Below are 55,399 nucleotides of genomic sequence, written 5' to 3'. Positions count from 1 at the left end.
TGCTTTAGGATCAACAGATCGATACATAAGCAAACCATTTTTCATAAACTTATTGTTCGAATGGTTGAAGGTGATCCCATTACATATCAGAATGTTAAAATTAGTGCTTAAATAAACACCTCAATTAGGATATTTAACTAAAGGTTTAAAGTAGATAATATTTGAGATTTAAAGTTATAATTCTTGATACCCATAAGAACCCGACACATAAGTTGGGTTCTTATTTTAAAAATAAGAGAATACTCAACTTACACTTTCTAGAAGGATTTCTCACCCTCTAGCTTTGTTCTTATATCAATCCCAAGAATCTAAATATACCCGCTCCTAATGCGAAGCTCCATAAAAACAATACTTTCTAAAGCACTTCGGCCTTTTCGTACACCGCTTTAATTACCTCATCGGTTACAGGAGTTTGCCCTTTTACATAGCCAAGATCCGTTAATCGCAAATAGTGATAATTTGTAATTCCAGCCTTGTCCAGAATCTTTTTACCGCAATCAACTGTACAGCCATCGAGCAATAGAAGGTTTGCCGTTTTAAACGCTTCAATAGTTGGTTTTATATCAGCACCAACCGCAGCAAGGCAATTCATCTTATAAACCTTGTTATCGCGTAGCTTGCGGGCAACAAGATCTGTAATGTGACCTAAATCGCAAGCACCAGAACAGGCAATAACAATCTTTTCACCGCTACCACAAAGGCAGCCCTTTTCGTCAGCAATTGTTCCCATTTTGCAAATGTTTTAAGAATTAATAATTACTACATAATAAGGTTTTGAGATATATTACCCCTACAGGGCTTATTTATATATATATCATTTTTCCTACAAATATTATCGCGGTGCTACCGCTTTAAAAGCTGCAGAGCAGCAAAATATTTGTAGTAAGTAATTTACAAATAGAGATCAAAGCTGCAGAGCAGCGTAATATTAATAAACATTCTAAAACAGATGTCATTCAAATTTTCATCGGATAACAAAGTAAAAAAATGTCAATTATACATGCTATTATCGTTCTAATATTTCTCGCAAAGCCGCCAATTTCGCTAAGAAGAAAAAACTAAAAGTTTTTTCCCTTTGCGCTGATTAATTGTTGTTATTACTAACTTCCCAAGTTTTTCAATAAAACATATTTTGTAATTGCCTTTCATATGGTTTCCTTTCACATTCATCGCCTTCAAATAACTTCTACCAAGTAATTTCTTTGAGGTTTTGCGACTTAGCGTGAGAATTCTTTGCTAAATTGTTAAAAAATAAAGTTGAATAGATAACCAACTACCATTATCCCCGATGCTACAATACCAATAAAGGTTAATATCAACGGGAGTTTAAGTACTTTCTTAAGAATTATCATCTCGGGCAACGAAAGCCCAATAACAGCCATCATAAAAGCCAATGCGGTACCAAGAGAAGCCCCTTTTTCAATCAAAACCGAAACAATAGGAATTATCCCGGCTGCATTGGAATACAATGGAACACCAATCAGAACGGACAATGGCACGCTATACCAAACCGATTTACCCATAATTGAAGCCATAAAATCCTGCGGTACATATCCATGTGCCCCTGCTCCCACTGCAATACCAATGGCAACATAAATCCATACCTTGCCAACAATCTCCTTCACAGCATCATAACCAAAGCGTATTCTGTTGGCTAATGTTTGTTTTTCCTCATCATCGGTTGCGTTACCTAATTGAGTTTTGTAAACCCAATCTTCTACCCAATGCTCAAGCTTTAACTTGCCAATTGTCCAACCCGAAAAAATGGCAATAATTAAACCTGTTAGAACATAAATAAGAGCCGTTTTCCAGCCAAATAATCCAAACAAAAGGATTACAGCAACCTCGTTAATCATAGGAGCAGCAATCAGAAACGAAAAGGTAACACCCAATGGCACACCCGATTCCACAAATCCTAAAAACAAAGGAATTGCAGAACATGAACAAAACGGTGTAACAATGCCAAGCAACGAAGCCAGCACGTTACCCGTAAATGTCGATTTACCTTCAAGTATCTTCCTTGTACGTTCGGCCGAAAAGTAAGAGCGGATAATGCCCACAAAAAATATAATAAGCGTAAGCAGCATCAATACTTTGGGCATCTCGAAAATAAAGAATCGCAACGATTCAGTAAATCGAGTCCCCTTTTCCAATCCCAAAACCGTATCGATAAACCAATCGGTTAATGGTTGCAAATTGCGATAAACCAAATACCAAACAGGTAAAAGCAGTAAAACTATTTGAAAGCTGCGCGATTTAAATATTCCAAGATTCATATTACTAATTTGAAAATTTGAGAATGAGACAATTTGAAAATTTGACAATGAGACAATGAGACAATAAGACAATAAGACAATGGAACAATTTGAGAAATATTTGAGTGCTTATCTGGAGAATATGATATGCATCCTTAAAAAACTCAACAAAAAAATCCAACCTCAAACCCCCAATCAACTTATACTTATTATTCTTCATATTCCTTTACTTTCCCCTTTTCACTTTCCCCTTTCCATTTTTCATTTTTCATTTTTCATTTTTCTCTTTTCACTTTCATCTTTATTCTTTTCATTTTCAAATTCTCAAATTACCCCACTGTCCCATTGTCTCACTGTTTCACTGTCTCATTGTCAATTTGTCAATTTGTCAAATTGTTACAAAAATATAATACACCCCAACACCAATAAACATCACGGCAACCACACGCCTAAACCAGAGTTCAAATATCTTTATATGATTATATAGTTTACCCACATTACCTACAGCATAAGCCAATAACCATGCGAACAGAATAACAGGTAAACCTGTAGCAACGGCAAACACAACAGGGAGATATAACCCGCTTGCGCTTGCAACTGTAATAGGGATAAGCATAGCAAAATAAAGCACCCCGCTATACGGACAAAACGCAAGAGCAAAGACAATTCCTAGTAAAAGTGTACTCCAATAACTTCCTTTGCCCCTCTCGCCAATTTTTTGAGTAAGATTAGATAAGGCAGGAAGGTTGATTTTGATAACATCGAGCATAAACAACCCAATCACAATTAGCACTGGGCCGAGTAATTTTTCACCCCAACCCTGAAACAGCATCGAAACGTGCATTTTACTTGCACCAAAATAAAGAATTACGGCTAATGCCGTATAGCTAATGGCACGCCCGAGGGTGTAAACCAAACCGCTGATAAATACCCGTCTTCGGTCTTCAATATTGCGGCTAATAAATCCAATTGCCGAAATATTTGTTGCCAAAGGGCAAGGGCTGATAGCTGTCATCAGCCCCAGAATCAGTGCTGTTACAAATGAGTATTGTGTGCTATCAAGTATGCTTCGTAAAAATTCCATAAGAACTAACCTTTTAGAGCCTGATCAACAGCTTTCTGAATCTCCTCTTTCATCTTTTCAAGATCGTGGGCGTTCAAAAAGCCCTTATCGGTTATATCAAGCCTATTTTTTCCGCTTACAACTAATAAAGTTTGACCGCCAATGCCCAGCTCCTCGGCAAAAACTTTGTTTTCGGATTCATCAAGATTTATAGCCTTAAATACGTATTCGCCAGTTTTTACCATTTCGGGGTAAAGCACTTCAACGGCTTTTCTAGCAGTCTCTTCAACCGACAAACAGGTTTTGCACCTACGGGCAAGATGAAAGTAGTAAACCTCAACCTTAGCTGAAATAGATCTTTGTGTACTCTCCTTTTTACCACCTTGTACATTACATGATATACTGCTTAATACCATAAGCACCACAAAGCTGAAAATTGTAATTTGTTTCATAGTTATGTTTTAATTTAACGTGAGTTAGTCATGAGAAACAATGTATTAATCTATATATCAATTTATTTTACTTGAATTAATGGAATAATAGAAGTTTGGAACCGAGCTTACGAGTTCGGCGAAGTCAAAAATGGAAGATACAAGCAAAAATCTAACCTCTTGTTTTGACTTCGTCGAGTTCCGCTTCGCTCCAGTTCCATTATTCCATCATTCCAACCTTCCATTGCCACACTAAATAACAATACATCATTGTAAATAAAATTATCATCATTTTTTTAAATCAAACTCACGTTTGTTAATACCTAGCCAACACCTCTTTTATCTCCGCAGCCGAAGGCACACGTCCCTTAATCTCCACCTTCTCGTTAACCACAAGGGCGGGAGTAGCCATAATATTGTACTTCATAATCTCGGTTATATCCTCCACCTTGGTAATAGTGGCATCAATACCGTTCTCAGCAACCACATCGCGGGTAAGCTTTTCGAGTGTTTTACACTTGGCACAGCCAGTGCCTAAAATTTTTATATGCATACGCTTATTAGTTATATCATTTCGGGAATACCCGAAATATTTAGTTAAATTTTTTTACCGTTTAAAAAAGTTAGCAAACAAAACCTTTGCCTCCTCCCAATTCTCACGATTTATACAATACTTAATATACGGAGGGTTAATTTCACCCTGTATAAGCCCAGCATTCTTAAGCTCCTTTAAATGCTCCGACAGCGTAGAACGGGCAATAGGCAGCTCCTCCGCCATATCGCCGCTATAGCAACACTTGCTTGAATTGGTAAGCAAAAAATCCAGAATAAAAACACGAACAGGATTCGAAAGAGCCTTCCCATACCTTGCCAACTTTTCCTGATTCTGCGTATAACCTTTTTCCTTTTCCAACATAGTAAAATTCATTTCGTATTTTCCCGAAACAAATTTATACTATATTTTGGATTGAAGGATCAAAATAGGGGGAATTTATTTTAACTAGTGTGAATAGAGAGTAGCGAACCCACGAACTTTGCGAGTAAAAACAGAGTATGTTAGCTCTTTCCTTGCAAGCCTCCCTTCGCTACTATACACAACTTTTCTTCCTACCGCACTCGCTTATCCGATTGTTATAGTTAAATACCATTAAAATTGAAGGAAAGAAATTGAAAACAACACCCTCCTCAAAAAATAGCATTAAAGGGTTAAAGTAATTTTACTTGCTAATTTACTTGCTATTACACTTGTAACTTATTACAATTCTTTTTCAGTTTATAATAGCAGCCTTTAGAAGTAAAGGAACTAAAGTATGCTAAGCAAAGTTAATTTCTTGCCTCACTGAAGCCCTAAACTTTGCCCGATTAACTTAATCTCACTTTTCATGTTTTTCTCTTTTACCATCGGAGGGTTCGCAAGTTCGGTTCGTTTTTGCCATTTCTCTTTTTTCTTTTTCCTCTCATGGACTTTAAGTTAAATCCTCTTTTTGAATTTTTACTTTTTGTTTTAATCTCCTTGAAATGTTGCTATTCTCTTTCAAACCATTAGAAAACTCTTTGATTTAAAGTTAATCTTAAAATAATAGGCAACGATGATTTAAATCATTATCAGGTATTTAACAATGCATTAACTTGATATTGCCCTCCAATATTCATAAGTTTGTTCTCCCTTTGATTTTCGCATGAAAGAAAAGAATAATTAAGACACTTTTATGCAATTAGTATTAACCTTTAAATGTATTGTTATGAGCATTCAGAAACGTTTTTTAACCGACAAGGGTGTTTGCCAGATTACCTTTGTTTTACCAGAATCGATTACTAATACTTCAAAAAAGGTTGCTGTGGTCGGCGATTTTAATAACTGGAGCTCCGAAAAACATCCAATGAAAAAAAACAAAGATGGAAAATTCAAGTGTACTGTTGAACTTCCATTAGGGAAAGAGTATCAGTACCGCTACCTGCTCGATGATACCCGCTGGGAAAACGATTGGGATAACGATGGGTTAGTTGCAACACCTTATAAGGACACATACAATTCATCAATTATGCTATAACTTAGTCCATTTATTGAAGTTCCTTGCAACTTGCTGCGAGGAACTATTTTACTGGTGAAGCGAACCGATTTAGTAACAGCCGTGAAACTCTCCAAAAGAACACAAAGGCTTTCCATAGATCTTTACATCAACTTAGCAACCTATGTGGTTTAGCAGCATATTAACCAAACCCTTAATTTGCACAGTTATATAAAGAGTACAACATGCAACACAAATACATCTATCACATAATATTAAATGAGATATTAATGAGAATACTTATGTTCGGATGGGAGTTTCCCCCTCATATTTCAGGTGGTCTTGGTACTGCTTGTTATGGTTTAACAAAAGGGTTATCCTCCTTTAATGATATTGATTTAATCTTTGTTGTTCCCAAGGTTTATGGAGATGAACACAAACCCGACATGAAGCTGATAGGTGCCAGCGATGTGGAGCTTACAAGGAAAACGGTAAGAATGCAGAAAGAATTTGAAGAGAAAATGTTCTTTGAATTTCGAGAGCATGTTTCTGCTTATATAACACCGGAGCAATTTGAGCAGATATCCGTTGAGCGACAAGAGCGGTTAAAAAATGAAGATTCAAATACGCCAACGAATAAGCTGACGTTTACAGGTAATTATGGAACCAGCTTATTCGATGAAATATCCCGATACGCAGTTGTTGCATCAAATATTGCGAGGAATGAACCACATGATGTTATTCATGCGCATGATTGGTTGACCTATCCAGCGGGGATCGAAGCCAAAAAGGTTTCGGGGAAACCCCTGGTGATTCATGTACACGCCACGGAATATGACCGAAGTGGCGAAAACATTAACCAAAGGGTGTATGAAATTGAGCGAAGAGGGATGGAGGTAGCCGATAAGGTAATAACGGTTAGTAATCTCACACGAAACATTGTAATTCAGAAGTATGGGATACATCCTTCCAAAATAGTAACCATACATAACGCCGTTGAGGATGCCAATAATTATGAGATTAAGCAGCTTAGCAGAGGGAAAACGAATAGAAAGATTGTAACATTCCTCGGAAGAATCACCATGCAGAAAGGACCTGAGTATTTTATAGAAGCGGCTAATATGGTTTTAAAAAAAAAGTCTGACGTTAACTTTATTATGGCAGGGAGTGGCGATTTAATGATAAAAATGGTAAAAATGGCTGCAATGTTACGGATATCAAAAAACTTCCATTTTACAGGTTTCTTAAAAGGGGATGATGTGTTTAGTATGTTTCGGATGAGCGACTTATATGTTATGCCCTCTGTCTCTGAACCGTTTGGAATTTCGCCACTTGAGGCAATGCAAAGCCACGTTCCAGTCATTATATCAAAACAGTCGGGTGTATCGGAAGTGATTAGACACGCCATAAAAATTAATTTCTGGGATATTGATGCCATGGCAGATGCCATATATGGAGTATTAAGCTATGATGCATTGGCAAGCCACTTAAGAAGAAATGGCAAGCAAGAGGTAGATAACCTTAAATGGGTTGATGCAGCGGCAAAAATCAAAGAAGTATACTATCAGGTGGCATAACGCTAAAAAAAATTAATACTTACAACTATGAGAGAAAAGAGAATTTCCATGATAGAACAGTTGGAACCTATACCATCGACCAATATTTCAGTTTCCATTAATAAGGAAAAAATCAACGATTATACCACAGAATGGAGCATTGTAAACAGCCCAATTGAAGAAAAAAGGGAACAAGCCGAAATGTTTAAAAAGATCAAGGAAGATTCGAAAGATTTTTATCCGCTATTTTTTTAGGGCGGTATTTCTTTTTTTGATTCTTAATTCCCCAGTTCAACGTAGATTACTCTCAGCGAACTCGCAAAATACGCTCGGTTAGTGCAGCGTATCTACGTCCTCTTTAAATTGCTGTCTCCAGATCGTACCAAACTCCATAAAAAAAACACCGTTAAACTGGGCCCCTACCTCATTTTTTCTTTTCTTGAAAGTATTGCTTGTATAATATTCAATGAAAAAAACTCAGCTTTTTGCGATTTTTTTAATGAGGATTTATAGCTGATACTTGCACATAATTTTCTGTTTTAATGCTAGTATTATATTAGCTGTAAAAAGTAACAGGAAACCTCCCCTGCTCCTCCTTAAAAAGGAGGAGTGATTATTGTACAATCAATTTATGGTATAGTATCATTCACAGGTGGCATTGCAATGCAAAATTATCACATTTTGCGATAATTGTATCACGCTTTGCGATTAGATGATGACATACAGGCAGCCTTCGATGGCATTATTAGAGTCAAACCATTTAAACCACCACCCCTACCCTCCTTAAAATTAAAAAAAGATGAAAAACCACTGCAATGCCCTGTTATAGCAATTTTAAGGGGTTGAGGTTTATTTTGAGTGCTCAAAACCTTCTTTGGAAAGTATCAAAATCATATTTAACAAAACACCTTTAACATTTGTTCACTCCGAAAGTTTAAAGATATTTCAAAAAACACTAAACCTTACTTGCTTTCTATTGTCAAAAAACGGAGATTTATATTTATTTTACCATTCAATAATGTTTTAAAAATGAAGAAAATAGTAATTATCATATTTGTATTGGTAGCTTTTGCTGGTAATACATTTAGCCAAGAATCAAAACTATTAAGATTCCCCGCCGTAAATGGCAATCAGGTTGTCTTCACCTATGCAGGCGATCTATACACAGTACCTCTCACTGGTGGAATTGCCAGAAAACTAACAAATAACGTTGGCTACGAGATGTTTGCCCACTTCTCTCCCGATGGAAGTAAAATTGCATTCACTGGGCAATATGATGGGAATACCGAAATATTCACAATTCCATCGCAGGGGGGCGTTCCTCAAAGGTTAACCTATACGGCAACTTTGAATCGCGATGATATTTCGGATCGTATGGGCCCTAACAACATTGTGATGAGCTGGACACCCGATGGAAAATCAATTATATACCGCTCCAGAAAACAAACCTACGACGACTTTACAGGCCAACTTTATAAAGTATCAATAAACGGTGGTATCTCGGAAGAATTACCATTAATGACAGGTGGTTTCTGTTCCTACTCACCCGATGGCAAAAAGTTAGCCTTCAACAAGGTTTTCCGTGAGTTTAGAACTTGGAAATACTACAAGGGCGGTATGGCCGATGATATCTCAATTTTTGATTTTGATACCAAAGAGATCAAGAACATAACCAATACAGTATCTCAGGAGATAGTACCAATGTGGGTTGGTGACAATATCTACTTCCTATCCGATAGGGACAGAACAATGAATATGTTCGCATACAACACTAAAAGCGGCGAAACAACCAAGGTAACTAGCTTTACCGAGTACGATATTAAATTCCCCTCGTTTAGCGATAAAACAATAGTCTTTGAGAACGGTGGCTATATATACAAGTACGATGTTGCAACCAAATCATCAGAAAAAATCCCGATTAACATTATTGATGACTTCACATACTCCAGACCATCATATAAGGATGCTAGTAAGAATATCTTTAGCGGCGATATCGCTCCTAATGGCGAACGAGTTGTATTTTCAGCACGTGGTGATATCTACACCGTTCCTGCAGAGAAAGGGATAACCCGCAACCTTACAAATAGCTCCAATGCCCATGATCGTGCTGCGGTATGGTCACCCGATGGTAAATATATTGCCTATTTATCCGATAAATCTGGTGAGTACGAAGTTTATATGCAGCAGCAGGATGGCTCCACCGAAGCAGTTAAGCTAACCGATGGAATCAATAACTATATCTTTAGAATATCATGGTCACCCGATAGCAAGAAAATCCTATTTAACGATAGGTTGGGTCGCCTACAGTATGTTGATGTTGCTACAAAAAAGGTAACCCTAGTTGAAAAAAGTGAATTTGGTCGAATCAACGACTATTCATGGTCACCCGATAGTAAATGGGTTACCTATACAGCTACCGATATGAATAGATTCCACATCATAAATGTTTACAATATTGAATCTGCTACAAAACAAGCTGTAACCGATAATTGGTATGAATCAGATCAACCCACATTTTCGAATGATGGCAAGTACCTCCTATTCGTTTCCGATAGAGATTTCGATCCAATCTATAGCTCCGTTGAATGGAACTATGCTTATAAGGATATGAGCAAAATCTATATGATATTGCTTTCAAAGGAAACCCCTTCGCCATTCGCTCCTGAGAATAACGAGGTTGGTGCCAATAAAACAGAATCAACCAAACAATCCGATAGTAAAACAGAAAAAGAATTGAAGGATACTCCAAAGAAAGAGGTTACGCCTGTTAATGTAAAAATCGATTTTGATGGCATCCTTTCAAGGATTATTGCACTTCCTGTTGATGTTTCATCCTATGAGGATGTTAATTGCATTGATGGTAAAGTATACTTCAATCAATATAGCACTGTAAAACAAGTTGCAAAACTTTACGATCTAGCTAAGAAAACCGAAACGGAACTTGCCGATTCAATCACCTTCACAATATCCTCTAATGGTAAAAAGATGTTGGTTCAAAAAGATTCGGACTATAGCGTAATCGATCTTCCCACATCAAAAATCAACCTCGAAAAAACAATGGATTTGAGTAATATGAAGGTTTGGGTTGATTATCACAAGGAATGGAAGCAAATATATGATGAGAGCTGGCGTCAGATGAGAGATTTCTTTTACGTAGAGAATATGCATGGGTTGGATTGGAAAGCAATGCATAAAAAGTATGATGCGTTAATTCCATATGTTAACCATCGTGCAGATTTAACCTACGTAATTGGTGAGCTGATTGGTGAGCTAAATGTTGGTCACGCCTACGTAAATAGTGGCGAAAAACCTGAACCAGAACGTATCAAACTTGGTTTACTTGGTGCAAAACTTAGTAAACATTCAAGTGGATACTTCCAAATTAACCAAATACTCGATGGGGTTACATGGAATAAATCTCTTAGTTCTCCGCTACGTGAAGTTGGCGTAAATGTTAGTAAGGGTGATTTTATATTAGCCGTTGATGGTCAAAACCTACAAAACATTAACGATATCTACACAACGCTTATTGATAAGGCGGATAAAACTGTAGAACTAGTGGTCAATAGTAAGCCAGAACTTGCAGGTAGCCGGAAAGTTTTGGTTACTCCTATTGCAAATGAATCAAGCCTATACTACTACACATGGGTTCAAAATAATATCAAAAAGGTGACTGAGGCAACCAATGGCGAAGTTGGTTATATCCATATTCCCGATATGGGAGTTGAAGGCTTGAATGAGTTTGTTAAATACTTCTACCCTCAGCTAACCAAAAAAGCCTTAATCATTGATGATAGAGGGAATGGAGGTGGAAATGTTTCACCAATGATCCTCGAACGCTTAAGCCGTGTGGTTTATAGACAAACAATGAGGAGAGGCACACCCTATGCATCAACAATCCCTGCCCAAACGCATGTTGGTCCTAAGGTTTTACTCCTAAATAGATACTCCGCATCCGATGGCGATTTATTCCCTTATGGTTTCCAAAAACTTGGACTTGGAGTAACAATTGGAACACGATCATGGGGTGGAGTTGTAGGAATTACGAGTTCATTACCTTTTGTTGATGGAGGAGAACTTCGTAAACCAGAGTTTGCCAGCTTTAGCTCCGAAGCAAGCAAGTGGATTATTGAAGGTCATGGGGTTGATCCAGACATTGTTATTGATAACGATTCCTATAAAGAGTACATTGGTATCGATGACCAGCTAAGTAAAGCAATTGAGGTGATTAAAGACAAGCTAAAAAACTTCAAGAGCTTACCTCCTATTCCAGTCGATCCTGATAAATCGAAATAGGTTTATTTGGCAAAATAACTAGTGTATATCCAAATAGTAAGATTTAATTCCAAATTGAATATCGAACAAGGATCAACGATTTTAGAAGATTCCTGAAAACAAGCTGATTACGTAAACATCAGAAATCATAAATCGTTGATCCTTGTTCTTAAATCTAAATAATCCTACTTTAAATGCAAACTCTAACGAATATGAGGGTTTCCAATAAGTTTATGCAATCGTCATTGATGAAAAGAAACAACTGAAGCTATCTGCTAATTAGAAACAGATTACTTACGGTGAACTCCACTTCACTCCGATTTCTTTACTTCGCTAGCAATGACGTTTTTCGAAGAATAGATCTTTAAACATCCTATTTTATTAGAAAAAGTGGCTTAATAATTGGATGTGTTTGGAACAAACAATTATGCGTTAGAACTGTTATTTAATCTAACTTTGCGAAAAAATAATTTGTATGAAAACGATAAACTACAAATGCATCTACCTCACTCTTCTCCTTTTAACTACTATCACAGGATTTGCACAAAAAACAGTTACCATAAAAATACTTGAAACAAGCGACGTTCATGGTTCAATATTCCCGTTCGATTATATCAATAACCGACCTGCACAATCTAGCTTATCTCAAGTTTACTCGTATGTAAAGCAGGAGCGTGCTAAAAAAGATCAAAATGTTTTACTATTTGATAATGGTGATATACTACAAGGTCAACCAACAGTGTATTACTCAAATTTTATTGATACAACCAACCAGAATATTGTATCGCAGGTATTTAACTTCATGGGTTACGATGCTGCAACATTAGGAAATCATGATATTGAAGCAGGTCCAAAGGTTTACAATAAAATGCGAGATGAATTGAAATTCCCTTGGATGGCTGCAAATGCAGTAAACGAATCGGATGGAAAACCATACTTTTTACCCTACACAACATTTCAAAAGGAAGGTGTGAAGATTGTTGTTATCGGTCTTATAACCCCTGGCATTCCTCATTGGTTACCTAAAGTACTTTGGCCCGATATGCGCTTTGAAAGCATGCTCTCCACTGCTAAATATTGGGTAGATCAAATTAAGAAGACAGAAAAACCTGATATTATCATTGGTCTATTTCACTCAGGTCACGATGCTAAATACGGGGATCAAGACCCTAATGATGTAATGAACGAGAACTCCTCTCAAACCATTGCCCAGAAAGTTCCCGGCTTTGATGTTATCCTAATAGGGCACGACCACGATGAATTAAATAAGAAGTTCCTAAACACCAACGGAGACTCTGTTCTTATCCTCGATCCTACATCAGCTGCACGTTTTATCTCCGAAGCAACAATTAAGGTAAATATCGACATAAAAGGTAAGGTTTTAGGAAAGAAGATAACAGGCAAATTAATTGAAACAAAGACCATTAAACCTGATTCACTGTTTATGGATAAGTTTAAAGATTGTACAAAAAACATTGAAACCTTTGTAAATCGTAAAATTGCTGACTTTACCGAATCAACCTCAACCCAAGATTCATATTTTGGATCCTCATCATTCATTGATTTTATTCATAGTTCACAGTTGAGTATTAGCAAAGCTGATATCTCTTTTGCTGCGCCTCTATCCTATAGCACCTCAATTAAAAAAGGGCCAGTTTATGTTCGCGATATGTTCAAACTCTATAAGTTTGAGAACTTTCTTTACGTTATGAATCTTACAGGTAAAGAGATTGACAGTTACCTTGAGTACTCCTATAGCCATTGGTTCAATACCATGACAAGTAGTGATGATCATCTTATCAAATTTAAACTTGGTAAAGATCAAACCCTTGAACTTAGGAAAGATGGTAAAGTACAACTCGATAATAACTACTATAACTTTGATTCCGCAGCTGGGATATTTTATACTGTTGATGTTTCAAAACCCGAAGGCGATAAAGTAACCATAACATCAATGGCCGATGGCTCACCCTTCGATCTTAATAAAACCTATAGGATTGCAACCAGCTCATTCCGTGGTAATGGTGGTGGTGGACATTTGATTCAAGGTTGTGGAATCCCTGCGGATCAACTCAACTCAAGGCTTGTACATTCAACCGATAAGGATATCAGATACTACTTACTTAAATGGATTGAAGCGCAGAAGGTTGTAACCCCAAAATCTTTAAACCTATGGAATGTAATTCCTGCCGATTGGGTTAAAGTTGCAACAGAGCGTGATAGGGACTTGATGTTTGGAAGTAAGCAAGAATAGCAGTAATTAGTTTTTAGTTTCTAGTGTTTAGTAGGATTAAAAATTTGAAATTGTGGGTAAAATATAATGGAACTAAGCGAGTTTGTAAAACAGTTTGATTCTGGGAAACTCCTTCCATTGGTGGAAGAGTTTTACACACTTCAGGGTGAAGGTTATCATACTGGTAAGGCGGCTTACTTCATCCGTATTGGAGGTTGTGATGTTGGTTGTAAATGGTGCGATTCCAAACTATCATGGAATCCCGAGATATTTCCTCCAGTTCTCGTTGATAACATTCTTGCCAATGCCGAATCGTACCCAGCAAGGGCAATAGTTGTTACAGGAGGAGAACCTAGCCTATACCCTCTCGATTACTTATGCTCGGAGTTTAAAAAGAAAGGATTTCAGACCTTCATTGAAACATCTGGTGCATATAACTTAACAGGGCATTGGGACTGGATTTGTCTTTCGCCCAAACGTCAACAACCTCCAGCCGATGGTATTCACCTAAAAGCCGATGAACTAAAAGTCATTATATCAGAACCTGATGATATCAATTGGGCCGAAGAGAATTCCAACCTTGTTAAATCCAGCTGTCAGCTATACCTACAACCCGAATGGAGTAAGTTTAAAACTATTATTCCTTGGCTTGTTGATTATGTTATGAATAATCCCAAATGGAAAATATCTTTACAATCGCATAAATTTATGCACATTCCATAGACTCAAAACATATCAAAATGAATAAACTTGCTTTATCAATACTTATATTCCTTATTGTTTTGCAGGTTGATGCTCAAACTGGTAAACTTTCAACTTCGAACAAAAGAGCAATTGAGCTATATCAAAAGGCTACAGAATCTTACCAGAGATACGACACCGAGTCTGCCATTCAATATCTGAAACAGAGCATTGAAAAAGATTCAAAGTTTATTGAGGCATACCTAATTCTCTCGCAGATTTATCAGGAGATGCGTTTAGCTGATAACGCCATAGATGCTGCAAATAAAGCTATTGCTATCAATCCAGATTTCTTCCCAAATATCTACTTCAATCTTGGTAACCTTTTCCTATTTAAGGGAGAGTATGAAACATCATTATCAAATTTCAATAAGTTTTTAGGTTATCAAACCATTAAGTCTCAAATAAAAGGGGTTGCAGAAAAACGTAAAGCAACCTGTGAATTTGCCATTAAGGCAATTCAAAACCCTGTCCCATTTAACCCCATTAACCTTGGATTAAATGTTAATTCATCCATTGATGAGTATTGGCCTAGCCTTTCGGCAGATGAAAATACTTTGGTGATAACGGCTAATATTCCTAAAGATTCATCATTAAACCAAATTATTCATAATAGGCAAGAAGATTTCTTTATTACCCATCGAAATTTGGAAGGGAAATGGGAACCCATAAAATCTGTTGGGAAGCCCTTAAATACTATGTTTAATGAGGGCGCTCAATCCATTACCTCCGATGGAAAAAAAATGTACTATACCGTTTGCCGTGGGGTTTGTAATATCTTTAGTTCAGAATTAACCCCTGATGGAACTTGGAGTGCACCTACCCGCCTATCGACCATTAACAGCAACAAATTTTCGAATAAACAACCTTCAATCTCACCCGATGGGAGAACGTTATACTTTGTTAGCAATAGACTAGGTGGTTACGGTGGATTTGATATTTACAAAACAACTCTAAAGGATGATGGTTCGTGGGCAATACCCGAAAATCTTGGAAACACCATTAATACCGAAGGTGAAGAGCAATCCCCCTTTGTTCATTTTGATAATCAAACCCTTTACTTCGCCTCCGATGGTCATATCGGAATGGGAGGTTTAGATTTATTTGTTTCCAGATTATCCGCTGATAGCACATGGTCTACCCCCAAAAACCTTGGATATCCGATTAATACCTATCGTGATGAGGATGGGCTTATTGTCAATGCACGGGGTACAACAGCCTATTACTCATCCGATCGGGATACTAAACGCGGAAGAGATATATTCACGTTTAACCTAGATCCTTCAATTCAACCAATCCCAGCATCATATTTAACAGGAACTATCAAAGATTCTGAAAATGGAAAACCCCTAAAAGCCAACTTTTCACTTGTAGATCTCAATACTGAACATGAAATAATGAAATCCCTTTCATCCGATGATGGTAGTTTTCTGGTTTGTATCCCAACAGAAAAAAACTATGCCTTTTATGCATCTGCCACAGGCTATCTATTCTTCTCCGATCATTTTGAGCTAAAGGGTACTCATTCAATCGATAAACCATTTAGGAAAGACATCGCCCTTGATCCAATCAAGGTAAACCAAATTATGCAGATGCGAAATATCTTCTTTGGAACCGATTCCTATGAACTTAAACCAGAATCAAAGGTTGAGCTAAACAAGCTGCTAAATCTTTTAATATCTAACAAAACTATTCGCATAGAGGTTGGAGGTCATACCGATAATCAAGGAGATGATGCGTATAATCAGAAACTATCCAAAAACAGAGCAAAATCGGTTGTCGATTATCTTATAGCCCATCAAGTAGATCCGGAAAGAGTAAAATGGGTTGGGTATGGCGAAACAAAACCCATTGCTGATAATAAAACAGAAGAGGGTCGCTCCTTAAATAGAAGAACTGAGGTTAAAATAACGGGGGTATAGTTGTAACATTTTGTTTTTTAATAGGTCTCTTATTATCATTTTAATAAATAGCAACCATCTCTTAACAAGCTTTCAGATTGATTTGATTTCTGAATATCATTAACAATACTCTTCAAATATTTCAAACAATGACATCTTATCGTATTACAAACAGACACAATTTATAGAATAATAAGTTATAAAGTTTTATAAAGAAAAATAACATATAAAAATAGTTTTTTACTCAAAAATTATTAGGTTTGTTATTATCAAATTAAACTTAGTCAAATTAAGTTTTATTTGATATAAGGTAAATAAACTCAGAATGACGATAATTGTTAACAATTCCCAGCAGATGGTTCGTTAATTATTATTTAGTTCAACAAGAAGTTATTTCCATAAATCATCAAGTGTTTTCGTTCTAGCCTGAAAATGTCCTAAGAACGAGTTAAGTATTTGTTAGTTAGTAAGATTTTCATGCTAATTGACCAAACGAAGTCGTATTTATTTAAAACAAAAAGATACCAACCGATATTGCCCAAGTAGGAAATAAAAGTCACTATAGGTTTTACCAAAAAACTATCAAAAAAATGAAACTTTTAAAATTAGGTTTAAAAATCGCAATTTCTTTAATGGTATTATTCCTATTAGTGGAAATTGTCTACAGGATTGTTCACAAAGATACCACAATGGAACATCCGCCTATTTACCAAATAGATTCGGTATTGAGTTATAAGTATCTTGCTAATGCAACTTTTACTAAAGGTGGAAAGGAAATGCATATAAATAAATATGGATATATTGGAGAAGATTGGCCATTAGCAAAACCCCATAATTTTTTTAGGATTGCCATTATAGGGGCATGCCCTGTAGCTGGAGGGATACATATTAAGGGGCACAGTTCAAGTTTTCCTCTTATGTTACAAGATAAATTTCAACAAAATGGATATAATGTTGAAATCCTAAATTTTGGGGTTGGAGGTGCTAACCGTTCTTATTCCTTATTTAAATCTATTGAAAAAGATGTGGTGCAATTTAAACCGGATATGGTTTTATTTGAATTCTCCGGTGTATTTAGTGATGATAAGATAGTAAAAGAAGTATATAGGAATAATATTATTGAATATCCGTATGGTAATACAAAAGCCAAAGAACATGTTAAAAAATTGGTTGATGAGTTTTATCCATATTCATTTTTAAGAAAAATTGTTAAAAATGTCGAAACTGTTAGAGCACTGGTAAGATACTATGGCGAATATAATACTAACAAATTAGGTGAGTATTGCAAATTTATTGTTGAAGATAAAGTTAGTGTATATGGTCCCAAGGTTTTGTTTACCAAAAATAAAACCACACAATTACTTATTGAAGAAAACGATAAATTAAAAAATGAAAACATAAAACTATATTTATTCATTTTCAAATGTACCAAAGCAACTAGTTTTAAATCCATTCCAGTACTTCCAGTATGTGGTAATTTCGATGAAACCACACATTATCATAAAGATGAACATTATAACTATAAAGGAACCCTCCTGCTTACAGATATTTTTTATGAGCAATTAATAAAAATAATTCCTCCAAAATATTATCATTATGAACCTAAAAAATAATTTATTTATAATCCTGCTGGTTGTAATTGCCAGTTGTAAAGACAAAAATCATGTGAATTATTCGGCCATTCATTTTGCACAACCTCCTGTAATAGATGGTACTATGGATAGTATGTGGTTAAATGCAAAGCCAGCACTTATCAACGGAGATATTATAGGTGATCTTTACATGAAAGATTCTACTGATTTAACTGCATCTTTCAGATGTGCTTGGGACAATAACAATTTGTACTTTTTCATTAGTGTTATCGATGATATAAGATTCGGAGATGTATCTGGATTACTGCAACCGTATGATAATGACGATATCGAATTTTACTTCAAAACCCCTTCGATACAAAAAGATAAGAAGAAACAATTACAAGTATTCTCATTTATTTCTAAATGCGATAGCGTGTTAAGCAAAATACACCTAGATTATAAACTTGTTAGCGATGCAAATGGTTATAAACTTGAAATTTCTATTCCACTTAAAGCATTAAATATCAAAAATACCAGTGATTTAATTGACTTTAATATTGAAATAAATGATAATGATAATCCTTACCCTCCTAACTCAGGAATGATGATGGAACGAGAAACCTCCATTTCGTGGATGCCCAATTCGGCAAGATTATCGTGGAGTGGAAATATAAAATTTGGAAAAATTAAATTACAAAATTAATACCCTGCAATAAAACCTCAAAGATGTACCTCCGATTTATAAAATACCTAAGGCCCTACTGGAAGAAGGAAGTATTAATCCTTTTTCTGATGGCATTGAGCAGTGTAGCCTCGCTTGCATCGCCTTATATTTTAAAAGTAATTATAGATAAAGTTTTCCCATCAAAGGATTTTCATTTACTTGTCAAGATATTACTGATACTCTTTTCAATAAACATAGCCCGTATCTTAATTTCCTTTTGTTCCGATTACCTATTCGAATGGGTGAGCAACCATATTATGCTCGATATTCGTAAGGACTTATTTAGCCATATGATACGTCTGCCCATGAGTTTTTTCGACAAAAACAAAACGGGGGATATGATACACAGGATAAACAGCGAGGTGAATACAATACAAAGCCTTTTAACAGGCAGCATGTTACGTTTCATTAACGGTATTTTAATGATTACTGGCCTCGGCGTAGCATTGTGTCTGTTAAATTACAAATTGTTCCTGATATCGCTAATAACCATTCCATTTATTTTTATAAACACTCTTTACTTTCAACCGAAAATACGAAGGCTTATAAAAAAATCGAGGGAAAAAGATGCCGATATTCTCTCGTATCTTATTGAAAGGCTTGAAAATGTCAAACTCATTAAAATTTACACTAAGTATGTTTATGAGAATAATAAACTTACTGGCAAAATAAATGAATGGATCCATTTTAATTTAAGAAATGTGGTGATATCATCAACCACAAAAGGATTTTCTACATTATTAATTTCTTTTACTCCCATTTTGATCTTTTATTGGGGAGGTGGATTGGTAATGAAGGATGCCTTGACCATTGGCTCATTAGTGGCATTTATTCAATACCTTAACAGGCTTTACGACCCATTGCGCGACATGATGAGTTTATACATAGATATTGTAAGGTCGTCGGTTTCGATGAGACGTATTTATGAGTTTTTTGAATTATCGCAGGAGTTATCAGAAACAGACAGTTCCAATAGTTTAATCATTCATAAATCCATCGAATTTAAAGATGTCACTTTTAGCTACGACAGTAATTTGGTATTGAATAAATTGAGTCTAGAATTTAAAGCAGGAAAAGTTTACGCTATAGTTGGAACCAGTGGTTGCGGCAAAAGCACAATAATTAATTTATTATGTAGATTTTACGAAAAGGAATCGGGTCAGATTTTTATTGATGGACAGGAGTTGGAGCATATTGGAATAAATTCGTTACGAAAAAAAATAGCCCTGATTACTCAGGATAATCAATTGTTTCACGATACAATTTGGGAAAACATAAAATACGGAAACGAAACAGCCCCTGAAGATGAGATAACAAAATCAGCCAAAACCACTGGGATTTACGACCATATTATGACCATTGACGATAAATTCGATTCGGTTGTTGGGGATAAGGGTACAAAATTATCAGGAGGACAAAAGCAACGCATTGCCATTGCAAGGGCATTGTTGAAAAAATCTGACGTAGTGATACTCGATGAAGCTACCTCGGCGTTAGATTCGGAAAGTGAAAAACAAATTTTCAACAACTTGCGAGATATTTATAAAGGCAAAACCATGATATTGGTTAGCCATCGATTAAGTGCAATTAAAGAAGTTGATGAAATAATATGCATGGACAAGGGGCAAGTTGTAGAGCAAGGTTCGCATGAAGCGTTAATCGAAACCAAAGGCTTTTATTATTCGCTTTTTAAAAACCAAATTGAATAGGCTTTTTTCAAAAAAATCAGTGAAACTCTATACTCCTCTTTCAAACTCTGCATAATAATTTGTTTCATAGAGAAACACGGGATTATGATATAGAACTGCGATGAGGAGTGTGAAAATGTAAAAAAATGAATGTAGAACAACTTTTTTTGAATTATAAGGGTAACGCACTTTATACAACCCTATTGAAACCTGAATTTACAGATAAACAGGAAGGTTATGTAATTGTCCCTCCTTTTGCCGAAGAGAAAAAAAGTGCTCACAGGATATTGTTTGAAATTGCGGAATCAATAACACAGCAAGGGTATTATGTGTTAATGTTCGATTTTTATGGGTGCGGCGATAGTGAGGGAAGCTTATTGAAGGCAACTCTGGATGATTGGTTTGATGAATTGGGATATGTTAGCGATTATTTCAAAACTAATTATTCATTAAACAAGGTACATTATTTAGGATTAAGACTTGGCTCTTTAATCGCAGGTGTTTATTGCAGCAAAACAGAATACAGTGGTAAAACAATCATGCTGGAACCTGTTATAAATCCCGAAGAATATTTCAGGAAGATACTCAAAAGTAAGCTTTTTAAAGAATTGTTGACCCAGGGCAACATTAGCTCAAAACGAAATGAGTTAATTGAAGAACTGAAAGAGGATAAATCGTTGGATTTTGACGGGCATGAAATTGGAGCACCATTTTATAGGAGTATTGTAAAACATAAGGACGATTTTAATAAAGTAAAAGCAGTCAATACTTTTGTTGTGAATGTTTCAATAACAGGAAGAACCTCAAAGGAATATCAACGATTGGTAGAAGCAGGGCATCTAAAAGAAGAAAACTTTACAACTATAAAATTGGAACCATTCTGGGACAGGATAGAATCTTCACCAGATATTAGTGAACTTAAGGAGTTGATAGTTAACAATCTATAAATGGAGTTGTAATTTTTAATTATACAGAAATATTTTACCAACATTAGTATAACAAATAAAGTCGTTTGTTTTGCACCAAAAAAATATATGCAATGCCCGAACAAGCTATAAACATAGGAGAAAAAGACGAAAGGATTTCGTGTATTCTACACACGCCATCTATTGAAAAAGAGGAAAAAACAGTAATAGTATTTATGCATGGGTGGGCAGGCTACCGCATTGGACCACACCAGATGTTTGTAAAATACGCCCGTCAGTTCTCTGAGATGGGCTATTATAGCATCCGTTTTGATTTTAGGGGTAGAGGGTATAGCGCAGGTAGGAGGTTTGAAACAAGCAATACAACCATGCTTTTTGATTTGGAGCAAGTAATTTCATATTTAAATGCCAATATTAAATACCACAAAATAATCCTTTTTGGAATTTGTTCTGGGGCAAAACTTGCAATTTATTACGCCAAAGCTGGGAAACAAAAAATAGATGGTGTAATAGAAATGTCAAGTTCCTTGTTACGAGTTGATTCAGTCGCTCAAACCCAAATAAATAAAAAGAAAAATAGCATTCTCAATTACTTAAATAAAGAGAAATTGATTAAACTTACCACAGGGGAAGTGAAATTTAGAAAATTAATAGAAGTTCCATTTCGTTATGTATCTTTTTTATCCCATTCTATTGTTGATCGTTTCAAACCAAACAAATCTGCCCCTGCCCCTCAAAAGAAGGTTATAACGACAGATTCTTCCTTTAAAAATTATTCGGGTACTCCTTTTTTACTAATACATGGGGAGAAAGATCCTGAAACAGATGTTACACTACAACAAATCACATCTTTATTAGAAAAATATGGAATAGGATATCATAAGCATATAATTATGGGAGCAAACCATAGTTTCTATTCCGTTGAATGGGAAATGGAAATCTTTAATATAATTAGAAACTGGATGATAAAAAATTATTCTCTAGAATTTGAAGCCAAAGAAGTATTAACCTCCATATAGCCTTAACTATAATTAAATCCAACTTCCCAAAAAATTCAAGTCTTTGCCTTGAGATTAATCCTTAAAAAGTATTACAGGTTAAATTTGATAGTATTTATTATTTAGGAATTTCATATTACATTACCTTTCCGAAAAATACGATTAGTGGGAAAAGAAAATAAAATTTTATTCATTAGTAATTCTATCATGCTGAGTGGTGCAGAGCAAAGCATGGTAGATATTATAAACTCAATCGATAAAAACAAATACGAAATCACTCTTATATTACCATCTAATAATAATTATCATAAATTAATAAATAATAGTGTTTTTATTAAGGAATACAGCTTATTGAACTTTGTTAAAACCTTTAATATATTTAAGGTTGGTTCGTACTTTTTTAATATTGTCTATTACTCTATAAAACTACTAATTTATGCTATAAATAAAAAAATAGATATTGTTTATGTGAACACCTATAAGGCCTTTCCTTATGTATTATTTATAAAGACCTTTACTCGAACAAAAATAATTTTACATGTCAGAGATTACACCACATCAGGAATAATTAAAAGTATAATGTTAAACCAAAGTGATCGGCTAATATGTGTCTCTGATTTTATCAATAAACAATTTGAAGGTAAAGAAAGGGACAAAACGGTTACAATATATAATGGGATTGATACTCATTTCTGGAAAGAAAGTAACAGTATATCTGAGATATACATGCGAAAGCAGGTGAATATCTCATCAGATAAACGTTTAATTATTATGGTTAGTCAGATAACCCAATGGAAAAATCATATTGATTTTATTAAAGTTTCAAAACTAATTCATGAAAGAGTAATCAATTCACATATGGCAATTATCGGTCAACCTATAAATAAAGCAGATCAATCATATTTAGAGTTTTTAAATGAATGCGTTAAGGTTGAAGGAGTATCAGATTTTTTCAGTATAATAGATTTTCAGGAAAATATAAGGGAAGTGATTTCAATGGCTGATATTTTAATACATACCGCAATTAATGAACCATTTGGCAGGGTTATTATTGAAGCCATGTCATTGGGAAAACCAGTTATTGCATACAGGTCGGGAGGGCCATCAGAAATAATTTTAGACAATGTAACTGGCTATACATTAGAGCCTGGGGATATTAATGGCATTGCACAAAAGGCAATTAATTTACTAACAAATAACGAATTGAGATTTCAGATGGGGAAAGCTAGTAGGGAAAGAGTTTTGAACTGCTTTAATTTACAAAACTCGATAATTAAGATTGAAGAAGTTATTGACACTCTCTGATATCATATAAACGGAGCAAATTTTGAAAGCATTATTAAATGAAAATATTGATAAATGGCCTCCAATTAGGTAACTTAAATACAGGAGTCCAATACTATACCGAGAATTTATTGCATGAATATCAAAAGCAAAATAAACATTTTGATTTCTTAGTTTCTAAAAATTACAAGAATAATTTTAGTGCTAATGATCTAATAAATATTCATTTTATTAATCTAAAAGAAAGTCGCGTTAGACGGATTTTTTACGAAAATTTTATGCTACCAAAATATTTTCTTAATCAAAAATTCGATTTATACCATTCCCCAAACTACCTTCTGCCGTTTAGATGTCCTTTTCCTTCCGTTGTAACTATCCACGATTTAATCACTCTCGATTATCCTGAGTTATGCCAAACAGAATCAGTGTTTTATTTTCGTTTATTTTTGCCTAGATCCATCAAAAAAGTTAGCAAAATTATCGCCGTTTCCCACAAGGTGAAAGAAGATATAATACGGCATTTCAAAACTCCCCCTGAAAAAATAGAAGTTGTTTATCATGGGATCAGCAGTAATTTCAAGAAGATAACCGATCCGGAATTATTGAGCAATGTTATCCGTAAGTACCGTTTGCCAGAACAATTTATCCTATTTGTAGGGAATATAGAACCCAAAAAGAACCTCGAAAGGTTAGTAGCTGCATTCTGTAAACTAAAAAAAGAAACACTTATCAAGCATAAGCTGGTTATAGTCGGTAAAAAGGGATGGAAATACAGACATGTATTCGATATCGTTAAAAAATCACGTTTGGAAAACGAAGTACTATTTCCCGGCTATGTTCCCAAAGAGGAATTGCCTTGTTTTTATTCATTGGCCGATTTGTTTGCATTCCCTTCCTTATATGAAGGTTTTGGCTTCCCTCCTTTGGAAGCAATGGCTTGTGGCTTACCAGCACTGGTTTCCGACAGAGGAGCCTTGCCTGAGATTACTGGCGGAAAGTGCCTTCAGGTAGACCCATATGATGTAAATCAACTGGCAGAAGGAATGTATCAATTAATTACAAATACAGGACTGAAACAAAAACTAATATCCGAAGGTAGAGAATGGGTAAAACAGTTTACATGGGAACGGGCAGCAAAAGAAACTGTATGTGTTTATAAAACAATATTGGGATGTTAAAAAAATTACTACAAAACAACATAATCAAGTCCTCAGCTGGATTATTAATTATCACATTGCTTGTTAAAGTGCTAGGCTATGCCGAGAAATTGGTATTGGCATACTACTATGGCACAAGCTACGAGGTTGATGTTTATACTGTTATTTTAACCATTGTGTTAAGCCTGTTTTATTTTTCCAGAGAGGTTGTAGAGCCAGGGTTTCTGAATATTTTTCTCGAAGCAAAAAGTAAGGGTGACGAATCAGGGGCATGGCATCTGTTTAACAAAGGCATCCGTATTATTTTGGCAATAACGATACCAATTGCTTTGCTGGCATTTCTATTTCCTGAAAGTATTATGAATATTTTTGCTCCCGGCTTTGAAGGGAACAAATGGGTACTCTCAGTAAAACTTCTTCAAATAGCAGTTCCCGCATTTATATTTTTAGCTTTATCCACGCTAACAAGCATTACTCTGAACGGAATAAAATTATTTGTACTACCCGCATCAGGCGAACTTGCTTTTAAAGGTTTTATTTTGCTTGGAATTGTGGTATTTTACCGGGAGTTGGGGATTGTTGGAGCTATTATAGGTATCATAGCAGGATCCATAGGCCGGTTCGCCGTTCATTTGGTGAAATTATACGATAAAATCAGTTTCCGCAAAACTTCGGTCGACAAAAGCTATGCAAAAAAAGCATGGATGCTCACTTGGCCTTTGCTTTTGGGCGTTAGCTTTTCCCAAGTAAGCAGCTTAGTCGATAATATTTTTGCCTCGTATTTACAAGAAGGTGCTATTGCCGCCTTAAGTTATGCAAAAAAGGTGGTGGAACTTCCCGTAATTATTTTCCCTTATGTTTTGAGTATAGTTGTTTTCCCCTATTTTTCGCAACTTGCCATTGAAAAACAGCAAGAAAAACTCAAAAAATTATTGGCAGATTCTTTAAAATGGATTGTAATAGCCTTTCTTCCCATTGCGTCATTTTTCTTTGTTTACTCAACGTCCATTATCGAAATAATCTTTCAGCATGGTGCTTTCGATAAAACCTCCACGTTGCTTACTTCTACTCCATTAATGGTTTATTCATTGGGGATGGTGTTCTTTGCCATCGAAACCATACTTGTTATCTTTTACTATGCCAATGCCGATGCCAAAACTCCAGTTTTTGTGGGAATAGGGTGCGTATTGCTTCATATTGCGTTGACCTGGATTTTTATTGGATGGATAGGGTATATTGGAATAGCTATTGCTTTTGTAATTCAAAAAACAGTGAAAAACTTGGTTTTACTGAGACTTTTGAAAAATAAGATAACATTCGATGTCAAAAAAATTCGTAGTTTCTTGTTTAAAGTAGCATTTCCGGTGGCCGTCTTTACTTTGGTAATATTCTTTTCAAGAAACTTCATGAATAACTGGAGCAATATGGGTCTTTTAATAAAAATGACATACATGGGAACGAGCTTTATAGTAGGAAGTACTGTCTATTTTATAGGATTGCGCTTTGCAGGTGTTTTCAAATAAATAAGCAGTGGACAAGTTGCAAGAGAATAATACGATAAAGTCAACTTCTGGGCTTCATTACCAAGCTCCTTTTCGTATTACCTATATTGTTGAAAAGTTCCCCTCCCCTTCCGAATATTTTATCCTAAATGAAATCCTTGCATTAGAGAAAAGAGGATTTGAAATATACCTACTTGTTCTTCGAAAACAAAGGCAGTACCTTGATATTTCTGAAATAAAAAACCTGAAATCGCATATTATATATCTACCAAAAATATACTTTTATCTACCATTCATATTTCTTCCCTTTTTCCGTTCGCCTTTTTCCATTTTACCATTTCCCTACTTCTATCTTCACTCCCCTTTCTCATTCCTAAAATATCTTCGGAACTATTGCATTAGCAAGTATTTTGCTGCTCAACTCAAAAATAGGCAGGTACACCACATTCATGCCCATTTTGGTTTTATTGCTACCGATATCGCCAAAATCCTCTCCCGGCTTATGAATGTAACCTACAGTTTTACACTCCATGCACAGGATATTTATCTCAATCAAACAAATATTGAGCAAGAAGTTGCGGATGCTTCTTTTGTTATTACCTGCACAGAATATAACCGGGCTTTTCTTAATAAACTTACAAAAAGCCAATACGCTGCAAAATTACATACCATTTATCATGGGATTGATATTTCAAGATGGAAGAAGTCCGAGATTCCGAACAGTGGGAATAAAAACGATAACATAGAAATTGTATCTGTGGCGCGATTGGTGGAAAAGAAGGGATTAATTCACCTGTTAAAAGCAACCCGACTTTTAACAAGTAATGGAACAAAAATTCGTTGTACAATTATCGGCAATGGCCCCTTACAAAAACAGTTGAAAAGATTTATTACAAAGAACAACTTAACTCATTGCGTTCGTTTAAAAGGTTTAATTTCACAGAAAGAAGTAAAACAGCGAATAGCTGATTCCGATATTTTTGTATTGCCTTGTATCATGGCAAAAAATGGCGACAGGGATGGCTTGCCCAACGTATTATTGGAAGCAATGGCAATGGGCATTCCTGTAATTTCTACCAATATTTCAGCCATTCCTGAATTAATAGAGAATGAGAAAACAGGATTGTTGATCCCTGAAAAAGACGAAACCGCTTTAGCTGATGCTATCCTGAGACTTAATAATGATAATCAATTGTACAATAGAATAGCAGAAAACGGAAAGCGAAAAGTAAAAGATAACTTTGATATTGAAATATCTACCAATAAATTAGTAGCAATTTTTGAAAAACATATCATCAATAAAAAAGATTTTAAAAGTAAAGCATCAATTTCATAATGCTTTGTTTAGTTAATTAAAATGGCTTAAAAATTCCGAACTTGAAACTTCATGAGCGAGTGTAAAATAAAAATTTTATATGGACTTGAAGCCGCAGGAGGTGGGGCGTTAAAGCATCTGGTATACATAGTTACCCGCTTAAACCCCGAACTCTTCGATATAACCGTTATGCTCTCGAATTTAAGGCTGGAAAACGCAGAAAACGAAATCAAAAAAATGCAATGTGCCGGTGCAAAAGTCATTTTTATACCTATCCACCGGAATATACGTCCCATAAACGACTTGATAGCGCTATCAAAAATCTGGTACTACATATACACTCACAAATTTCATATTGTACATGCCCATAGTTCAAAGGCTGGTGCTTTATTTCGAATAGCATCCTGGCTTGCCCGTACTCCGAAAGTTTATTATACACCCCATTGTTTTTATTTTCAATCGCAATCGGGATTTAGTAAATGGTTTTTCATAAAGATCGAAAAACTTATGGGAAAAATCACCACAGGAATTATTGTTTCAGATGCAGAGATGTTGCATTTACTGCGGAATAAAATTGTATCACCCTCAAAAGCATATAATATTAATAATGCCATTGATTTTAACGAATACAACCCAACGGTTAATGTAAATGAAGCCAAGCATCAGCTAGGAATTTCATCAGATTCTTTGGTTGTGGGGGCTATTGGCAGGTTAACCACCCAGAAGGATTGGATTACATATATATATGCAGCAAATGAAGTAATAAAAACCTATCCGAATGTTGTTTTTTTAATTGTTGGCGAAGGAGAATTACGCATCAACTTAGAACTGCTGATTGCTGAACTTGGGCTACAGCGTAACATTATTTTAACAGGATATGTAATTGAAATTTATAAAATTTACGGTATTATTGATGTATTTGTAAACACATCTTTGTGGGAAGGACTCCCTTATGTATTTTTGGAGGCTATGCACTACAAAAAACCTATTATTGCAACAGGCTCTGAAGGTGAAACGGTGGTTATTAACCGACACAACGGCCTTACATCTCCTCAACATGACTTTAAGAATGTGGCAGAAAATATTATTTTGCTTTTGCAGGACAAAACCCTTTCCGAAAATTTAGGAAAAAAAGGGTATGAACTGATCCTTGAGAAATATTCTTTTAATAATTTTATACAGAAGCATGAAGCATTGTATTTGGAAAGGGTTAAATAAAATCTGTTACTCCATTATTTTCTTTTATGATGCCAAATATAGTTGGTGTATTCTTAGCTCATTTCCGATTCTATCCAACGCTGTAGTTCTTTGTATCCGACCAAACCATTCTCTATATCGTGTAACTTTGACTTTAACTGCTCATACTAAGCCGATGAAAATGAGGATGGTTTAAATTCGATTCTATTCAGAAAAATCTAATTTCTTGATATCTGTGCGGAGATCCAATTTAAAAACAATTATACTTTTTTAAATGACTTCATAGAAAGTCACTATATTTAGTCCATCAAAAGAAAAACAGTAGTATCTAAAAAAATGTATAAAGCAATTTCCAAAATGTACGAGGGTAACATTGTTAGATATATTATTCTTTTACTGCTATTTAATTGTGGATACGTTGTTAAATCTCAAAACATAGTACATATAACCAATTATAATAAAAACGAATATAATGGCGGTAACCAGAACTGGGATATTACACTCGACAGAAAAGGAAATGTATATATAGCCAATAATAATGGATTGCTAGCATTCGATGGAGCAAAATGGCAGCTGTTAAAACTCCCTGTCAATACTATAATTAGGTCTGTAACCTCCGATAATAATAGGATTTATACAGGTTCCTTTGAAGAATTTGGTTACTGGGAAGTGGACTCAACTAGGGAATGGAAATACATTTCGTTAATCCCTTTACTCGGCGATATAAAACTACATAATGATGAGTTTTGGAAAATCGTAAAGCACAAGGATTGTATCTACTTTCAAAGCTTTGGAACTATTCTGGCTTACAATTATAAAACTATAAAACCAATTAAAATCCCCAACTCTATATTATTCCTTTTAAAATCAAATGACCGTCTATTTGTTCAGCAAATTAATGGTGGATTATATGAACTTGTTGATCAGAACTTAGTATTTATCACAGGAAGTAATATCTTTCAAGGCACAGAAATAAAGACAATTACATCATTAAATGGTAATGAATTCCTTATTGGCACTAGCTCAAAAGGGATTTATAAATATGACGGGAACTCCTTTTCAGAATGGAAAAATGAAGTCTCAGAAGATATTAAAGAATCAAAAATAAATAATGGTATTCGATTAAACGATAAAATAGTTTTTGGTACAATACTAAAGGGTATTTACGTTTTTAATCTAAAAGGGAAACTCCTAAATCACATTACAAGCAACACCTCTCTGCAAAACAACACAATACTGGCATTACAAGGAGATCAAACGGGTAATCTATGGGTAGGCATGGATAAGGGTATTGATTATATATCTTTTAATTCTCCAATAGATATTTATGAAAATAAAGAGATGAACTCTGGAACAGTTTATGGAGCTTGTTTATTTAAAAAAGAGTTGTACTTAGGAACCAATCAGGGAGTATATATCTATTCGCTAAACGACGATGGAAAGTTTGAAAATAAGCATCTTTTGAAGAACTCTCAAGGTCAGGTTTGGTTTATAAAAATTATTGATAATAAACTTTATTGCGGTCTTAACGATGGAACCTATTTAATTGAGGATCATCAATTAAAACTCGTTAGCAATGTTAGCGGGGGATATAATTTGAAAAAAATTACATGGCAAGAAAAGGAGTATCTTATCCAAAGCACATATAATTCTATTGTACTATATGGTCAAAGTAAGGATGTATGGACAAAAAACCATACCATGAAAGGCCTAATTGCTCCATGCCGATATCTAGAAGTCGATTTTATGGGAAACCTTTGGTTGGGTCATTCTATAAAGGGGCTATTTATGGTACAACCATCCAAGAATATTGACTCAACAATAGTAGTAAAACAAATTGGCAGTAACGAAGGACTATTAGAAAACACAAATAAAGTTTTTAAGATAGATAACAGAATAGTAATCCCCGCTAGAAATCAACTTTACCGATGGGATGACTTAACCAGTAAACTTATTCCATATAATGAGCTAAACCAGCAACTTGAAGAATTTAAATCGTCAAACTCCATAGTTGCCAATCCTAATAATAGGTATTGGTTTATCAAGAAAAATGAGATTGGCATGTTTGAAGTTCTATTTGGCAAAGCAAAACTTCTTTATAGGCTAATTCCTCAAATGTACGGTTTGAATCTAGTTGAAAATTATGAGAACATTGTTTCGCTAAATGATAGTCTAAATTTAATATGCCTCGATAATGGGTTTGCCATTCTGAATATCTACTTGATGAATCAACTAAAAGAGGTCAATCAACCACCAACCATTAAGGATGTTTTATTTTGGACTCGAAAGGGTAAAACAAACAAGTTTGATTATAGAAACGAATCAAAGATTCTGATACCAAATAAATATAATAATATATCCATTTCGTTTACTTCAAAAGAATCAGTTGGGCAAAGAAAATTTTATCAGTATAAACTTGTGGGAATAGATAATACCTGGAGCGACTGGTCGTATAGTTCCGAAGTTACATACACCCGGTTACCCTATGGAAATTATACATTCTTAATTCAAACGGTTAATTCAAAGGGAATAAAGACACAACCCGCTAAATTTGTTTTTCGAATTAAACCACCGTGGTTTTTATCATTGTATGCTTATCTATTGTATATTGGCATCTTAGTGACTTCTGCTTTTTATTTAAGATATTATATTAAAAGACGATTTATAAGGCAACAAATAATTCTTTTGGAAAAAGAGCAGGAAAAAATTAGAGTTCAGAAAGAAAAGGCTAACCAAGAAATAATAAGATTGGCAAACGAAAAACTTCAAGCTGAAATATCACATGCAAACTCCCAGCTAGCGAACAACACAGTATCGTTAATTAAGAAGAATGAACTACTAATCGAAATTAAGGAGCAGCTGGAAAAACTTAAGAAAGATTTAGGTTATAGAATTCCCAATAAATATTACGATAATATATATTTACTCATAGAGCATAATATTACTAGTGAACACGATTGGGTTATGTTCGAAAAACTTTTCGACCAAGCTCATGAAAACTTTTTCAAGCGATTAAAAACAGAATACACTGATCTCACACCAAGCGATTTAAGACTTTGTGCCTATTTGCGTTTAAATCTATCATCAAAGGAAATCGCTCCGCTAATTAACATAACAACAAGGGGTGTTGAGGAGCGTAGATACCGTTTAAGAAAACGTCTAAACCTCTTATCCGATCAAAATCTTACCGATTTTATCTTAGGTTTTTAATCATCATTTTAAGTTTTTTTTAGAAAATTAATTTCGATTTTCTTATAAAACTCCATTGTGAAACTATCTATTAAATAGGCTATTCTACACAATAATTTATCAAATGATGTAGTATTAAGGGGCAATTTTTTTATCCACATTATCGTATGTAGTATTTTTGATGTGAATTAAAAATGGACTTCAACAATTCTAAGACATAAATTTACATTTAAGATATACATCAACTGTTGATAATTTTGAGGGGTTTGAGGGGTTTGAGGGGTTTGAGTACCAAGGAATATTTTTACATTATTTTTACTGTAAATGGCTCAAATTAAACATTTTCGTTCTATTTTTATTCAGCAATATCCTATACTATCAATAATGGTACCACCATTATATTCCGATAGTGCTAACTCTATCAAATTACTGAAACCAAACTTTAAACCATAAAGCACTCACCTAAACCACATTCGTATGCATATACAATCTTTGATAAGAAAAATCTTTAAGTATCTGCTAACGGCTTTACTATTAATATCTTTACCAACAATAGGCCTAAGTCAGCAGATTATTAAGGGTACGGTCAAAGCCTCTGATAATGGAGAAAGTCTGCCAGGGGTAAATGTTATTGTTAAAGGTACCAATCATGGAACCGTTACAAATTTCGATGGTTTTTACTCCCTTGAATTAAAACTTGAAGAAAAGGTTCTTGTTTTCTCATTTATAGGGTACGAGGATCAGGAAGTCGAAATTGGAAATCAAACTGTATTAAATGTAACACTTAAGTCCAAAAATACTGCAATTGATGAGTTGGTTGTAATAGGATATGGAGTACAAAAGAAAAGCGATATTACCGGGGCAACTATACAACTTAAAGGAACAGAATTATCAAAACAACCTGTACTAACTGCAACACAGGCTATGCAGGGAAAAGTATCAGGTGTTCAGATCATTAGCTCAGGAAGCCCAGGATCAACGCCTCAAATGAGAATAAGGGGAACGGGAACAATGCTGGGAGGCACCCATGTACTCTACGTTGTTGATGGAGTTCTTACCGATGATATTACCAACGTTAACTCCTCGGATATTGTGGATATGAACATATTAAAGGATGCCTCCTCTTCGGCAATCTATGGCTCAAGGGGGGCAAATGGCGTTATAATAATTACAACTAAGAAAGGAAGCAGTAGCGGGGGCAAGCTGAATATCAATTATAATTCTAACATAGGTATAAGGCAGGCTTCAAATCTTGTAAAAATGGCTAATGCCTCCGAATATAAAAACTATTATCAAGCAGCTACTGGAATTGCAATTTCAGGTCCAACGGCTAACACTAACTGGTACAAAACCATTCTACGAAATGCCTTCGAACAGAGTCAAAATATTTCTATTTCAGGTGGCTCCGAAAAAGCAATGTACTTTTTCAGCACTAGCTACCTAAACGATCAGGGAATTGTCTTTAAGAATAACTTCAAACGAATAACTCTACGTTCTAATATCGATTTCAACATCTCGAAGTACATTAAAACAGGATTTCAAACATCCTATGCTAATGCCATTAATGAGAATGGGTTCAATAATTTGGATATTAATGAAAATGGAAATATTGGGTCAGCTTTTAACGATGCCTATCGGGCTGCTCCCATAATATCTCCTAAAGTAGGAGATAAATACGGCAACGTTTCTGCTTTTAATGGTCAAGTAGGTAATCCATTGCTTGATATTGAGAACAATAGAGTTAGAGTGGCAGCGAATCGTATTCAAGCGGCTGGGTATCTAGATATAAATCCCTTTTCATTCCTAAGTTACCACTCAAGTATCGGTACAGATATATTATTCCGACAAGCAAGATTATATGATTACAAGTTTCTTAACGATGAAAGTACTTTCGATGTTGCTGGTGGGAATCAGCTGAATTCCGTTAGCTATCTATCAAATAAAAATGTTCAAAATTTTAAATGGGTTTGGGATAATTACTTCACTTTTTCGGAAAAATTTGGAAAACACGATTTCAAGTTGATGGTTGGAACAACTGCTGAAAAATTTCAGGAAACTTGGCTTAGCGGAAGTAGAAAAGATGTTCCGGCAGATTCTGACCTTTGGTATTTGTACAATGGACTTGCCAATAGTTCCCAGAATGATGGTAAAGGAGATATTTGGACAAGGAATTCATACATGAGTCGTCTGAATTATAGTTATAACGACCGCTATATGCTGACTGCAACTTTAAGGCGTGATGGAAGTTCCCGTTTTCCTAAGAAAAATAGATGGGGTACATTCCCTTCAGTTGGCCTAGCATGGAATATCAATAAAGAGGGTTTTATGAAATCTCAACACCTATTTGACGTGCTTCGAGTACGTGCAAGTTGGGGTGTAGTTGGAAACGATCAAATCTCAACCGATGCGTATACTAATACTGTTATACCTAACCTAGCATATCCTTTCAGTGGTATCTCATCGGGTGCTTCGAATGGGAGTCAAATAAATCAAATAAAGGATCCTAACATTAAATGGGAAAGCACAGCAGAGTATGACTTTGCCCTCGAATTTGGAATGTTAGAAAATAAACTAAGTGGCGAATTGAATTACTACAATAAAAAGGTAGATAATGCCCTAATTAATGTAAACATTCCATCTACCGTTGGCGATGCCGACCATCAGATCTTAACCAATGCAACATCCATACAAAATACAGGTGTTGAAGTGATGTTGAAATGGAAAAGCAATGTGAACAAAAACCTATCATACAGCATTGGAGCCAATGTAACACTGAACAAAAACAAAGTTGTGGGATTAAATGGAGGCGAACCTATTTGGGGAGGTAATATTGGCGCAGCTCAAGGATTTACCACCTTAACGGATAATAGCCATGCAATTGGAAGTTTCTATGTTCTTAAGGTTCTTGGTGTTTTCCAGGACGATCCTGAAATTTTAAATTATAAAAGTAGCGATGGTACAATTATTCAGCCTACAGCAAAGCCTGGTGGATTTAAATATTGGGATAAGAATGATGATGGTAAAATTGATGACAAAGACCGTGATTTTGCTGGCTCCTATCAACCCAAAGCATATTTCGGAGTAAATATCAATGTTTATTACAGGAAATGGGACTTCAGTATGGATATTTACGGAAATGTAGGGAACAAGGTGTATAATGGAAAACGAGCTATTAGAATAAACGGAAAAGATAACATTGAATCGGCTCTGGTTTATAACCGCTGGAATGGAAGTCAAAATCCAAGTCAAACACAACCGGGCGCAAACACAGGTAACCTATTAGCTTCCGATTACTTCGTGGAATCAGGAGATTTCTATAGAATAAATAACCTAACAGTTGGCTACACTTTTCCAGATCCTTTCCTAAAGAAATTAAATATTAGTAGTCTACGAGTTTATGTGACATCACAGAATTTGTTGACACTCAAAAAATATTCTGGCTTTACCTCCGAATTACCCGGAAGTCCTTTAGATTCAGGTATTGAATTGAGTACCTACCCTACTACACGGACAATTGCCTTAGGGATAAATCTTAATTTTTAACCTTAAATCGATAGAATTATGAAAACACTCTATATTTCACTTTTTCTGATAGCAATTGTGCTAATATCATGTTCAGAATCTTTTCTAGATGTACCAATTCAGGGAGGAGCAACCACTTCATCCGACCCCGATTTAGCTCAGAAACTGGTCACAGGAACCTACAATAGCTTATTACAAGGTGATTCATGGGGAAATGGTGATGTTCATGGGTTTGCCTTTGTTTCGGTCACCGATATTGCATCGGACGATGCCGACAAAGGAAGCACTCTTGATGATCAGAAAGTTCCTGTAGGCGACATTGATGATTTCAATCTCACAGCAACAAATAAATTTGCCGAAACCCTTTGGAGTGGTCATTATAATGCCATTGGTACAGCTAATCAGGCATTGCTGGCATTAAGTACAGCAAATATTGCTAGCCAAACCAAAAATAGGTTGATTGGAGAAGTAAGGTTCTTAAGAGGTTATTTATACTTCAATCTTGTAAGGATGTATGGTGATGTTCCTTTAGTAATGCGCGTTCCAAAAAATCAAACTGATGCCAATAATGATCCAGCATTTCAAACCCGAGCCGATAAGCAGATTGTTTACGATTCAATTGTTTCTGATTTACAGTTTGCAGTAGATAATCTACCGCTAAAATCAGCCTATCCTGTTGGTCATGCTAATAAAGGAGCCGCTGAATCAATGCTAGCAAAGGTTTATATGTATCTCCAAGATTGGCAGAAAGTATACGATCTTACTCAGGATGTCATACTTTCAGCTAAATATGGACTTGTTGACTATTCAATACTTTGGCGACAGGCAGGTGACAATTGCAATGAATCCATTTTTGAAATAGAAACTGGTTCTTACAATAATTCCAATCTTGGAGTAAGTAACTATACCGTTAGTCAAGGTGTAAGAGTTGGAGGAATGGGTGGTTGGAACGATCTAGGTTGGGGATTCTGTACTCCTACCACTAACCTTATCAATGCTTATGAACCCGGCGACAAACGAAAAGATGCTACTATCATTTTTATTGATAATTCTGGTACACATAAAGGAACCATTCTTTGGGATGGATTCAGGATTCCAAGTAAAGATTCAGTACAAAGTCTTTACTATAACTACAAAGCTTACGCCAGTGCCACTAAGGAGATCTTTACCAGTACTGATGACAAGGATAGACCCAAGAATATAAAAATTCTGCGCTATGCTGATGTACTCCTTATGAACGCTGAGGCAGCCTACCATGTTGGAGGAGATGTAAGTACTCCTTTACATCTGATCCGCCAGCGTGCAGGTTTACTTGATGTAGCTCCAACCTTAGATGCAATTTGGAAGGAGCGTAGACTTGAATTAGCTCTTGAACATGATAGATTTTGGGATCTCGTTCGACAAGGAAGAGCCAGTCAGGTTCTGAATGCGGTAGGTAAACATTTTGTGGCAGGTACTCATGAACTGCTGCCAATTCCAAATTCACAAATCCAGCTCAGCGGAGGAAAGCTTACCCAAAATTACGGTTATTAATCATACCATCATATTAACCAATTAACAATGAAATTATTAACTCTCAATTCAAATAATTCTAACCTTTAAACAATTACCTTATGAAAAAGATTACAAAGATTTCGTTATTCTTAGTTTCAGCTTTAATGATACTAGGAATAGTTACCATTAACTCTTGCAAGAAGGATGATAAACTTCCTCAAATTAATGGCTACGACAATTCTAATCAGGTAGCTTCAACCTACCTTAAAGCTCATTGGACCTTTGATGATACCTACAATGAAGCTATTTCTGCTACTGCTCCATCAAATAAGTATGGTACTTATGGTTTTGAGGCAGGTCAAATTGGTAAAGCTTTAAAACTAACAAAAGGAGCAATAGTTTTCCCTGGCATTGCTAACATTAACACGGCTAATGCGTTAAACAATTTCTCTGTTAGTTTATGGGTTAAAGTATCTGGTAATAAAAAAACTGCTGACGCTGGATTTACTTCATTTTTCGCTATTATCCCAACAGGTACTACCGATATTTGGGGCGATATAATGGCAAACGCAGAAACATCTCGTCACCTTCCATCATCAGATACTCTTGAGTTAAAGAATTTACTTAACACTCACCCAGTTGGTGGTGGTAATAGTTTGCAGGATAATGTGGCACAATTGAATGATGCTGGAAATGGTGCTTGGTTTATGGGAGCAAAAGTATGGTCACATTATGTAATGACATGGAATGCAAGTACACATCAATTCCTAATTTACGGAAATGCTGTTTCATGCGGAGCATGGAATGATAGAGGTACAACAGCCGAAGAAATTATGGCAGTACCTGTTCAAGCAGTATTCGGAAGCATAGCATCTAGTGATATTGGATTCGCAGGCGCACCAGCGCAACAAACATGGGCTCCTTGGGCAACAGCATCAATTGATGATGCTCGTGTTTTTAGCACAACTCTTTCTCAAGCCGAAGTTTCTGCTTTGTATAACCTAGGTCTTGCAGGCAGATAACAGTTTATATTTAAGCCAATTAGATCAAATAATCAAACTAGTATTATTATTGGCTTTGATTATAGTATGACAAGATAAAAGGGCTTAGAATGTTTCTAAGCCCTTTTAATCAAACCTTATTAGCTATGAATAGAAGTATTAGCAGAAAAAGAAAATATATCAATCTAGGTTTGGCTCTATGCAAATCATTTATGATATTATTGGTATTTATAACATCGTGTAAAAAGGATGATCTCCCTCTCTCCCCAGAGGATTTTCATATAACAAAAATTTATGTTAATGATCAAACAGGAACCTATAACTACTATAATGCGTCATTATCGTTTGATTGCCGAGTTATTCTTTCTGCACCAGTTGATACTTCTAGTGTTAAAAAATCAATTATATTTTCCACAAAGGGCGGTATAACGTTACCTTTAACTATATCATTTGAAAATAAGGATAGTATAATACATCTTCAAGTCCTTTCGCAATTAAATTCACTATCAAGATATAATTTATCCCTAAAAGCTGCACTTACTTCAAAACGAGGAAGTTCTCTTGTCAGTGAGAGTAAAGTAAAAATTATTACTCAAATCGATAGCATCGATAAGTTTCCTCGTATTAGTGACGATCAACTGTTAACAAAAATCCAGCAACAAACATTCAAATACTTCTACGATTTTGCACATCCATCCTGTGGCATGGCTAGAGAACGAAATATATCTGGTGATGTAGTTACCACAGGTGGTTCAGGCTTTGGAGTGATGTCCCTAATAGTCGGGATTGAACGGGGCTTTATTACTCGTAGTCAGGGTATTGTCCAATTGAACAAAATTTTGACATTTCTAGAAACTTGTGACCGTTTCCACGGTGCCTGGCCACATTGGCTAAACGGAAACACTGGCAAAACTGTACCCTTCACCCAGTACGATGATGGCGGCGATTTAGTCGAAACATCATATATGGTTCAAGGGTTGATCACTATGCGTCAATACTTAAACTCAGGTGATGCAACAGAGAATGAGTTAATTAATAGAATCAATGCACTTTGCAGTGCCGTTGAATACGATTGGTTCAGAAACGGTGGACAGAATTCACTTTTTTGGCACTGGTCACCAACCTACGGTTGGCAAATGAATTTTAGGATAGAAGGTTACAATGAGACCCTAATTACCTACGTAGTTGCTGCAACATCAACTATACATCCCATTACAAAGGAGGTTTATCAGCAGGGATACGCAAAAAGCGGAGCGATAGTGAATGGCAATACCTACTATAACATTAAACTTCCAATTGGAGAACCCTATGGTGGATCGCTATTCTTCAGTCAGTATTCGTATCTTGGTCTTGATCCAAGGAATTTGAGTGATATTTATGCTAATTATTGGGAGCAGAATGTAAACCATTCGCTCATCAACTTCACATATTGCAAAACCAATCCAAGAAACTATATGGGCTATAGCGAGAATTGCTGGGGGCTAACAGCTACCGACAACCCATGGGGCTACGCCGCACACTCACCTACCAATGATTTAGGTGTTATTTCGCCAACCGCAGCAGTTTCGGCAATTGCTTATACTCCTACGCAATCAATGAATGCTATTCGCTTTTTCTACTACACTTTAGGTGATAAACTTTGGGGCGATTATGGTTTCTATGATTCTTTTGATTTGAACGAAGCTTGGTGGTCATCTGCATATTTGTCAATTGATCAGGGACCTGAGGTTTGCATGATCGAAAACTATCGTACAGCATTGCTTTGGAATCTTTTCATGTCGGCTCCAGAGGTTAAGGCTGGTCTTACAAAACTTGGTTTTAACTACTAATAAATCAAGTAAATATTTTGGAACAGAAATCAATATAAATCAACATATATCTCTTAAATCGAAATAATAAATCAACTAGAAATGAAAAAACTAAAACTTATCCTGTTTGCTAGTTTGATTTTGTTCGGTATATCGTGTAAAAAACTGAATACCAATAATAATGATAAACTTGAAACCAAGGTCGATTCGATTCTTGCACTAATGACTTTAGATGAAAAAATTGGTCAACTCAATTTGATTGCTGGCAATATGGATCAAACAGGGCCAAATATTAATAGAGAATACGAAAAAGATATTAAAGATGGACGGGTTGGTGCAATTCTAAACGTCTATGGAGTTGAACAAGTTAGAAAACTACAAGAATTAGCAATTAACAACACCCGTTTAAGAATACCCTTGCTATTCGGTTACGATGTTATTCATGGATTTAAAACTATTTTTCCTATTCCTTTGGCTGAAGCCTGTAGCTGGGATATTGAACTTATCGAAAAAACAGCCAGATTATCCGCAGAAGAAGCATGTGCCGCTGGTTTAAATTGGACTTTTAGCCCAATGGTTGATATTGCACGTGATCCACGCTGGGGACGAGTTGCTGAAGGATCTGGAGAGGATAGCTACCTTGCTTCTCTGATTGCTAAAGCAAGAGTAATTGGCTACCAAGGGGAAAAACTGAACGATCCTTTTACTATAGCAGCCTGCGTTAAACACTTTGCAGCCTACGGTGCACCTATTGCAGGTAGAGATTACAATACTGTAGACATGTCGGATAGGGTGCTACGTGAAACCTATCTCCCACCCTACAAAGCAGCAATTGAAACTGGAGCTGCAACAGTAATGAGCTCTTTTAATGAACTGGATGGAGTGCCAAGCACTGGAAACAAATATCTGCTAACTCAAATATTAAGAAACGAATGGGAATTCAAAGGATTTGTTGTTTCTGATTGGACATCAATAAATGAGATGGTAAACCATGGTTATGCAGCAGACGAAAAACAAGCAGGAGAATTAGCTTTGAATGCTGGGTTAGATATGGATATGCAAGGTGCCGTTTACTTCAATTATTTAAAAAAATCCCTCGATGAGGGTAAAGTATCTGTAGAGCAAATTAATGAATCGGTACGAAGAATCCTGAAACTTAAATATAATCTGGGATTATTTGCAAATCCGTATCTCTATCTCGACAATAACCGTGAGAAAGAGGTTACCTATTCGAAACGGCATTTGGATCATGCGTTATTATCAGCAAAAGAATCTATTGTTTTACTTAAAAACACCGATTATAAAGGATATAAATTACTTCCTCTGGGTAAATCAGTAAAAAGAATAGCCCTTATAGGTCCACTAGCTGATAATAAGAAAGATATGTTGGGCACATGGAATGCCCAAGGCGACAAAAATAAAGTAACTACTATAATTGAAGGGTTAAAGAGTAAATACCCCGAAGCAATTATAGAGTTTACAAAAGGTGCTGATTTTGAAGGGAAAGATAAATCAGGGTTTAACTTAGCAAAATCACTTGCAAATAAATCAGATATTGTAATCTGTGCTATAGGAGAAAGTCGTGAACAAAGTGGTGAAGCAGCAAGTCGTTCTGATATTGGCTTACCTTGCGGTCAACAGGAATTGATTGAAGAACTAGTGAAAACAGGAAAACCAATAATTGCAATAGTTATGGCAGGAAGGCCTTTAACTATTGAATGGCTATCAAAGAATGTAAACGCAATTCTTTTTACAGGGCATTTAGGAACGAGAGCAGGTGATGCAGTTGCAGAAGTTTTGAGTGGTGATTATAACCCTTCGGCAAAATTAGTAATGACATTTCCACGAAGTATTGGTCAAGTGCCTATTTTTTATTGTGCTAAAAATACTGGAAGGCCTTTCAATGCAACCAATTCATACACTAGTAAATATTTAGATATTTCAAATGAACCACTCTATCCATTTGGTTACGGTTTGAGTTACACCTCTTTTGAATATTCAAACTTAAGATTGAGTAAACCAATCATTAAAAATTCTGAACCTTTAACAGTAACTTTTACTCTGAAAAATACTGGAAAATATGATGGTGAGGAGGTTGCTCAATTCTATATCAGGGATCTGGTGGGTAGTGTAACTCGCCCTGTTAAAGAGCTTAAGGGGTTTAAAAAAGTATTCCTGAAATCAGGCGAGCAAAAAGAATTCTCTTTTTCAATAACCGAAAATGATTTAAGGTTTTACAATTCAAGTATGAAATTCCTTGCTGAACCAGGACAATTTAAAGTTCTTGTTGGTGGTAATTCAATGGATTTGATCGAAGGAGATTTTAAATTTTAAAATTAATTTCAAATAAAATGAAAGGAATAACATTAATAATATTAGGGATAATTTTTTGGGGTAACTCAAATAATGTTATCAATGCTTGTAATACTACAGTAACTGTTCAAGAAAAAGATACCTTTTTAAACGACCTTAAACATAGAACGTTCAATTATTTTTGGGATTTGCACGATAGTATTACCTGGCAAACTCCAGATCGTTACCCTACCAAAATCTTTACAAGTATTGCAGCAACTGGTTTTGGATTAGCTGCTTATATTGTTGGCATTGAAAACAAATATATAAGCAGGCAGCAGGGGGTTGAAAGGGTTTTAAATACAATTAAATGGCTTCATAATTCAGTTCAAGGATCAGACAGCACTGGAGCAACTGGATATAAGGGTTTTTATTATCATTTCTTGACCTACAAACAGGGATTAAGATACAAAAATGTAGAACTTTCAACTATAGATACGGGATGGTTGATGGCTGGGATATTAACCTGTCAATCCTATTTTGACGGAAATACTGAGGAGGAAAAACAGATACGTAATCTGGCCGATTCATTATATTTAAGAGTAGATTGGAATTGGGCTATGAATGGACAAGAATTTATGTCTATGGGTTGGCACCCCGAAGATGGGTTCATTAATGCACATTATCTAGGTTACAGCGAAGCTATGATGCTTATGATCCTGTCATTAGGCTCACCAACACATGCTACGCCTGATTCGACTTGGAATTCGTATTGTAAAAATTATAAATGGGCAGACTTCTATGGATATCAGCATCTAAATTTTGAGCCTTTATTTGGTCACCAATATTCCCACATGTTTATCGATTTTAGAGAAATTTACGATCCTTACATACAACAAAAAGGAATAGATTATTTTGAAAACTCTCGTCGGGCAACATTGGCAAATAGAGCTTATTGTATTAAAAATCCTATGAACTTCAACGCTTACTCAGATTCTATTTGGGGACTTACTGCTTGCGATGGTCCTATAGATAGTCAATTGCCCTTCAAAGGTAATAAAGTTCAATTTTACACGTATAGAGCTAGAGGAGCATCCATCCAAGCAATAGTTGATGACGGAAGTATTGCCCCCACCGCAGCGGGAGGCTCCATCCCATTTACTCCTGATGAAAGTTTGCAGGCACTAATGGCTATGAAAAAAACTTATGGAGAAAAGCTTTACCAGCAATATGGATTTAAAGATGCTTTTAACCCCTCATACATTACAGATGAATTTCCACAAGGATGGTTCGATAAAGATTATATAGGTCTTGATCAGGGTCCAATTGTAATCCAGATAGAAAACTATCAAACTGGGTTAATTTGGAATCTAATGAAAAAGAACAAGTATATAGTGAACGGTTTAAAAAAGGCTGGATTTAAAGGAGGATGGCTGGAAAATCATATTTAGATGTCTGAATATATATTTCTAAATTTTCATGCTTTGTCAATTTATTTGAATTAAATCTATGAAAAATCTTTTTAAGAATTTATACGTATTGCTCGCTTTGAACTTTCTTCCTGTAACTATTAGCATTGCTCAAATCAAAACATTGGATGAATTTGAAAACAAAAATGGCTGGAATTTTATCAAATCCGACGGGGTAAATCTTAAGCTAACACCTGAAAAAGGATTAACAGGCAATGCAATTCGTTTTGATTACGATTTTACCAAAGGGACAGGTTATGGGGGAATACAAAAACTTTTTCCGATAGATCTACCTGATAATTACGAATTTACTTTTAACGTTAAAGCCGAATCTCCTGCAAATAATTTTGAGATAAAATTTATTGATAGTACTGGAAGCAATGTTTGGTGGGTTATCAACCGAAACTACGATTTTCCAAAAGAATGGAAAAAGATTCGCATCAAAAAAAGGCATATTTCTTTTGCTTGGGGGCCAACAAATGATAAGAATTTAAATCGGATCGATAGGATTGAGTTAACCATCTCTTCGTTTGTTGGTGGCAAAGGAACAATTTGGATTGACGATCTTAAGTTCGAGCCCCTTAAGCCCGAAATCAACAATTATCCTCAACCGCAAATATCTGCATCATCAGAATTAAAGGGCTATTCCGCAAACCTCATAAGCGATAATTCGGGTAAAACATATTGGCAAAGCAAAGAAAATAAGAATGAGTACCTTTTAGTCGATTTCAGAACCCGACGTGAATTTGGCGGATTACAAATCAATTGGCAAAAGGAATTAACCCCAAGAACCTTCGATATTTTGCTCTCAGAAGATGGCAAAAATTGGGAGAATGCGTATTCCGTTAAATCAAATCAAAGCGAAAAGAGTTTTATAAGGTTACCCGAAACTGAAGCAAATCTCATTAAAATTAAACTTAATGAAAGCAATTCAGATAAAGGGTTTGGTGTAAATGAAATTAAGTTCCTTGATGTTAATAGTTCGCTTACAAAAAACGATTTTCTAATTTACACATCCAAAAACTCTCTTGCCGGTAATTACCCACGATACTTTTCAGAACAAGCCTCATATTGGACTATTACTGGCGTAAATAACGATGTAAAAGAAGCACTGATCAATGAGGATGGAATGGTTGAAGTCGATAAAGTCCTTTTTTCAATTGAGCCGATGATAAAAATGGGTGATTCACTTTACAACTGGAGCAATGTTAAAACGATTCAATCACTTGGTAATTCAGAAGATAAGCGTGATTTCAATTTTATACCATCAGTAACTTGGAACTGTAACGATCTTAAGTTTGTAACTGGGATTACAGCAACTGGAGAGGCAAATAAGAATTCAAAATTGGATATTCGTTACTCGTTCAAGAATCTCTCCAACCAGCCCAAAGATCTTGAGTTCTACTTGTTAATAAGACCTTATCAGGTTAATCCGTACTACCAATTTCTAAATCTAGCAGGAGGTGTTGGAAAAATAAAATCAATCAAAGAAGAGGGTAATTTCATATCAGTAGATGAAAAGGTTATACTGCCTCAGAAAAAGTATGATTCGTTTGGTGCATGTGCTTTTGATGAAGGAAATATTGTTGATTTTATTCGCAAAGGGAAAATGCCTCTAAATAAATCAGCAATTGATCGAAGCAGCCTTGCAAATGGTGTGATAAAATACTCATTACACCTGAATCCGGGAGAATCTACTGGATTCTACGTTGTTGTTCCTTTCTATGGCAAAAATTCATCTGATGAAAAACTAGAAAATATCAACGTTGCAGATGAATTTACCAAGTCATCCGAATTTTGGAAATCAAAGGTTGAGCATATCAGATTTAATTTGCCAGAATCTGCAAATAGAATTGTTAATACGTACAAATCAAACCTTGCTTATATATTAGTTAACAGGGATATAGTAGGAATACAGCCCGGTTCACGTTCGTACGAAAGAAGTTGGATTCGCGATGGTGCTTTAACTTCATCGGCACTTTTAAAATCAGGTATTGTAACCGAAGTCAAAGATTTTATTGACTGGTACACAACCAATCAATATGAAAATGGGAAAGTCCCTTGCGTTGTTGATCACCGAGGACCCGACCCAGTTCCCGAAAACGATAGCCATGGGGAAATGATCTATCTGATCCGCGAATATTTCAATTTTACGCATGATACGGCTTTTCTCAAATCAAAAAACAGCAGTGTTCTTAAGGCAGTTGATTACATCGAATCGATGATTGCCCAGAGATCCACAGATAACTATAAAAACGGAAACGATAGTCTGCACGCATTTTACGGTCTAATGCCCGAATCAATAAGCCACGAGGGCTATTCCGCCAAACCCATGCACTCCTACTGGGATGATTTCTTTACTATGAAAGGGCTGAAAGATGCCACCGAAATTCAAAGAATTCTTGGAGAAACATCAAACTATGAAAGGCTAAAGAAGATCCGTGATACGTTTAGTGAAAATCTTTATAGTTCATTGCAACTCGCAATGAAACTAAGGAAAATCAACTATATCCCCGGTTGTGTTGAACTTGGTGATTTTGATGCAACATCAACAACTATCGCTTTAACTCCTTGTAACGAGCTGAAAAATCTACCAAAACCTCATGTTTACAACACCTTTGATAAATACTTCGAGTTTTTCAAAAACAGGAGAGATGGTAAAGTAGATTGGATTAACTACACACCTTATGAAAACCGATTGATTGGCTCATTCATTATGCTTGACCAACCTGAAAGAGCGCATGAATTAATTGATTTTTTCCTGAACGATCAGCGCCCGCAAGGATGGAATCACTGGGCTGAGGTTGTGTGGAAAGATTATCGCTATCCGGGTTACATTGGCGATATGCCTCACACTTGGGTTGGCAGTGATTTTATCAATGCAATACGATCCATGTTTGTTTATGAAAACGAGTACGATCAATCGCTTGTTTTGGGCTCAGCACTTTATCAGGATTGGATTGATGCTCCTATAGGAATGTCTGTTCAGAATCTACCAACATATTACGGAGAGATTTCATATTCAATTAAGAAGGATATCGATAAATACCGTTTTTCAATATCAGGCAATGTAGAACTTCCGGCTAATGGTATGAAGATAAAAAACTTTAATAGGTCAAAATTTCCTAAAAGAGTGACCGTAAATGGAAAAGAAATTAAGGATTTTAATGAAAAAGAAATTTCAGTGAAAGAACTACCAGCAGAGGTTGTTATTTATTATTAATCAGTATTTTATAAGATTATTCTAATTCAAGAGTACCATAATGAAAGAGCCGAAAAATAGTTCGAATCAAAACATAAGAGCAGAAGGATATATACCCTTTACGCAGCTAGCGGCCTATGGTGCCGGAGGTATTATTCCAATAGCACTTTTCAATGTAGCTGGAATACTTGTAGGATTGATGGGCAATATAAGCCTTGGTTTGAGTGCTTTTTGGTTAGGATTCATCCTGATTATCCCTCGAATATGGGATGCCCTCTCCGACCCTATCATTGGTCATATTTCAGATAACACAAGAACCCGCTGGGGACGGCGTCGCCCCTATTTGCTTGTAGGTGGAATTCTGGTCTCAATCACTTTTGTGATAATGTGGTGGATTCCTAAAGGCGAAATGGTGCAAGCATGGTTCCCAACTGAGTCGAGCTACCATGCATTTCAATTAGTCTATATTCTTTTTACACTTCTTCTATTTTTCACTGCTGTAAATATCTTCGAGATTCCTCATGGAGCCCTTGGAATGGAGATGACTACCGATTACCATGCTCGAACACGCCTATTCAGCGCAAAAAGTTTTGTTGGAAATCTGTTTGCCATGAGCACACCTTGGCTTTTCGCCATTGCCACAATGGAGGTTTTCAAAGGACCTGGAGGAAATGAGGCCGATGGAATGCGTTACGTATCCCTGATGATAGCAGCTATTCTTATTCCACTCTCTTTCTGGTGGTTTTTCAAATTACGCGAGCCGGGATTTCAAAAAGTTTCGAAACAGGAAAAAACGCACTTCTGGAAAGATATGAAGTTAGTAGTTTCCAATAGAAACTTCGTAATGCTAACATTGACAGTTTTCACACTTGCAATGGGCTTCAACTTCGTGCAACTACTTGGCTCATATATACCAATCTTTTATGTTTTTGGTGGCGATAAAGTTGCTGGGGCAACAATGCTTGGAATCAATGGAACAGTATGGGCTATTACAGGAGTTCTTGCTGTATTCCCTCTCAATTGGATAAGTCCTAAATTGGGTAAGCGGAATACCCTTATTATTGCCATGGTTCTTATGAGCCTAGCTCAACTTTCCAAAATAGTTTGTTACAATCCGCACTATCCTTACTTAATTGTAATACCTACAGTTTTACTATCGGCAGGTATGCTGTTCTTCTTTACCCTTGGCTCTTCGATGGTAGGCGATATCTGTGATGAAGACGAACTAAACACAGGCAAACGCTCCGAGGGAAGCTATTATGCAATATTCTGGTGGTTTATAAAGATGGGAACCGCACTAGCCAGTTTTGTTGCAGGTGCGCTCATCGTTTTCACCATGTTTGACGAAGCACAGGTTACAAAAGTCGATAGTTTGCAGGGTAATATCAGAGAACTTCGGAGTAAAGTTCAAATCTGGAATGGCGATCATGGTTTTAAGGGAACAACTGCATCTCTGCTTGAAACTACCAAAAAGCAGTGTGCTGATGCGCTAGATGAATCAAAAATATATGTGAATTTCCTTGAAAAAGAATCTATTAAGAAGGAAAACGAATCAAATCAAAATATTGCCAAATATCAAATCGACAGGAAATCAGCGTTACAGAATGCGCTAACTATCACAAAGTCTACAGTCTTTGGGCTTGAACACATCCAGTCACAACTAGAAACGCTAGGATCTCAGCCTTCTGATTCCGCCGTTATTCGACTTTCAAATGAAGCAGTATCACTCACACTTCAAACGAAATTTGAGAAGGCCAAGATGAATTCATTTGAACTCATTTCGCACTTGAATTCCAAATCACTGGAATCCAAATTAATTAAAAAAGAAGAGACAGATAAGCACTATAATCTTATCATGCAAGAGATTACTGGTGTTAGAGATCGAATTGCCGATATCCAGACCACTTCCTCATTGGCTTCATTAGACAAAGATCTTGGAATCATCGAAAAAGAAATTATGCCATTAACACAGCAGACTCCCTATACTCTTCTGATGATGCGTATTGTAGAGATCGGGCTGCCATTCTTATTGAGTTTAGTATCTATTTTCTTTGTGCTCAAGTATTCTCTTACCGAAAAACGATCACATGAAATTAAGGAACTTCTCAAGCAAAGGAATTCGGAACGTTCTAATGGAGAAAATAGTGAAATTGAACCATCAATAGTTTAACGAGAAATTAAAAATAGAATGACTTTTAGTATCAAAAACGATAGCTTTTATCTCAGTAACAAAAAGGTATTTCTCAATTCGGGAGAGATACATTATTTCAGAATAAAGCGTGAACTGTGGGATAAGCACTTGGATGCAGCCAAAGAGGCTGGTTTGACCACCGTTAGCACCTATGTTCCTTGGGCGTGGCACGAATACGAAGAAAAAGTTTTTGATTTTGACGGGTCATCATGCCCAGAAAGAGATCTCCAAGGTTGGTTACAACGATGTCAGGCTCATGGGCTGAATTGCATCGTTAAACCAGGGCCATTTATTCTGGCAGAATATCGTGGTGCTGGATTGCCCGATTGGTTTATGGATCAGTATTACAACGAGGTTAAAATGCACAACAGCAAAGGCGGAATCGTTGCAAGTGACGGGGTTAGCCTTTTCAACAAAATATATCTGGAAAAGGTCGCCCTGTGGTATGATCAGATTATGCCTTTCATCAGCAAACGCCAAATATCCAATGGTGGCCCAATTATCATGATGCAAATTTGCAATGAAATAGGCGTTTTCTCATGGCTGGCGCATCAGGCTGACTACTGTGAAGAGGTAAAAGATCGATTCATTTCGTACCTATCGCAAAAATTTTCTAGCATTTCAGAAGTGAATAGATTGTGGGATACCAACTTTAAGGATTTCACATCCGTTGAACTTCCGCCCGATGGGAGGAATGCATATACCTCGAAACCCGACCGTGCTCGTGATTACGAATGGCACCTTTTCTGGAGAACCTATTATGGTGATTATTTAAGAATGTTGACCAAGTGGGCAAGGGAAAGAGGCGTAACCCTTCCTTTGTATCACAATCTTCCTGGTTGGATTTATGGAAATGGTTATGAATTCCCAGTGAATATCACCATGTACGAAGATCTTTTCGAAGATAAGAGTGAGATAATATTTGGTGTTGATCATATCCCTGAATTCGTTTCGTATCGTAACCTACATGACGATCGGATTATAAATGATATTACCCTTGCCATGCAGGGCAATAAACCACTGTTTGCTGCCGAATTCCAATGTGGCTCACGCGAACATCACGTGGAGACAAATCCTCGTGAAATGGAGCTCTTCTACAAAGCAAGTGTTGCCAATGGTTTGGTTGGTTGGAACTACTACATGTTTTCGCAGGGTCGTAATCCAAGGCACAAAGGCTATTCAGGAGAAACATTCTACTGGTTCAATCCGCTCACCCCGGAAGGTGAGCAGACCAGTGCTTTTCCACTGGTTAAACGGATGAACAAAATTATAAATACCTCCGAAAGCCTTATTGTTGAAGCAAAGCGCAAGGCTGAAGTCTGCGTTCTTTTTTATCCTCCATACTATTCAACTGAACTTGAGAGGCCTGTTGGAAGTGAATGTGAACTTACATTCTCATATTCTGCCATCCGTAGACCTGCCTATTTCGATGGATTGCTTAAAGTTCTTCAGGTTCTTAATATCGACTATGATATGGTGGATTTGAATAAGGCTACCGTTGATTCTCTGCTTAAATACAAGCAAGTTTGGGCATTCTGTACCGATGAGATGAATGCAAGGGAACAGCAAACCATTGTTGACTATACTAAAGCCAGTGGTAATACGTTTATTTTCCCATATCTACCTGATCGGGAAATGTCGCAAAAACCATGTACCATAATTCGCGATGCCCTTTCAATTACCCCATCAAGAACCGTAACAATTGATTCTCCGTTGATTGATATATATAATTTGAAAGATATCAAATGTGCTAATCCACAAGTTGTATATGATGAAAAATCACTTTCTGGAGCAGAAATTATTGCTCGCACCATTAATGGCGATATTTGTGGCTTCTCGAAGCCTCTTGGAAAAGGTTCATTAATTCACCTTGGTACTTGGATCGGATTTGATACCGAAGGGCAAAAACCAGTTTACGAAGCAATCCTGAATAAATCAGCAGCAAAATTAAGACAAGGAAGTAGCAACAATTATCATATCAACGTTAGGGAACGTTTCACAAGTGCACATTCAGCAATGCTTTTTGTTGGAAATTACTACAACGAAGAGCACACAGGCAATGTAACCTATACTCATCCTGAAAGTAGCGAATCAATAACAATCCCTTACCTAAAAGGTGAGATTTTGTGGCCTGCTCTGTATAGCGTTTTAAGCCCAATATGTCTCCCCATTTCAGATGGGTTAAGGATTTTACACAGCACTTCAGATATTCTAAATGTTAAGCAGTTGAATGATCAACTAGAAATTACCCTGTATGGCGATCGTGATTTGGCTGGGGAAATTGTTTTTGAAGGCAAACAGGTGAAAAAAATAAAGTCTGCAACAATTGCTGGAGTAGATGTTCAAATGGTAGCAGATGATAAGCGGATTGCATTCATTTATAGCCATAAACATAGAAGTGAAATGATTATTAGTGTTAAAATAAACGCTATTATCTCGAATTAACAGGTTTGCGTTAAAGTCTGTCCGAAGACGGAAGTTGGAAGATGGAAGTCAGAAGAGTATAATTTTAAGAAACATTTAGAAACAATAATTATCTGATAAATTTATACTTAAGAAATGAATAGATTCATTTTGTCAAACTTCCATCTTCGGACTTCCGTCTTCCGACTTCCAACTAAACAACAATATTAATGTTAGAACCAAATAAAGATGTCGATATCTAAAAAACTGAATGTCAAAAATGCCCTCGGTCTTTCATTCGATTTCTTAGAAAACGGATCAATTCAGCATATTGAGGTTGATCCTATCAGAATAAGCCTTAAATCTGCAACCCCATATTCCAAATCGGGAGCAAACCTTTACCTTAGGAAAAGGACAAATCCCTTTGAATTTAAAGCCCTATTAGGCCCAGAAAGCAATAGTCATTTCCAGATTAAACAAAATGCTTTTATTGCCAAAGGCAACTGGGATGGCCTTGATTATACTTGTATTCTTCAATTTTCGCAGAAAAGTTTAAGCTGGCAATGGAGTATTGAAATTACAAATATCTCAGCAGGCAATGTTGAACTTGACATAATTTATGTACAAGATGTTGGGCTAAAGCAAATATCAGGCGGTTTAGTCAACGAATACTATGTTAGCCAGTATCTTGAACGACTTATTCTTGAAGATTATCAGTATGGTTCAGTAGTTTGTTGTCGGCAGAATACAAAGGAATCGGTTGGTAATCCTTGGCTAATGGTTGCTTCTAAAATCATGGCAAACTCTGCAAGTACAGATGGAATGCAGTTTCTTGGCAAATCATTCCGTGAAAAGGGAATCCCAGAAGGTCTACTTGCGGATAGACTGGGAGGCGAATATTCTGGTGAATCTTCAATAGTTGCCATTCAGGAAAAGCCTTTTAAACTGCTTGTTGGCAATAAACATAAGAGTGCTTTTGTGGGTTCCTATTTACAAAATCATCCTAACGCAACATCAGAATTGGATTTAAAGCAAATACCAAATCTGATGCAGGAGTTCAATGCAGAAATTCCTAATCAAAATTCGATTGAATTACAAGCTCCCAATAAAAATATTTTCAATACCTCTCCACTCCTACCTGTTGATGATTTAGATGACGAAGATCTCAAACTCTTTTTTGATAACGATAGACGACATAGTGAAATAGAAAACGGAAAGCTATTATCATTCTTTTATGGTACAAATAACCATGTGATGTTGCGTGTCAAAGAATTAATGTCCGACCGCCCACATGGACACATTATGCAAGCCAAAGCAGGGTATATTCCCGATGAAAACATTGTATCTACAACATCGTTCGCCTTTGGTGTTTTTAATTCTCATCTGACGCAGGGCAACACCAATTTCAATATCTTCCTATCCGTCTGCACTAGTCAGTTTAACCAATCGCCTGAAACAGGTCAAAGAATTTTTGTTGAGATTGAGGGTAGTAAATACTTACTTGGCATACCATCTGCTTTTGAGATCGGCCTTAACCATTGCCGTTGGATTTATAAATATCGCAATTACTGCTTTCAGGTTCGTACATGGACATCTAAAACATCTCCACGAATCAACCTCGATTTCAAAGTCATTAGCGGGAAAAATGTTAAATTGCTTGTTACGCATCATTTCGATGAAAGTAATGGTTGGACAAAAGTTTCTAATGACTTGGTTTTCAAACCAAAAATAGATAGTCTGATTGCTAGCAAATTTCCACATGCACAATTCCGAATCATCGTGAACAGTAATTTTGGGTATAATGCTTGTGGAGCCGAAACTCTCTATACCAATAGCCAAAATCATGGTGACCCATTTTTCGTTCTCGATGTTGATGAAACGGCTGAGTTTTGCATGAGTTTTATTGGGGAGGTTTGTAGTCCATCCAAATCTGACAAGATTAAAGATATCAACAAACAATTTGCAGCTGATTGCCTTGATGCTCAATCGAACTGGAAAGATCTATGTTTAAACCTTTCCCTTAAAAGTGATAGTACAGATTTAGCGGCTATTCAGGAAATTTTGCCATGGCTTGGAATGAATGCAATCACCCATTTTCTAACACCGCATGGGTTAGAACAATTTGGTGGAGCTGCATGGGGAACACGCGATGTATCTCAGGGGCCATTTGACCTACTACTGTGCATGGAAAAGTATGATTCTGCCAAACAAGTACTGCAAATTATATTCTCCAATCAGAATACAAATGGCGGATGGCCACAATGGTGGATGTTCGATAGCTACTCGAATATTCGAGCAGGTGATTCTCATGGTGATGTAGTTTATTGGGTGATTATTGCGCTTAGCAACTATATCAAAGTAACTGGAGATCTTACAATTCTAGATGAAGTTTTGCCCTTCTATCAGGAAAAAAATAACACTGAAGTCGAGAAAAAACCAATTAGTGAACATGTAGACAGACTTATTCGGATGATAATCAACTCATTTATTCCTGATACTGCGTTTGTTCCCTTTGGCGGTGGCGACTGGAACGATTCTCTTCAACCTGTTAGCAAAGAGTTAGCGCAACGCATGATTTCGAGTTGGACAGTTGAAATGAACTATCAAGCCTTCACTCAGTATCAAAGGGTATATGAACTGGTTGGAAATACTAAAAAGGCAACAGACCTACAAAATATTTGTGAAAGGATTAAATCAGATTTTAACAAACACTTAATAAAGGATGGTGTTGTAGCGGGTTATGGCCTTGTTGAAGAAGATCGAAGTATCAGCGTGCTGCTCCACCCAAGTGATACCAAAACCAGCATACACTACAGCATACTGCCAATGGATCGTGGTATTATAAGCGAAATATTTACAAAAGAGCAAGCACTTCAACATCAAGAAATCATTGAGCAACATTTAAAAGGCCCTGATGGTGCTAGATTGATGGATCGTCCTCTTAAATACAAAGGGGGCATCCAAACAATCTTTCAGAGAGCAGAAAGTAGTACATTCTTTGGTCGTGAAATAGGTCTAATGTATGTACATGAACATATTCGATACGCTGAATCACTAGCGATTATGGGCAAAGCCGATGATTTTGTAAAAGCATTACGCCAGACAAATCCTGTTGCATACAGAGATATTGTAACCTGTGGGGATATCCGCCAATCAAATTGTTATTATAGCAGCTCTGATGTTGCTTTCAAAAACCGTTACGAGGCCGATGAACATTACGATGAAATTAAAACAGGAAGCTTAACTCTAAGAGGTGGATGGAGAGTTTACTCCAGTGGGCCAGGTATTTATATTGGCATAATTATTTCCCGTTTACTTGGCCTACGAACCGAATTTGGAAACACAATAATAGATCCAGTTATTCCAAATTCCCTGAATGGTCTATTTACCTCAATTGATTATATGTGTTATCCCCTTACATTTAAATACGAAATAAAAGTTAGCAATTTTGGCCCTAAAGCCATATCAATTAATGGAAAGGGGATTAAATTTACACTTGAGTATAATAAATATCGTTCGGGAGGAGCAGTTATCCCAACAGATCAATTTTTATCGATGTTAAATAATCAAGAAAATATTATTAAAATAACAACATAAAAGTTGAACAAAATTAAGTATTAGAAAATATATAATGACTTTGATTTTCAAGTCAGCAGGTTAAAAACTGAGAGTTTCAGTTTGATTCAAGAGTTAGGTTTTAGGTTAAAAGGTGCAATATCGTTTAGATTGGTAACAATCTAGACGATATTAGTTCTTTACTCAGAAACTATTCTAAATTAACGTCAGCTCGACGTAAGAAACAATGTATTAATCTATATATCAATCAATTTGTTTTATTTGAATCAATGGAACCGAGCTAGCAAACCGAACGCAGTGAGCTCAGCATTCTAAGACATATGCAAGTAAAATAGAATAATTATTTTTGTGTTGCCAAATAACGACCGACGGCAAAAGTTAAGCCAAAGGTTATCTAGGGGTAGCTCAATTGCAGCTACCCTT

Annotated in this window: 34 protein-coding genes; 28 read left to right on the top strand and 6 right to left on the bottom strand. The window is 36.0% G+C overall.

The annotated features are described in order from the left end of the window. Positions 1-355 precede the first annotated feature (355 nt). From HOO91_18910 to HOO91_18885, 6 genes are all read right to left on the bottom strand, one after another. On the bottom strand, positions 356-730 hold the full coding sequence (locus HOO91_18910) for a zinc-binding protein (protein ID NOU19633.1): 375 nt from the start codon (positions 728-730) through the stop codon (positions 356-358). 514 nt (positions 731-1,244) lie between these two features. Next, positions 1,245-2,276, bottom strand: a complete 1,032-nt coding sequence (locus tag HOO91_18905; GenBank protein NOU19632.1) for a permease — start codon at positions 2,274-2,276, stop codon at positions 1,245-1,247. Positions 2,277-2,643: 367 nt separating this feature from the next. After that, positions 2,644-3,339, bottom strand: a complete 696-nt coding sequence (locus HOO91_18900; GenBank protein ID NOU19631.1) for a sulfite exporter TauE/SafE family protein — start codon at positions 3,337-3,339, stop codon at positions 2,644-2,646. Positions 3,340-3,344: 5 nt separating this feature from the next. Beyond that, complete coding sequence (locus HOO91_18895; protein ID NOU19630.1) at positions 3,345-3,770, bottom strand: hypothetical protein; 426 nt, start codon at positions 3,768-3,770, stop codon at positions 3,345-3,347. Between the two features lie 295 nt (positions 3,771-4,065). Next, positions 4,066-4,302: a thioredoxin family protein gene (locus tag HOO91_18890; protein NOU19629.1), complete on the bottom strand. Its 237-nt coding sequence runs from the start codon at positions 4,300-4,302 to the stop codon at positions 4,066-4,068. A gap of 54 nt (positions 4,303-4,356) precedes the next feature. Continuing rightward, positions 4,357-4,665: a winged helix-turn-helix transcriptional regulator gene (locus tag HOO91_18885; protein ID NOU19628.1), complete on the bottom strand. Its 309-nt coding sequence runs from the start codon at positions 4,663-4,665 to the stop codon at positions 4,357-4,359. Between the two features lie 826 nt (positions 4,666-5,491). Between HOO91_18885 and HOO91_18880 the strand changes: the two genes are divergently transcribed. From HOO91_18880 to HOO91_18745, 28 genes are all read left to right on the top strand, one after another. Further along, complete coding sequence (locus HOO91_18880; GenBank protein ID NOU19627.1) at positions 5,492-5,800, top strand: glycoside hydrolase; 309 nt, start codon at positions 5,492-5,494, stop codon at positions 5,798-5,800. 242 nt (positions 5,801-6,042) lie between these two features. Then, the gene (locus tag HOO91_18875) at positions 6,043-7,335 is read left to right on the top strand and encodes a glycosyltransferase (protein NOU19626.1); all 1,293 of its coding nucleotides are present in this window, start codon (positions 6,043-6,045) and stop codon (positions 7,333-7,335) included. Between the two features lie 27 nt (positions 7,336-7,362). Continuing rightward, positions 7,363-7,569 (top strand): hypothetical protein, encoded by a 207-nt coding sequence (locus tag HOO91_18870; GenBank protein ID NOU19625.1) that lies wholly within the window; start codon positions 7,363-7,365, stop codon positions 7,567-7,569. Between the two features lie 774 nt (positions 7,570-8,343). Further along, complete coding sequence (locus HOO91_18865) at positions 8,344-11,610, top strand: protease (protein ID NOU19624.1); 3,267 nt, start codon at positions 8,344-8,346, stop codon at positions 11,608-11,610. Positions 11,611-12,064: 454 nt separating this feature from the next. Next, the gene (locus HOO91_18860; protein ID NOU19623.1) at positions 12,065-13,843 is read left to right on the top strand and encodes a bifunctional metallophosphatase/5'-nucleotidase; all 1,779 of its coding nucleotides are present in this window, start codon (positions 12,065-12,067) and stop codon (positions 13,841-13,843) included. A 66-nt stretch (positions 13,844-13,909) separates the two neighbouring features. Next, positions 13,910-14,545 (top strand): 7-carboxy-7-deazaguanine synthase QueE, encoded by a 636-nt coding sequence (locus HOO91_18855; protein NOU19622.1) that lies wholly within the window; start codon positions 13,910-13,912, stop codon positions 14,543-14,545. A gap of 17 nt (positions 14,546-14,562) precedes the next feature. Further along, positions 14,563-16,485, top strand: a complete 1,923-nt coding sequence (locus tag HOO91_18850) for an OmpA family protein (GenBank protein ID NOU19621.1) — start codon at positions 14,563-14,565, stop codon at positions 16,483-16,485. 569 nt (positions 16,486-17,054) lie between these two features. Further along, complete coding sequence (locus HOO91_18845) at positions 17,055-18,077, top strand: hypothetical protein (protein NOU19620.1); 1,023 nt, start codon at positions 17,055-17,057, stop codon at positions 18,075-18,077. Continuing rightward, entirely contained in the window at positions 18,061-18,741 is a 681-nt protein-coding gene (locus HOO91_18840; protein NOU19619.1) for a hypothetical protein, read from the top strand. Before HOO91_18845 ends, HOO91_18840 begins: the two co-directional genes overlap by 17 nt. Before the next feature lie 23 nt (positions 18,742-18,764). Further along, complete coding sequence (locus tag HOO91_18835; GenBank protein ID NOU19618.1) at positions 18,765-20,471, top strand: ABC transporter ATP-binding protein; 1,707 nt, start codon at positions 18,765-18,767, stop codon at positions 20,469-20,471. A 125-nt stretch (positions 20,472-20,596) separates the two neighbouring features. Beyond that, complete coding sequence (locus HOO91_18830) at positions 20,597-21,397, top strand: hypothetical protein (protein NOU19617.1); 801 nt, start codon at positions 20,597-20,599, stop codon at positions 21,395-21,397. 92 nt (positions 21,398-21,489) lie between these two features. Continuing rightward, positions 21,490-22,395 carry an alpha/beta fold hydrolase gene (locus HOO91_18825; protein NOU19616.1) on the top strand — a complete coding sequence of 302 codons (906 nt, stop codon included), beginning with the start codon at positions 21,490-21,492 and terminating at the stop codon, positions 22,393-22,395. A 144-nt stretch (positions 22,396-22,539) separates the two neighbouring features. Next, entirely contained in the window at positions 22,540-23,679 is a 1,140-nt protein-coding gene (locus tag HOO91_18820; protein NOU19615.1) for a glycosyltransferase family 4 protein, read from the top strand. Between the two features lie 38 nt (positions 23,680-23,717). Beyond that, positions 23,718-24,836, top strand: a complete 1,119-nt coding sequence (locus HOO91_18815; GenBank protein NOU19614.1) for a glycosyltransferase family 4 protein — start codon at positions 23,718-23,720, stop codon at positions 24,834-24,836. Beyond that, positions 24,830-26,338: an oligosaccharide flippase family protein gene (locus HOO91_18810; protein NOU19613.1), complete on the top strand. Its 1,509-nt coding sequence runs from the start codon at positions 24,830-24,832 to the stop codon at positions 26,336-26,338. Before HOO91_18815 ends, HOO91_18810 begins: the two co-directional genes overlap by 7 nt. Before the next feature lie 7 nt (positions 26,339-26,345). Continuing rightward, on the top strand, positions 26,346-27,653 hold the full coding sequence (locus HOO91_18805) for a glycosyltransferase family 4 protein (protein NOU19612.1): 1,308 nt from the start codon (positions 26,346-26,348) through the stop codon (positions 27,651-27,653). Between the two features lie 51 nt (positions 27,654-27,704). Next, complete coding sequence (locus tag HOO91_18800; protein NOU19611.1) at positions 27,705-28,850, top strand: glycosyltransferase; 1,146 nt, start codon at positions 27,705-27,707, stop codon at positions 28,848-28,850. 315 nt (positions 28,851-29,165) lie between these two features. Further along, positions 29,166-32,039, top strand: coding sequence for a hypothetical protein (locus HOO91_18795; GenBank protein NOU19610.1), 2,874 nt, complete (start codon positions 29,166-29,168; stop codon positions 32,037-32,039). A 456-nt stretch (positions 32,040-32,495) separates the two neighbouring features. Continuing rightward, positions 32,496-35,561, top strand: coding sequence for a TonB-dependent receptor (locus HOO91_18790; GenBank protein NOU19609.1), 3,066 nt, complete (start codon positions 32,496-32,498; stop codon positions 35,559-35,561). 18 nt (positions 35,562-35,579) lie between these two features. Further along, positions 35,580-37,073, top strand: coding sequence for a RagB/SusD family nutrient uptake outer membrane protein (locus HOO91_18785; protein ID NOU19608.1), 1,494 nt, complete (start codon positions 35,580-35,582; stop codon positions 37,071-37,073). An 80-nt stretch (positions 37,074-37,153) separates the two neighbouring features. Beyond that, on the top strand, positions 37,154-38,056 hold the full coding sequence (locus tag HOO91_18780) for a hypothetical protein (GenBank protein NOU19607.1): 903 nt from the start codon (positions 37,154-37,156) through the stop codon (positions 38,054-38,056). Positions 38,057-38,145: 89 nt separating this feature from the next. Continuing rightward, positions 38,146-39,864 (top strand): beta-glucosidase, encoded by a 1,719-nt coding sequence (locus HOO91_18775; GenBank protein ID NOU19606.1) that lies wholly within the window; start codon positions 38,146-38,148, stop codon positions 39,862-39,864. Between the two features lie 81 nt (positions 39,865-39,945). Then, the gene (locus HOO91_18770) at positions 39,946-42,177 is read left to right on the top strand and encodes a glycosyl hydrolase (protein NOU19605.1); all 2,232 of its coding nucleotides are present in this window, start codon (positions 39,946-39,948) and stop codon (positions 42,175-42,177) included. 17 nt (positions 42,178-42,194) lie between these two features. Further along, the gene (locus tag HOO91_18765) at positions 42,195-43,586 is read left to right on the top strand and encodes a Tat pathway signal protein (GenBank protein NOU19604.1); all 1,392 of its coding nucleotides are present in this window, start codon (positions 42,195-42,197) and stop codon (positions 43,584-43,586) included. Positions 43,587-43,644: 58 nt separating this feature from the next. Then, positions 43,645-46,827, top strand: a complete 3,183-nt coding sequence (locus HOO91_18760; GenBank protein ID NOU19603.1) for a hypothetical protein — start codon at positions 43,645-43,647, stop codon at positions 46,825-46,827. A gap of 40 nt (positions 46,828-46,867) precedes the next feature. Continuing rightward, complete coding sequence (locus tag HOO91_18755) at positions 46,868-48,976, top strand: MFS transporter (protein ID NOU19602.1); 2,109 nt, start codon at positions 46,868-46,870, stop codon at positions 48,974-48,976. A gap of 18 nt (positions 48,977-48,994) precedes the next feature. Then, positions 48,995-51,442 carry a hypothetical protein gene (locus tag HOO91_18750; protein ID NOU19601.1) on the top strand — a complete coding sequence of 816 codons (2,448 nt, stop codon included), beginning with the start codon at positions 48,995-48,997 and terminating at the stop codon, positions 51,440-51,442. Positions 51,443-51,649: 207 nt separating this feature from the next. After that, positions 51,650-54,997, top strand: coding sequence for a hypothetical protein (locus HOO91_18745; GenBank protein NOU19600.1), 3,348 nt, complete (start codon positions 51,650-51,652; stop codon positions 54,995-54,997). Positions 54,998-55,399: the final 402 nt, after the last annotated feature.

It is taken from the genome of Bacteroidales bacterium (assembly GCA_013141385.1).
Taxonomy (GTDB): domain Bacteria; phylum Bacteroidota; class Bacteroidia; order Bacteroidales; family Tenuifilaceae; genus UBA8529.
The sequence above is the reverse complement of the archived record's forward strand: the minus strand, read 5'-3'. Positions and strand labels throughout refer to the sequence as shown.

What these genes read in the sequence shown, in the direction of transcription:
- HOO91_18865 (NOU19624.1), top strand. Translation starts at nt 8,344, where the DNA reads ATGAAGAAAATAGTAATTATCATATTTGTATTGGTAGCTTTTGCTGGT.
- HOO91_18815 (NOU19614.1), top strand. Translation starts at nt 23,718, where the DNA reads ATGAAAATATTGATAAATGGCCTCCAATTAGGTAACTTAAATACAGGA.
- HOO91_18835 (NOU19618.1), top strand. Translation starts at nt 18,765, where the DNA reads ATGTACCTCCGATTTATAAAATACCTAAGGCCCTACTGGAAGAAGGAA.
- HOO91_18800 (NOU19611.1), top strand. Translation starts at nt 27,705, where the DNA reads ATGAGCGAGTGTAAAATAAAAATTTTATATGGACTTGAAGCCGCAGGA.
- HOO91_18790 (NOU19609.1), top strand. Translation starts at nt 32,496, where the DNA reads ATGCATATACAATCTTTGATAAGAAAAATCTTTAAGTATCTGCTAACG.
- HOO91_18780 (NOU19607.1), top strand. Translation starts at nt 37,154, where the DNA reads ATGAAAAAGATTACAAAGATTTCGTTATTCTTAGTTTCAGCTTTAATG.
- HOO91_18830 (NOU19617.1), top strand. Translation starts at nt 20,597, where the DNA reads ATGAATGTAGAACAACTTTTTTTGAATTATAAGGGTAACGCACTTTAT.
- HOO91_18910 (NOU19633.1), bottom strand. Translation starts at nt 730, where the DNA reads ATGGGAACAATTGCTGACGAAAAGGGCTGCCTTTGTGGTAGCGGTGAA.
- HOO91_18810 (NOU19613.1), top strand. Translation starts at nt 24,830, where the DNA reads ATGTTAAAAAAATTACTACAAAACAACATAATCAAGTCCTCAGCTGGA.
- HOO91_18825 (NOU19616.1), top strand. Translation starts at nt 21,490, where the DNA reads ATGCCCGAACAAGCTATAAACATAGGAGAAAAAGACGAAAGGATTTCG.
- HOO91_18860 (NOU19623.1), top strand. Translation starts at nt 12,065, where the DNA reads ATGAAAACGATAAACTACAAATGCATCTACCTCACTCTTCTCCTTTTA.
- HOO91_18845 (NOU19620.1), top strand. Translation starts at nt 17,055, where the DNA reads ATGAAACTTTTAAAATTAGGTTTAAAAATCGCAATTTCTTTAATGGTA.
- HOO91_18870 (NOU19625.1), top strand. Translation starts at nt 7,363, where the DNA reads ATGAGAGAAAAGAGAATTTCCATGATAGAACAGTTGGAACCTATACCA.
- HOO91_18760 (NOU19603.1), top strand. Translation starts at nt 43,645, where the DNA reads ATGAAAAATCTTTTTAAGAATTTATACGTATTGCTCGCTTTGAACTTT.
- HOO91_18880 (NOU19627.1), top strand. Translation starts at nt 5,492, where the DNA reads ATGAGCATTCAGAAACGTTTTTTAACCGACAAGGGTGTTTGCCAGATT.
- HOO91_18795 (NOU19610.1), top strand. Translation starts at nt 29,166, where the DNA reads ATGTATAAAGCAATTTCCAAAATGTACGAGGGTAACATTGTTAGATAT.
- HOO91_18785 (NOU19608.1), top strand. Translation starts at nt 35,580, where the DNA reads ATGAAAACACTCTATATTTCACTTTTTCTGATAGCAATTGTGCTAATA.
- HOO91_18850 (NOU19621.1), top strand. Translation starts at nt 14,563, where the DNA reads ATGAATAAACTTGCTTTATCAATACTTATATTCCTTATTGTTTTGCAG.
- HOO91_18900 (NOU19631.1), bottom strand. Translation starts at nt 3,339, where the DNA reads ATGGAATTTTTACGAAGCATACTTGATAGCACACAATACTCATTTGTA.
- HOO91_18840 (NOU19619.1), top strand. Translation starts at nt 18,061, where the DNA reads ATGAACCTAAAAAATAATTTATTTATAATCCTGCTGGTTGTAATTGCC.
- HOO91_18890 (NOU19629.1), bottom strand. Translation starts at nt 4,302, where the DNA reads ATGCATATAAAAATTTTAGGCACTGGCTGTGCCAAGTGTAAAACACTC.
- HOO91_18775 (NOU19606.1), top strand. Translation starts at nt 38,146, where the DNA reads ATGTTTCTAAGCCCTTTTAATCAAACCTTATTAGCTATGAATAGAAGT.
- HOO91_18755 (NOU19602.1), top strand. Translation starts at nt 46,868, where the DNA reads ATGAAAGAGCCGAAAAATAGTTCGAATCAAAACATAAGAGCAGAAGGA.
- HOO91_18745 (NOU19600.1), top strand. Translation starts at nt 51,650, where the DNA reads ATGTCGATATCTAAAAAACTGAATGTCAAAAATGCCCTCGGTCTTTCA.
- HOO91_18855 (NOU19622.1), top strand. Translation starts at nt 13,910, where the DNA reads ATGGAACTAAGCGAGTTTGTAAAACAGTTTGATTCTGGGAAACTCCTT.
- HOO91_18905 (NOU19632.1), bottom strand. Translation starts at nt 2,276, where the DNA reads ATGAATCTTGGAATATTTAAATCGCGCAGCTTTCAAATAGTTTTACTG.
- HOO91_18895 (NOU19630.1), bottom strand. Translation starts at nt 3,770, where the DNA reads ATGAAACAAATTACAATTTTCAGCTTTGTGGTGCTTATGGTATTAAGC.
- HOO91_18770 (NOU19605.1), top strand. Translation starts at nt 39,946, where the DNA reads ATGAAAAAACTAAAACTTATCCTGTTTGCTAGTTTGATTTTGTTCGGT.
- HOO91_18885 (NOU19628.1), bottom strand. Translation starts at nt 4,665, where the DNA reads ATGTTGGAAAAGGAAAAAGGTTATACGCAGAATCAGGAAAAGTTGGCA.
- HOO91_18765 (NOU19604.1), top strand. Translation starts at nt 42,195, where the DNA reads ATGAAAGGAATAACATTAATAATATTAGGGATAATTTTTTGGGGTAAC.
- HOO91_18750 (NOU19601.1), top strand. Translation starts at nt 48,995, where the DNA reads ATGACTTTTAGTATCAAAAACGATAGCTTTTATCTCAGTAACAAAAAG.